Source organism: Pluralibacter gergoviae ATCC 33028 = NBRC 105706, assembly GCF_001598855.1.
GTDB classification, from domain to species: domain Bacteria; phylum Pseudomonadota; class Gammaproteobacteria; order Enterobacterales; family Enterobacteriaceae; genus Pluralibacter; species Pluralibacter gergoviae.
Genome location: NZ_BCZS01000026.1, coordinates 1 through 55,363, shown reverse-complemented (window position 1 = coordinate 55,363; position 55,363 = coordinate 1). Strand labels below are relative to the sequence as shown.

Annotated in this window: 54 protein-coding genes, 1 pseudogene and 1 other annotated feature; of the genes and pseudogenes, 34 read left to right on the top strand and 21 right to left on the bottom strand. The window is 58.6% G+C overall.

What is annotated here, in order from left to right; all coding sequences use genetic code 11:
* The 6 genes from ENGE1_RS27220 to rpmH form a co-directional block, all read right to left on the bottom strand.
* Positions 1-188, bottom strand: a 188-nt coding sequence (locus tag ENGE1_RS27220) for an AlbA family DNA-binding domain-containing protein (protein ID WP_162268900.1), incomplete at its 3' end; no start/stop codon positions are given.
* Positions 189-360: 172 nt separating this feature from the next.
* A complete protein-coding gene (gene mnmE / locus ENGE1_RS20525; protein ID WP_043081413.1) occupies positions 361-1,725 on the bottom strand; it encodes a tRNA uridine-5-carboxymethylaminomethyl(34) synthesis GTPase MnmE in 1,365 nt (454 codons plus the stop codon).
* A 75-nt stretch (positions 1,726-1,800) separates the two neighbouring features.
* Positions 1,801-3,444, bottom strand: a complete 1,644-nt coding sequence (gene yidC / locus ENGE1_RS20520) for a membrane protein insertase YidC (protein ID WP_043081412.1) — start codon at positions 3,442-3,444, stop codon at positions 1,801-1,803.
* Between the two features lie 2 nt (positions 3,445-3,446).
* Positions 3,447-3,698 carry a membrane protein insertion efficiency factor YidD gene (gene yidD, locus ENGE1_RS27215; RefSeq protein WP_072062246.1) on the bottom strand — a complete coding sequence of 84 codons (252 nt, stop codon included), beginning with the start codon at positions 3,696-3,698 and terminating at the stop codon, positions 3,447-3,449.
* Positions 3,662-4,021: a ribonuclease P protein component gene (gene rnpA, locus ENGE1_RS27210; RefSeq protein ID WP_071883289.1), complete on the bottom strand. Its 360-nt coding sequence runs from the start codon at positions 4,019-4,021 to the stop codon at positions 3,662-3,664. The genes yidD and rnpA overlap by 37 nt, the downstream gene beginning before the upstream one ends.
* Before the next feature lie 17 nt (positions 4,022-4,038).
* A complete protein-coding gene (rpmH, locus tag ENGE1_RS27205) occupies positions 4,039-4,179 on the bottom strand; it encodes a 50S ribosomal protein L34 (RefSeq protein ID WP_000831330.1) in 141 nt (46 codons plus the stop codon).
* Positions 4,180-4,788: 609 nt separating this feature from the next.
* Here rpmH and dnaA point away from each other — a divergent pair.
* The 13 genes from dnaA (at position 4,789) to ENGE1_RS20450 (ending at position 20,265) form a co-directional block, all read left to right on the top strand.
* Entirely contained in the window at positions 4,789-6,183 is a 1,395-nt protein-coding gene (dnaA, locus tag ENGE1_RS20510; protein WP_043081410.1) for a chromosomal replication initiator protein DnaA, read from the top strand.
* Positions 6,184-6,187: 4 nt separating this feature from the next.
* The gene (gene dnaN / locus ENGE1_RS20505; protein ID WP_043081409.1) at positions 6,188-7,288 is read left to right on the top strand and encodes a DNA polymerase III subunit beta; all 1,101 of its coding nucleotides are present in this window, start codon (positions 6,188-6,190) and stop codon (positions 7,286-7,288) included.
* 139 nt (positions 7,289-7,427) lie between these two features.
* The gene (gene recF, locus ENGE1_RS20500) at positions 7,428-8,501 is read left to right on the top strand and encodes a DNA replication/repair protein RecF (RefSeq protein WP_043081408.1); all 1,074 of its coding nucleotides are present in this window, start codon (positions 7,428-7,430) and stop codon (positions 8,499-8,501) included.
* 28 nt (positions 8,502-8,529) lie between these two features.
* Complete coding sequence (gyrB, locus tag ENGE1_RS20495; protein ID WP_043081407.1) at positions 8,530-10,944, top strand: DNA topoisomerase (ATP-hydrolyzing) subunit B; 2,415 nt, start codon at positions 8,530-8,532, stop codon at positions 10,942-10,944.
* 84 nt (positions 10,945-11,028) lie between these two features.
* Positions 11,029-11,442: a YidB family protein gene (locus ENGE1_RS20490; protein WP_255265521.1), complete on the top strand. Its 414-nt coding sequence runs from the start codon at positions 11,029-11,031 to the stop codon at positions 11,440-11,442.
* Positions 11,443-11,600: 158 nt separating this feature from the next.
* Complete coding sequence (yidA, locus tag ENGE1_RS20485; RefSeq protein WP_048253557.1) at positions 11,601-12,413, top strand: sugar-phosphatase; 813 nt, start codon at positions 11,601-11,603, stop codon at positions 12,411-12,413.
* 298 nt (positions 12,414-12,711) lie between these two features.
* Complete coding sequence (locus ENGE1_RS20480) at positions 12,712-14,022, top strand: MFS transporter (RefSeq protein ID WP_048253558.1); 1,311 nt, start codon at positions 12,712-12,714, stop codon at positions 14,020-14,022.
* Between the two features lie 244 nt (positions 14,023-14,266).
* The gene (gene dgoR / locus ENGE1_RS20475; protein ID WP_048253559.1) at positions 14,267-14,956 is read left to right on the top strand and encodes a D-galactonate utilization transcriptional regulator DgoR; all 690 of its coding nucleotides are present in this window, start codon (positions 14,267-14,269) and stop codon (positions 14,954-14,956) included.
* Complete coding sequence (locus tag ENGE1_RS20470) at positions 14,953-15,831, top strand: 2-dehydro-3-deoxygalactonokinase (protein WP_048253560.1); 879 nt, start codon at positions 14,953-14,955, stop codon at positions 15,829-15,831. The genes dgoR and ENGE1_RS20470 overlap by 4 nt, the downstream gene beginning before the upstream one ends.
* Positions 15,815-16,432: a 2-dehydro-3-deoxy-6-phosphogalactonate aldolase gene (locus tag ENGE1_RS20465; RefSeq protein ID WP_045289124.1), complete on the top strand. Its 618-nt coding sequence runs from the start codon at positions 15,815-15,817 to the stop codon at positions 16,430-16,432. The genes ENGE1_RS20470 and ENGE1_RS20465 overlap by 17 nt, the downstream gene beginning before the upstream one ends.
* Positions 16,429-17,577: a galactonate dehydratase gene (gene dgoD / locus ENGE1_RS20460; protein ID WP_048253561.1), complete on the top strand. Its 1,149-nt coding sequence runs from the start codon at positions 16,429-16,431 to the stop codon at positions 17,575-17,577. Before ENGE1_RS20465 ends, dgoD begins: the two co-directional genes overlap by 4 nt.
* 116 nt (positions 17,578-17,693) lie before the next feature.
* A complete protein-coding gene (locus ENGE1_RS20455) occupies positions 17,694-18,986 on the top strand; it encodes an MFS transporter (protein ID WP_048253562.1) in 1,293 nt (430 codons plus the stop codon).
* Between the two features lie 55 nt (positions 18,987-19,041).
* On the top strand, positions 19,042-20,265 hold the full coding sequence (locus ENGE1_RS20450) for a DUF3748 domain-containing protein (protein ID WP_048253563.1): 1,224 nt from the start codon (positions 19,042-19,044) through the stop codon (positions 20,263-20,265).
* A 1-nt stretch (position 20,266) separates the two neighbouring features.
* Here ENGE1_RS20450 and ENGE1_RS20445 read toward each other — a convergent pair whose 3' ends face one another.
* Positions 20,267-20,599 (bottom strand): YceK/YidQ family lipoprotein, encoded by a 333-nt coding sequence (locus tag ENGE1_RS20445; protein WP_072159951.1) that lies wholly within the window; start codon positions 20,597-20,599, stop codon positions 20,267-20,269.
* Between the two features lie 222 nt (positions 20,600-20,821).
* Positions 20,822-20,896 (top strand) — a sequence feature (ROSE (Repression Of Heat Shock gene Expression) occurs in the 5'-region of heat shock genes and acts as an RNA thermometer to modulate expression.).
* On the opposite strand from ENGE1_RS20445, the gene ibpA reads away from it, so the two are divergent.
* Positions 20,890-21,303 (top strand): small heat shock chaperone IbpA, encoded by a 414-nt coding sequence (gene ibpA, locus ENGE1_RS20440; protein WP_045289128.1) that lies wholly within the window; start codon positions 20,890-20,892, stop codon positions 21,301-21,303. (Overlaps the previous feature by 7 nt.)
* Positions 21,304-21,409: 106 nt before the next feature.
* A complete protein-coding gene (gene ibpB, locus ENGE1_RS20435) occupies positions 21,410-21,838 on the top strand; it encodes a small heat shock chaperone IbpB (RefSeq protein WP_043081401.1) in 429 nt (142 codons plus the stop codon).
* A 7-nt stretch (positions 21,839-21,845) separates the two neighbouring features.
* Here the strand turns inward: ibpB and ENGE1_RS20430 are convergent, their stop codons facing one another.
* Entirely contained in the window at positions 21,846-22,736 is an 891-nt protein-coding gene (locus ENGE1_RS20430) for a helix-turn-helix transcriptional regulator (protein WP_048253564.1), read from the bottom strand.
* A gap of 83 nt (positions 22,737-22,819) precedes the next feature.
* On the opposite strand from ENGE1_RS20430, the gene ENGE1_RS20425 reads away from it, so the two are divergent.
* The 5 genes and pseudogenes from ENGE1_RS20425 to ENGE1_RS20405 all read left to right on the top strand — a co-directional run bounded on the left by ENGE1_RS20425 (position 22,820) and on the right by ENGE1_RS20405 (position 27,897).
* Positions 22,820-24,535: a solute:sodium symporter family transporter gene (locus ENGE1_RS20425; RefSeq protein WP_043081399.1), complete on the top strand. Its 1,716-nt coding sequence runs from the start codon at positions 22,820-22,822 to the stop codon at positions 24,533-24,535.
* Positions 24,532-26,025: a sulfatase-like hydrolase/transferase gene (locus ENGE1_RS20420; RefSeq protein ID WP_048253565.1), complete on the top strand. Its 1,494-nt coding sequence runs from the start codon at positions 24,532-24,534 to the stop codon at positions 26,023-26,025. Before ENGE1_RS20425 ends, ENGE1_RS20420 begins: the two co-directional genes overlap by 4 nt.
* 76 nt (positions 26,026-26,101) lie before the next feature.
* Entirely contained in the window at positions 26,102-26,449 is a 348-nt protein-coding gene (locus tag ENGE1_RS20415) for a YidH family protein (protein ID WP_043081397.1), read from the top strand.
* Complete coding sequence (locus ENGE1_RS20410) at positions 26,439-26,801, top strand: DUF202 domain-containing protein (protein ID WP_043081396.1); 363 nt, start codon at positions 26,439-26,441, stop codon at positions 26,799-26,801. Before ENGE1_RS20415 ends, ENGE1_RS20410 begins: the two co-directional genes overlap by 11 nt.
* Positions 26,798-27,897 (top strand): annotated as a pseudogene (locus tag ENGE1_RS20405) (anaerobic sulfatase maturase). Before ENGE1_RS20410 ends, ENGE1_RS20405 begins: the two are co-directional and overlap by 4 nt.
* Here the strand turns inward: ENGE1_RS20405 and emrD are convergent.
* The 6 genes from emrD to surE form a co-directional block, all read right to left on the bottom strand.
* Positions 27,890-29,074, bottom strand: a complete 1,185-nt coding sequence (emrD, locus tag ENGE1_RS20400; protein WP_043081394.1) for a multidrug efflux MFS transporter EmrD — start codon at positions 29,072-29,074, stop codon at positions 27,890-27,892. The pseudogene ENGE1_RS20405 and the gene emrD overlap by 8 nt on opposite strands.
* A 186-nt stretch (positions 29,075-29,260) precedes the next feature.
* Positions 29,261-30,094, bottom strand: coding sequence for a DMT family transporter (locus ENGE1_RS20395; RefSeq protein ID WP_048253566.1), 834 nt, complete (start codon positions 30,092-30,094; stop codon positions 29,261-29,263).
* A gap of 62 nt (positions 30,095-30,156) precedes the next feature.
* Complete coding sequence (locus tag ENGE1_RS20390; protein WP_048253567.1) at positions 30,157-30,600, bottom strand: GNAT family N-acetyltransferase; 444 nt, start codon at positions 30,598-30,600, stop codon at positions 30,157-30,159.
* Positions 30,601-30,638: 38 nt separating this feature from the next.
* Positions 30,639-32,036: a glycoside hydrolase family 1 protein gene (locus tag ENGE1_RS20385; RefSeq protein WP_048253568.1), complete on the bottom strand. Its 1,398-nt coding sequence runs from the start codon at positions 32,034-32,036 to the stop codon at positions 30,639-30,641.
* A 22-nt stretch (positions 32,037-32,058) separates the two neighbouring features.
* Entirely contained in the window at positions 32,059-33,915 is a 1,857-nt protein-coding gene (bglF, locus tag ENGE1_RS20380) for a PTS beta-glucoside transporter subunit IIABC (protein WP_048253569.1), read from the bottom strand.
* An 83-nt stretch (positions 33,916-33,998) separates the two neighbouring features.
* The gene (surE, locus tag ENGE1_RS20375) at positions 33,999-34,877 is read right to left on the bottom strand and encodes a 5'/3'-nucleotidase SurE (protein ID WP_048253570.1); all 879 of its coding nucleotides are present in this window, start codon (positions 34,875-34,877) and stop codon (positions 33,999-34,001) included.
* A 518-nt stretch (positions 34,878-35,395) separates the two neighbouring features.
* Here surE and ENGE1_RS20370 point away from each other — a divergent pair.
* The 6 genes from ENGE1_RS20370 to ENGE1_RS20350 all read left to right on the top strand — a co-directional run bounded on the left by ENGE1_RS20370 (position 35,396) and on the right by ENGE1_RS20350 (position 40,497).
* Positions 35,396-36,124, top strand: a complete 729-nt coding sequence (locus tag ENGE1_RS20370; protein WP_080964529.1) for a histidine phosphatase family protein — start codon at positions 35,396-35,398, stop codon at positions 36,122-36,124.
* A gap of 133 nt (positions 36,125-36,257) precedes the next feature.
* A complete protein-coding gene (locus ENGE1_RS20365) occupies positions 36,258-37,604 on the top strand; it encodes an OprD family outer membrane porin (protein ID WP_048253571.1) in 1,347 nt (448 codons plus the stop codon).
* Between the two features lie 156 nt (positions 37,605-37,760).
* A complete protein-coding gene (gene ivbL / locus ENGE1_RS28590) occupies positions 37,761-37,859 on the top strand; it encodes an ilvB operon leader peptide IvbL (protein ID WP_071883288.1) in 99 nt (32 codons plus the stop codon).
* A 103-nt stretch (positions 37,860-37,962) separates the two neighbouring features.
* Complete coding sequence (gene ilvB / locus ENGE1_RS20360) at positions 37,963-39,666, top strand: acetolactate synthase large subunit (RefSeq protein ID WP_048253572.1); 1,704 nt, start codon at positions 37,963-37,965, stop codon at positions 39,664-39,666.
* 3 nt (positions 39,667-39,669) lie between these two features.
* The gene (ilvN, locus tag ENGE1_RS20355) at positions 39,670-39,960 is read left to right on the top strand and encodes an acetolactate synthase small subunit (protein WP_043081382.1); all 291 of its coding nucleotides are present in this window, start codon (positions 39,670-39,672) and stop codon (positions 39,958-39,960) included.
* 84 nt (positions 39,961-40,044) lie between these two features.
* Complete coding sequence (locus ENGE1_RS20350) at positions 40,045-40,497, top strand: DUF1198 family protein (RefSeq protein WP_043081381.1); 453 nt, start codon at positions 40,045-40,047, stop codon at positions 40,495-40,497.
* Positions 40,498-40,506: 9 nt separating this feature from the next.
* On the opposite strand, the gene phnX is transcribed toward ENGE1_RS20350, so the two are convergent.
* Entirely contained in the window at positions 40,507-41,316 is an 810-nt protein-coding gene (gene phnX / locus ENGE1_RS20345; protein WP_048253573.1) for a phosphonoacetaldehyde hydrolase, read from the bottom strand.
* 9 nt (positions 41,317-41,325) lie between these two features.
* Positions 41,326-42,429, bottom strand: coding sequence for a 2-aminoethylphosphonate--pyruvate transaminase (gene phnW / locus ENGE1_RS20340; RefSeq protein ID WP_043081379.1), 1,104 nt, complete (start codon positions 42,427-42,429; stop codon positions 41,326-41,328).
* Positions 42,430-42,572: 143 nt separating this feature from the next.
* Between phnW and phnR the strand changes: the two genes are divergently transcribed.
* From phnR to ENGE1_RS20315, 5 genes are all read left to right on the top strand, one after another.
* The gene (gene phnR, locus ENGE1_RS20335) at positions 42,573-43,292 is read left to right on the top strand and encodes a phosphonate utilization transcriptional regulator PhnR (protein ID WP_043081378.1); all 720 of its coding nucleotides are present in this window, start codon (positions 42,573-42,575) and stop codon (positions 43,290-43,292) included.
* A gap of 88 nt (positions 43,293-43,380) precedes the next feature.
* Positions 43,381-44,388: a 2-aminoethylphosphonate ABC transporter substrate-binding protein gene (locus ENGE1_RS20330; protein ID WP_048253574.1), complete on the top strand. Its 1,008-nt coding sequence runs from the start codon at positions 43,381-43,383 to the stop codon at positions 44,386-44,388.
* Between the two features lie 5 nt (positions 44,389-44,393).
* Complete coding sequence (gene phnT, locus ENGE1_RS20325; RefSeq protein WP_048253575.1) at positions 44,394-45,500, top strand: 2-aminoethylphosphonate ABC transport system ATP-binding subunit PhnT; 1,107 nt, start codon at positions 44,394-44,396, stop codon at positions 45,498-45,500.
* Position 45,501: 1 nt separating this feature from the next.
* Positions 45,502-46,377: a 2-aminoethylphosphonate ABC transporter permease subunit gene (gene phnU / locus ENGE1_RS20320; protein WP_043081375.1), complete on the top strand. Its 876-nt coding sequence runs from the start codon at positions 45,502-45,504 to the stop codon at positions 46,375-46,377.
* Positions 46,371-47,168 carry an ABC transporter permease subunit gene (locus ENGE1_RS20315; protein ID WP_048253576.1) on the top strand — a complete coding sequence of 266 codons (798 nt, stop codon included), beginning with the start codon at positions 46,371-46,373 and terminating at the stop codon, positions 47,166-47,168. The genes phnU and ENGE1_RS20315 overlap by 7 nt, the downstream gene beginning before the upstream one ends.
* Here the strand turns inward: ENGE1_RS20315 and ENGE1_RS20310 are convergent, their stop codons facing one another.
* The 3 genes from ENGE1_RS20310 to tcuC all read right to left on the bottom strand — a co-directional run bounded on the left by ENGE1_RS20310 (position 47,169) and on the right by tcuC (position 51,747).
* Entirely contained in the window at positions 47,169-48,089 is a 921-nt protein-coding gene (locus tag ENGE1_RS20310; RefSeq protein WP_043081373.1) for an EamA family transporter, read from the bottom strand. It lies immediately after the preceding gene.
* A 431-nt stretch (positions 48,090-48,520) separates the two neighbouring features.
* Positions 48,521-49,402, bottom strand: a complete 882-nt coding sequence (locus tag ENGE1_RS20300; protein WP_048253578.1) for an AEC family transporter — start codon at positions 49,400-49,402, stop codon at positions 48,521-48,523.
* A gap of 1,028 nt (positions 49,403-50,430) precedes the next feature.
* Positions 50,431-51,747, bottom strand: a complete 1,317-nt coding sequence (gene tcuC / locus ENGE1_RS20295; protein ID WP_043081370.1) for an MFS transporter — start codon at positions 51,745-51,747, stop codon at positions 50,431-50,433.
* A gap of 164 nt (positions 51,748-51,911) precedes the next feature.
* On the opposite strand from tcuC, the gene ENGE1_RS20290 reads away from it, so the two are divergent.
* On the top strand, positions 51,912-52,334 hold the full coding sequence (locus tag ENGE1_RS20290) for a GNAT family N-acetyltransferase (RefSeq protein ID WP_043081369.1): 423 nt from the start codon (positions 51,912-51,914) through the stop codon (positions 52,332-52,334).
* Here the strand turns inward: ENGE1_RS20290 and ENGE1_RS20285 are convergent.
* Positions 52,331-52,993 carry a TetR/AcrR family transcriptional regulator gene (locus ENGE1_RS20285; protein WP_048253579.1) on the bottom strand — a complete coding sequence of 221 codons (663 nt, stop codon included), beginning with the start codon at positions 52,991-52,993 and terminating at the stop codon, positions 52,331-52,333. The genes ENGE1_RS20290 and ENGE1_RS20285 overlap by 4 nt on opposite strands.
* A gap of 80 nt (positions 52,994-53,073) precedes the next feature.
* Between ENGE1_RS20285 and ENGE1_RS20280 the strand changes: the two genes are divergently transcribed.
* Together ENGE1_RS20280 and ENGE1_RS20275 are read left to right on the top strand one after the other, a co-directional pair.
* Positions 53,074-54,588: an MDR family MFS transporter gene (locus ENGE1_RS20280; RefSeq protein WP_048253580.1), complete on the top strand. Its 1,515-nt coding sequence runs from the start codon at positions 53,074-53,076 to the stop codon at positions 54,586-54,588.
* Positions 54,589-54,652: 64 nt separating this feature from the next.
* Positions 54,653-55,123 carry a nuclear transport factor 2 family protein gene (locus ENGE1_RS20275; RefSeq protein WP_043081366.1) on the top strand — a complete coding sequence of 157 codons (471 nt, stop codon included), beginning with the start codon at positions 54,653-54,655 and terminating at the stop codon, positions 55,121-55,123.
* 58 nt (positions 55,124-55,181) lie between these two features.
* Here ENGE1_RS20275 and ENGE1_RS29080 read toward each other — a convergent pair.
* Positions 55,182-55,363, bottom strand: a 182-nt coding sequence (locus ENGE1_RS29080) for a hypothetical protein (protein ID WP_218016961.1), incomplete at its 5' end; no start/stop codon positions are given.

The following is a 55,363-nucleotide window of genomic DNA, read 5'->3' as shown; positions in this document are numbered from 1 at the left end:
ACTGCGCCAGATTCCAACCCCAATACTGAGCCATCATCCTCTACGCCAATAAACAATTGACCACCACCGCTGTTGGAAAAAGCCGCCAACTCAGCGGCTATACTGTCAACATTAGTCGCATCACGTTTGAACTGGTGGCGGCTATCCTCACCCAGAGCCAGTTGACGCAGGAGTTCGGCTTCAGTCATTGGCAACATAGTCCTTATGTAGTGAACAATTCGCGGTCTAGCGAAGCTAGATGTTGAGATCAGAAAAAAATCTTGTCCAGTAATAATAATTGGCCAGGCTTTCAACGAAAGTCCCGCATAACAATCAGCTATGCGGGATATGTGGAAAGAATGGATGATTACAGACGAAGCGCTATTTCCCGATACAAAAGCTCGAAAAAATCCTTCCCAGCAAATCATCAGAGGTAAATTCGCCGGTGATCTCGCTCAGGCTCTGCTGCGCCAGGCGCAGCTCCTCCGCCAGCAGTTCGCCGGCCCAGGCGCCGATCAGCTGGGCTTTGCCCTGCTGCAGGTGCTCTGCGGCAATCTCCAGCGCCTGCAGGTGGCGGCGGCGGGCGAGGAAGCCGCCCTCCATGCTGGTATCGAAGCCCATGCTCTGCTTGAGGTGATCGCGCAGCACCTCTACGCCTTCGCCCTGGCGGGCGGAGAGGCGAATAAGTGAGTGACCGTTTACTTCCGTCAGGCCGGCTGCTTCGCCGGTAATATCCGCCTTGTTACGCACCACGGTGATCGGCAGATTTGCCGGCAGGCGGGCGATAAAGTCCGGCCAGATGGCGGCCGGATCGACGGCGTCGGTAGTGGTGCCGTCGACCATAAACAGCACCCGATCCGCCTGCTCGATCTCCTGCCAGGCGCGCTCAATGCCGATGCGCTCCACTTCGTCGCTGGCCTCGCGCAGCCCGGCGGTGTCGATGATGTGCAGCGGCATGCCGTCGATATGGATATGTTCGCGCAGCACGTCGCGGGTGGTGCCGGCGATATCGGTGACGATGGCCGCTTCGCGCCCCGCTAATGCATTGAGTAGGCTGGATTTACCGGCATTTGGCCGCCCGGCAATCACCACCTTCATCCCTTCGCGCAGCAGGCTGCCCTGGCGCGCCTCGGCGCGCACCGCGTCCAGGTCGGCCATTACGCCATTAAGCTGGGCCTCGATTTTGCCGTCGGAGAGGAAGTCTATCTCCTCGTCCGGGAAGTCGATGGCTGCCTCTACGTAGATGCGCAGGTGAGTAAGTGCTTCCACAAGGTGATTAACGCGGTTTGAAAAGGCCCCCTGCAGCGAGCCCATCGCCGAGCGCGCCGCCTGCTCGGAGCTGGCGTCAATCAGGTCGGCTATGGCTTCCGCCTGGGCCAGATCGAGCTTATCGTTGAGAAACGCCCGCTCGGAGAACTCGCCGGGCCTGGCGATGCGCACGCCGGGCAGGGTCAGAATACGTTTCAGCAGCAGATCGAGAATAACCGGGCCGCCGTGGCCCTGCAGCTCCAGCACGTCTTCCCCGGTAAAGGAGTTCGGGCCAGGGAACCATAGCGCGATGCCCTGATCCAGCGTACTGCCCTGCGCATCGCGAAAGGGCAAGTAGTCGGCGTAGCGCGGCTTCGGCAGCTTGCCCAGCACCGCCTCTGCGACCTCGCGGGCCTGCAGGCCGGAGACGCGCAGAATGCCGACGCCACCGCGTCCGGGAGCGGTTGCCTGGGCTACAATCGTGTCGTTATGGTTCATGGCGTTTTCTCTTACTCTCAAAAATAAAAAAGGCGGTCATCTGACCGCCTTCCATTTTAGCTATCGCTTACCGAATCAGGACTTTTTCTTATCACGGCTGTGCAGGCCACGCTTTTCCAGACCGCGGTAGATCAGCTGCTGCTGAATGATGGTCACCAGGTTGCTGACGATATAGTACAGCACCAGACCGGACGGGAACCACAGGAAGAAGACGGTAAAGATGACCGGCATAAAGGTCATGATCTTCTGCTGCATCGGGTCGGTCACGGTGGTCGGCGACATCTTCTGGATGAAGAACATCGTCACGCCCATCAGGATCGGCAGGATGTAGTACGGGTCCTGCGCCGACAGGTCGTGGATCCACAGGGCGAACGGCGCGTGGCGCAGCTCGATGGAGCCCATCAGCATGTAGTACAGCGCAAGGAAGATAGGCATCTGAATAATCAGCGGGAAGCAGCCGCCCAGCGGGTTCACTTTCTCCGCCTTATACAGGGCCATCATCTCCTGGCTCTGGCGCTGCTTATCGTCGCCCAGACGCTCACGCATCGCCTGAATCTTCGGCTGCAGCATGCGCATCTTCGCCATCGAGGTGTACTGCGCCTTGGTCAGCGGGTACATGATACCGCGCACGATAAAGGTGATGACGATGATCGAGAAGCCCCAGTTGCCGAGGAAGCTGTGGATGAACTTCAGCAGCTTGAACAGCGGCTGGGAGATAAACCACAGCCAGCCGTAGTCAACGGTCAGATCCAGATGCGGCGCCACGGCGGCCATCTTATCCTGAATTTCCGGGCCGACCCACAGGGTGCTGCCGGTGGTCAGGATCTGACCCGGCTGTACCAGCACCGGCTGCGACTTATAGCCGATGGCGGCAATGCCGTTACCCAGGTTCGTCGTGTAGAAGTTGCTGGTGGTATCGCTGTGCGGCACCCACGCGGTAGCGAAGTACTGCTGCAGCATCGCTACCCAGCCGCCTTTCGCGCTGAGGTTCAGGTTTTCGTTATCGGCAATGGTGTCGAACTTATACTTCTCATACTTCTCGTCCGGCGTGGAGTAGGCCGCGCCGCGGAAAGTGTGCAGGGCAAAGTTGCTGCTGCCGGTGTCACGATGCTTAGGCAGATTGATGGACTGCTTCAGCTGGCCGAAGGTGGAGACCTCCAGCGGCTTCTCGCCGACGTTCTTCACGTTGTAGTCCACGTTCACCGCGTACTCGCCGCGCTTGAGTACGAAGTTCTTGGTGAAGGTGTTGCCCGCTTTGTCGGTATAGGTCAGCGGAATGGTCAGCGTGTTCTGGCCGTCTGCCAGCACGAACGCATCTTTATCAACGTTGTACAGCGGACGCGGGCCGTTAGCCGGGTTGTCCGGGCCGTCGCGACCGGTCAGGCCGCTCTGCGCCTGATAGATAAACTCCGGCGTGGTTTCCAGCAGCTGGAACGGTTCGCTAGAACCCAGCTCTTTCGGGTACGCCAGCAGGTGCGCCTGCTCAACATCACCACCGCGGGTGTTGATGGTCAGCTCAAGCACGTCGGTCTTAACGGTAATCAGTTTCCCCTGGCCACTGGCCGGTACGCCCTGGTCGGCGGCGCTACCCGCTGCGGTGGTCGTAGTCTGCGTGGTCTGTGGCTCGGGCTGAGGATTTTTATCCTGCTCCCATGCCTGCCAGATCATGAAAGACACGAACAACAAAGCGATGACTAGAAGATTGCGTTGCGAATCCATCGTTAGTGTTCTCTGGTTTTAGATGGTGGGACGGGGTCGTCTCCACCCGGGTGTAAAGGGTGGCATTTTAATACGCGTTTCACCGTCAACCAACTGCCTTTTATCACTCCGAACCTGCGCAATGCCTCAATTCCGTATTGCGAGCAGCTGGGAGTGAAACGACAGTGCGGCCCGAGTAGCGGACTAATCAGGCGCTGATAGACCCGAATAAGGGCTATCAGGAGCCGTGAGCCAGGCGACAGTGACGGCGCCATAGTTTTTCCAGTGCTTCCGTCAGCGCCCGGTTATCGAGGTCAGCGACCCCTCTTTTCGCCACCACCACGAAATCCATAGCCGGAAGTTCGTGCTGACGCAGGCGAAAGCTTTCACGCGTCAGACGTTTAATCCGATTGCGTTCATGGGCGCGCTTGACGTTTTTCTTGGCGACGGTGAGACCGATACGGGGATGCCCCAGCGAATTCAGGCGGCCGAGAATAGTGATTTGCGGCGTGCCAGCCCGTTGCGGCTGCTGGAAGACGAAAGTGAAATGAGTGGGAGTTAGCAAACGTAACTCCCTGGGAAATGCGAGCTTAACCACGCAGGGGTTAGCTTTTATTACTTGGAAACGGTCAGACGAGCACGGCCTTTAGCACGACGACGTGCCAGAACCTGACGACCATTTTTAGTAGCCATACGAGCACGGAAGCCGTGAGAACGGTTGCGCTTCAGTACAGACGGTTGAAAAGTGCGTTTCATGGCGATTTCTACCTAAACTTGAATAAATTCACTGACTTTTGCGTATACCCGAACGAGTTTCGAACGACTTACGCCTCAGCGTGGGTGATTAAAGAGGCCGGATTGTAATAATTGTACACTCCGGAGTCAATTCTCTTTACCTTGTTTCCCGCGTATTTCCGCACGTTTTCACGTGAAAAACGCCGGGAAAATGCGCGTCGTCCGATGCAGGATCTCGGGCACCACGCACCGGGTTGGCGATTATACGTTCTGCCCGGCAAAGCGCAAGGATCGCCGGGATCTTTGTAAGATCATTTAAGTACTAAAAAGGCGGCAGAGAGTAAATTTTCCAATATTGCGGCAGAAATCGACCGCAGCGCAGGCAGGATCGTTTACACTTAGCCGGTCCGGATCCCTGCCTGTGGATAACCAGGCAATAATCTGTGAGAAACAGAAGATCTCTGGCTCAGTTTAGGCTATGATCCGCGGTCCCGATCGCGATCCTCGATCCTGAACGGAGTAGCTAATCGCTGATAGCGGTTCGCGCGTTACCCTTATGCACAGGGTCTTTTCAACGCGTGTCACAATCATTATTTCAGTTTCACCCTTTTTGTTCGAGTGGAGTCCGCCGTGTCACTTTCGCTTTGGCAGCAGTGTCTTGCCCGATTGCAGGATGAGTTACCAGCCACAGAATTCAGCATGTGGATCCGCCCTTTGCAGGCGGAACTGAGCGATAACACGCTGGCCCTGTATGCGCCAAACCGTTTTGTGCTCGATTGGGTAAGGGACAAATACCTGAATAATATCAATGGACTGCTCAACGATTTCTGCGGGGCGGATGCGCCGCTGCTGCGCTTTGAAGTGGGCGCCAGGCCCGTTACCCGCACGCTTAAAGAGCCTGCTCAGGTTGCCGCTCAGGCACAGGCGCCGGTGCACGTGGCGCGCGCGGCTCCGGCCGCACGTCCCGGCTGGGATAACGTTCCAGCACCGGCAGAGCCCTCCTATCGCTCTAACGTTAACGTTAAGCACACCTTCGATAACTTCGTGGAAGGTAAATCAAACCAGCTGGCCCGGGCGGCGGCGCGTCAGGTCGCGGACAACCCTGGCGGCGCCTATAACCCGCTGTTCCTCTATGGCGGCACGGGTCTGGGTAAAACCCACCTGCTGCACGCCGTCGGCAATGGCATCATCGCCCGCAAGCCGAACGCGAAAGTAGTGTATATGCACTCCGAGCGCTTCGTGCAGGACATGGTGAAGGCCCTGCAGAACAACGCCATTGAAGAGTTTAAGCGCTACTACCGCTCCGTTGACGCGCTGCTTATCGATGACATCCAGTTTTTTGCCAATAAAGAACGATCCCAGGAAGAGTTTTTCCACACCTTCAACGCCCTGCTGGAGGGCAATCAGCAGATCATCCTGACCTCCGATCGCTATCCGAAAGAGATCAACGGCGTTGAGGATCGTCTGAAATCGCGCTTTGGCTGGGGCCTGACGGTGGCGATTGAGCCGCCGGAGCTGGAAACCCGCGTGGCGATCCTGATGAAGAAGGCCGACGAAAACGACATCCGCCTGCCGGGCGAAGTCGCGTTCTTTATTGCCAAACGCCTGCGTTCCAACGTTCGCGAACTTGAGGGCGCGCTGAACCGCGTTATCGCCAACGCCAACTTTACCGGCCGGGCGATCACCATCGATTTCGTGCGCGAAGCGCTCAGGGATCTGCTGGCGCTGCAGGAAAAGCTGGTCACCATCGACAATATTCAGAAAACGGTGGCGGAGTACTATAAAATTAAGGTCGCCGATCTGCTCTCCAAGCGGCGATCCCGCTCGGTTGCGCGTCCGCGCCAGATGGCGATGGCGCTGGCCAAAGAGCTGACCAACCACAGCCTGCCGGAAATCGGCGATGCGTTTGGCGGCCGCGACCATACGACCGTGCTCCACGCCTGCCGCAAGATAGAGCAGCTGCGTGAAGAGAGCCACGACATTAAAGAAGATTTTTCCAATTTAATCAGAACATTATCTTCGTGACGCTATGAAATTTACCGTTGAACGTGAACATTTGTTAAAACCGCTGCAGCAGGTAAGTGGTCCGTTAGGCGGCCGCCCGACGCTGCCTATTCTCGGCAACCTGCTGCTGCAGGTGGCTGACGGTACCCTGTCGCTGACCGGGACCGATCTTGAGATGGAAATGGTCGCACGCGTCGCGCTGATTCAGCCGCACGAGCCGGGCGCCACCACGGTGCCCGCGCGCAAGTTCTTTGATATTTGCCGCGGACTGCCCGAAGGTGCCGAGATCGCCGTGCAGCTGGAGGGCGACCGTATGCTGGTGCGCTCCGGGCGCAGCCGCTTCTCGCTCTCCACGCTGCCCGCCGCCGACTTCCCGAACCTCGACGACTGGCAGAGCGACGTCGAGTTTACGCTGCCGCAGGCGACCATGAAGCGCCTGATCGAAGCCACCCAGTTCTCGATGGCCCATCAGGACGTGCGCTACTACTTAAACGGCATGCTGTTTGAGACCGAAGGCGAGGAGCTGCGCACCGTCGCCACCGACGGCCACCGCCTGGCGGTCTGCTCGATGCCTATCGGCGTCTCGCTGCCGAACCATTCGGTGATCGTGCCGCGTAAAGGCGTGATTGAGCTGATGCGTATGCTCGACGGCGGCGAAAACCCGCTGCGGGTGCAGATCGGCAGCAACAATATCCGCGCCCACGTCGGCGACTTTATCTTCACCTCCAAGCTGGTGGACGGCCGCTTCCCGGACTATCGCCGCGTGCTGCCGAAAAACCCGGACAAGCACCTGGAGGCGGGCTGCGACATTCTCAAGCAGGCCTTCGCCCGCGCGGCGATTCTCTCCAACGAGAAGTTCCGCGGCGTGCGCCTTTATGTGAGCGAGAACCAGCTCAGGATCACCGCCAACAACCCGGAGCAGGAAGAGGCGGAAGAGATCCTCGACGTCACCTATCCCGGCAGCGAGCTGGAGATCGGCTTTAACGTCAGCTACGTGCTGGACGTGCTCAACGCCCTGAAGTGCGAAAACGTCCGCATTCTGCTGACCGATTCCGTATCCAGCGTCCAGATTGAGGATGCCGCCAGCCAGAGTGCCGCCTACGTCGTTATGCCAATGAGGCTGTAGGAAATAGCGGGCTATCTTACTTGTTATTCTGGTTCCGGGCAGTGCTCGCAATCCTCACGTACTTCAGTACGCTCCGGTTGCTCCGCGCTGGCCGAAACCAGACTAACTGCGCCGATTACGCCCTGGGTATGAGTTAAGCATGTCACTGACTCGATTACTGATTAAAGATTTTCGCAACATCGAGAGCGCGGATCTCGCGCTCTCTCCCGGTTTTAATTTTCTCGTCGGCGCTAACGGCAGCGGTAAAACCAGCGTGCTGGAGGCCATCTATACCCTCGGCCACGGCCGGGCGTTTCGCAGCCTGCAAATCGGCCGCGTCATTCGCCACGAGCAGGATGCCTTCGTGCTGCACGGCCGCCTGCAGGGCGAGCAGCGCGAGATAGCCATCGGGCTTACCAAGGACAAGCAGGGCGACAGCAAGGTGCGCATCGACGGCAGCGACGGCCACAAGGTCGCCGAGCTGGCGATGCTGATGCCGATGCAGCTGATCACCCCGGAAGGGTTTACGTTACTCAACGGCGGCCCCAAATACCGCAGAGCGTTCCTCGACTGGGGCTGCTTTCACAACCAAACCGGCTTCTTCACCGCCTGGAGCAACCTCAAGCGGCTGCTCAAGCAGCGCAATGCCGCCCTGCGGCAGGTGAGCCGCTACGCCCAGCTGCGCCCGTGGGACGCGGAGCTTATCCCGCTGGCGGAGCAGGTCAGCCGCTGGCGGGCCGAATACAGCGCGGCGATTGCCGCAGACATGGCGGATACCTGCAAACAGTTTTTGCCCGAGTTCGACCTCAGCTTCTCCTTTCAGCGCGGCTGGGAGAAAGAGACGGACTACGCCGAGGTGCTGGAGCGCGGCTTTGAGCGCGACCGGATGCTGACCTACACCGCCCACGGCCCGCACAAGGCGGACTTTCGCATCCGCGCCGACGGCGCGCCGGTGGAAGATACCCTGTCGCGCGGCCAACTTAAGCTACTGATGTGCGCGCTTCGGCTGGCGCAGGGCGAGTTTTTAACGCGCGAGAGCGGGCGACGCTGCCTGTATCTCATTGATGATTTTGCCTCTGAGCTGGATGATGCCCGCCGCGGCCTGCTGGCGAGCAGGCTGAAGGCCACTGAATCTCAGGTTTTTGTCAGCGCCATCAGCGCTGAACACGTTATGGACATGGCGGACAAAAATTCGAAGATGTTCAGCGTAGAAAAAGGTAAAATAGCGGATTAACCCAAGTTGAAATGAGCGAGAAACGTTGATGTCGAATTCTTATGACTCCTCCAGTATCAAAGTCCTGAAAGGGCTGGATGCGGTGCGTAAGCGCCCGGGTATGTATATCGGCGATACGGATGACGGCACCGGTCTGCACCATATGGTATTCGAGGTCGTGGATAACGCTATCGACGAAGCGCTCGCGGGTCACTGTTCTGATATTGTCGTCACTATCCATGCCGACAACTCCGTCTCCGTTCAGGATGACGGCCGCGGCATTCCGACCGGCATTCACCCGGAAGAGGGCGTCTCCGCTGCGGAAGTGATCATGACCGTCCTGCACGCGGGCGGCAAATTTGACGATAACTCCTATAAAGTCTCCGGCGGCCTGCACGGCGTGGGCGTCTCGGTGGTTAACGCCCTGTCGCAGAAGCTGGAGCTGGTGATCAACCGCGAAGGCCAGATCCACCGCCAGATTTATGTTCACGGCGTTCCGGAAGCTCCGCTGGCGGTGACCGGCGAAACCGAGAAGACCGGGACCACCGTGCGCTTCTGGCCGAGCCTGGAAACCTTCACCAACGTTACCGAATTTGAATATGAAATCCTCGCCAAGCGCCTGCGCGAGCTTTCGTTCCTGAACTCCGGCGTCTCTATTCGCCTGCGCGATAAGCGCGACGGTAAAGAGGATCACTTCCACTACGAAGGCGGCATCAAGGCGTTCGTTGAGTATCTCAACAAGAACAAAACGCCGATCCACCCGAATATCTTCTACTTCTCCACCGAAAAAGACGGTATCGGCGTGGAAGTGGCGCTGCAGTGGAACGACGGTTTCCAGGAAAACATCTACTGCTTCACCAACAACATTCCGCAGCGCGACGGCGGCACCCACCTGGCGGGCTTCCGCGCGGCGATGACCCGCACCCTCAACGCCTACATGGATAAAGAGGGCTACAGCAAGAAGGCGAAAGTCAGCGCCACCGGCGACGACGCCCGCGAAGGCCTGATTGCCGTGGTGTCCGTCAAGGTGCCGGATCCGAAGTTCTCCTCGCAGACCAAAGACAAGCTGGTCTCCTCCGAGGTGAAATCCGCCGTTGAGCAGCAGATGAACGAGCTGCTGAGCGAATACCTGCTGGAAAACCCGTCCGACGCCAAAATCGTCGTCGGCAAAATTATCGACGCGGCCCGCGCCCGCGAAGCGGCCCGCCGCGCCCGCGAAATGACCCGCCGTAAAGGCGCGCTGGATCTGGCCGGCCTGCCGGGCAAACTGGCGGACTGCCAGGAGCGCGACCCGGCGCTGTCTGAACTGTACCTCGTGGAAGGGGACTCCGCGGGCGGCTCTGCCAAGCAGGGCCGTAACCGCAAGAACCAGGCTATCCTGCCGCTGAAGGGTAAAATCCTCAACGTCGAGAAAGCGCGCTTCGACAAGATGCTCTCTTCCCAGGAAGTGGCGACCCTTATCACCGCGCTCGGCTGCGGCATCGGCCGCGACGAGTACAACCCGGATAAGCTGCGCTATCACAGCATCATCATCATGACCGATGCCGACGTCGATGGTTCGCACATCCGCACCCTGCTGCTGACCTTCTTCTATCGCCAGATGCCGGAGATCGTCGAGCGCGGCCACGTCTACATCGCCCAGCCGCCGCTGTACAAAGTGAAGAAGGGCAAGCAGGAGCAGTACATCAAAGACGACGAGGCGATGGACCAGTACCAGATTGCCATCGCCCTTGACGGCGCGACCCTGCACACCAACGCCAGCGCCCCGGCGCTCGCGGGCGAAGCGCTGGAAAAACTGGTGGCCGAATATAACGGCACCCAGAAGATGATTGGCCGCATGGAGCGCCGCTTCCCGAAAACGCTGCTTAAGGAGCTGGTCTATCAGCCGACCCTGAGCGAAGCCGACCTCAGCAATGAGCAGACCGTTACCCGCTGGGTGAACGCCCTGGTCACCGAGCTGAACGAGAGCGAGCAGCACGGCAGCCTGTGGAAGTTCGACGTGCGTGAAAACGCCGAACAGCAGATCTTTGAGCCGATTATCCGCGTGCGCACCCACGGCGTGGACACCGACTATCCGCTCGATCACGAGTTTGTTACCGGCGCGGAGTACCGCCGCCTCTGCACGCTGGGCGAGAAGCTGCGCGGCCTGATCGAAGAGGACGCTTTCATCGAGCGCGGCGAGCGCCGCCAGCCGATTGCCAGCTTCGAGCAGGCGCTGGAGTGGCTGGTGAAAGAGTCCCGCCGCGGCCTCTCCGTCCAGCGCTACAAAGGTCTCGGTGAAATGAACCCGGAACAGCTGTGGGAAACCACCATGGATCCGGAAAGCCGCCGCATGCTGCGCGTGACCGTCAAAGACGCTATCGCCGCCGATCAGCTGTTCACCACCCTGATGGGCGATGCGGTCGAGCCGCGCCGCGCGTTTATCGAAGAAAACGCCCTGAAGGCGGCGAATATCGATATTTAAGCAGCACGATGTCGAACAGCCGCACCTTCCCGTGCGGCTTTTTTTTAGCCAGTGCTAACGTTATTGCGTATTCTGGCTGCAATCATTAAAGGAGGAGGTTGTATGGGACTTTTTGATCAGGTTGCCGGCATGTTGGGCGGCGACGCGGCAAAATATCAGGCGATCCTGAGCTGGGTGAACGAGCAGGGCGGCGTCCAGGCGCTGCTGGACAGGCTGCGCAATGGCGGCCTTCACGATATCGTGGAGTCGTGGCTCAGCAACGATGCGACGAATCACCTTATCAGCAGCGAGCAGGTCACGGCGGCCCTGGGCAGTCCGGCGGTCGCGGCGCTCGGCGCGAAACTGGGCATTGATACTACCGCCGCCGCGTCCATGCTGGCGCAGTACCTGCCGAAGGTTATCGACGCGCTGTCGCCGCAGGGTGAAGTGACCGCCGACTCCGGCAGCGATCTGCTGGCGGCAGGCATGAATCTGCTGAAGGGCAAGCTGTTTAGCTGATCCGCCATCCGGGCAGCGCACTTCGCCCGCTGCCCGCAGCCCGGCCGAAAAGAGGCTGCGGCCGCCATTTCTGCTCCCCGTTTAAGACGGACTCTGCTACTGTTTTTTGAGCTAAATCGCGTTAGCATGAGTAAGAACATACTGATATCGGGGATCCTATGGCTATCAAACTGATTGCAATCGACATGGACGGAACGTTGCTGCTGCCCGACCACACTATCTCTCCGGCGGTGAAGCAGGCCATTACCGCCGCCCGCGAGCGCGGCGTGAAGGTGGTGCTCACCACCGGGCGGCCCTACGCGGGCGTGCACCGCTACCTCGAAGAGCTTGGCATGAACCGACCCGGCGACTACTGCATCACCTACAACGGTGCGCTGGTGCAAAATGCCGCCGACGGCAGCACGGTGGCGCAAACCACCCTGAGCTATGACGACTACCGCTATCTGGAACAGCTGGCCCGCGAAGTGGGCTCTCACTTCCACGCCCTGGACCGCAACTACCTCTACACCGCCAACCGCGATATCAGCTACTACACGGTGCACGAGTCCTACGTTGCCACCATTCCGCTGGTGTTCTGCGAGGCGGAGAAGATGGATAAAGATATCCAGCTGCTGAAGGTGATGATGATCGACGAGCCGGCGATTCTGGACGATGCGATTACCCGCATTCCCGATGAGGTTCGGGAAAAATATACGGTGATGAAAAGTTCGCCTTATTTTCTGGAAATCCTCGACAAGCGCGTCAATAAGGGAACCGGCGTGAAGTCGCTGGCCGAGGTGCTGGGCATTGAGCCTGACGAAATCATGGCCCTGGGCGATCAGGAAAACGACATCGCGATGATCGCTTTTGCGGGCGTTGGCGTGGCGATGGATAACGCGATCCCCGCCGTTAAAGCGGCGGCAAACTTCGTGACCAAATCTAACCTTGAGGACGGCGTGGCATACGCTATTGAGAAATTCGCGCTGAACTAGCCTCCGGCCTTTCTCTTCTGACCCGCTCCTGGAGCGGGTTTTTTATGCCTCCTTTCTACTGAAGTAACATTCCTGCAACTTAATTGCTGTTTTTGTGATCTCGGTTGTAGTGCAATATTGTTATTTTGTACTACATTTTTATAACTTCATGGTCAATGAGCGCTGGGTTCTGCATCCGCAACGCAAGCGGTTTAAGCGCCAGGAAATAAATGTGCGTCACCATACAATAATAATTTTATTTATTTCACAACGTCAGCTCTTTCCTCGGGCAGAAGAGAGAATGATGAGGTCATTACGTATGAACACTGAATTCTGTACATCTGTATTAAAAAAACTCAATAGCAAAATAATTCCTTTTATTATCATATGCTATTTTGTAGCTAACCTCGATAAAACCAATATATCTATCGCAGCATTGCAAATGAATGCTGATTTAGGTCTGAGCGCCAGTATGTATGGTCTCGGTGTGGCTATGTTTTACATCTCGTACATCATTTTTGAAATACCCAGCAATATTATTATGACAAAGGTGGGAGCGAGAATATGGATTGCGAGGATTATGATCACCTGGGGAATTGTTAGCGCCGGGTTATCTCTTGTACAAACGCCCACCCAGCTCTACATTATGCGATTTCTGTTAGGGATGGCAGAGGCGGGATTTGCCCCCGGGATCATTTACTATATTTCATGCTGGTTTCCTCAAAGCAACCGCGCACGGGCGATGTCATTTTTCTACATGGGTTCGGTGCTTGCCTCCATTATTGGCCTACCGCTGTCAGGAACCATTCTGAACATGCATGGTATCGCCGATATTGCCGGCTGGCGCTGGTTATTCGCTATTGAGGGGCTTCCGGCAATGGTCCTCGGGGTTCTGGTACTCCGGTTTTTGCCGTCAAAACCGCAGGATGCGCGCTGGTTGTCTCCTTCAGAAAAGCAGTGGCTGATCGCCCGACTGGAGAGTGATAATCAAAATACCGTCATCGCAAAGCATCACTCCATTATTGAGGTACTAAAAAACAAAACGGTACTATTGCTGAGTCTGGTGTGGTTCCTGCAGGCGTTTGGTTCGATTGGCATTACGCTCTTTTTACCCTTAATTCTGAAAAGCATTGCCAGTGAGCAAAGTAATTTTATTATCAGTTTGCTCTCTTCGATACCGTTTATTCTCGCGTGTGTCTTTATGTATTTTAACGGTCGGCACTCTGATTTAACGAAAGAGCGGTCGCTGCATATGGGACTGCCGCTGATTTTCTCCGGGATCGCGCTGGCAATTGCTATTTACTCCGGCAGCCTGCTGCTGTCCTATATTATGCTGGTATTGACGGTTGGCTTTAATTTTGCGCTAACGCCGGTGTTCTGGGCCGTAACGACGCAGAAACTGGCCGGCGTCGCGGCGGCGGCATCAATTGCCTTTATCAATACTATTGCAAATTTCGTCGGCCTCGGGCTACCGCCGGTATTAGGAAAGATAAAAGATGTCACCCATAGCTATCACAGCGGGCTGCTCATTGTGGCCATTGCGCTGATCGCCGGCGGCATTATAGGCATTGCCGTTTCCCGCCCGGGAAGAAACTCCCCCGATAAACGCCCCTTGCAGGCTCTTCAATAAGCATCTCCATGCCGGAAAGTGAGCCTGCTGAGGCGGTTTACAGCCCGCAGGCGTAGCTATAGCGGATGGCGCTGGGACGTTATTAGTCTGTTTTGTGATCTGCATTGTAGTACAATACATGTATGTTGTACTACATTATCGTCAATGAGAGGGCAGGAGAGTGACTTGTGTACTGCAAAACCGAAGCGAAATTCAGCGGTCGCGGGTAAAGTAATTCCGCACACATAAAGCAGAAGGACTCTCCATGACCCTGAATAAAACCGACCGCATCGTCATCACGCTCGGGCAGCAGATCGTCAGCGGCAAATATGTCCCCGGCGCGTCGCTGCCCGCCGAAGCAGAGCTTTGCGAGGAGTTTGCCACCTCGCGCAACATCATTCGCGAGGTTTACCGCTCGCTGATGGCAAAGCGGCTGATTGAGATGAAGCGCTATCGCGGCGCGTTTGTAGCCCCGCGCAACCAGTGGAACTACCTCGACAGCGACGTGCTGCAGTGGGTGCTGGCAAATGACTATGACCCGCGGCTTATCGGCGCGATGAGCGAAACGCGTAACCTGGTCGAACCCGCTATTGCCCGCTGGGCGGCGGAGCGGGCCACCTCCAGCGATCTGGCGCAAATCGAGTCGGCGCTGAACGACATGATTGCCAACAATCAGGATCGCGACGCGTTTAACGAAGCCGATATTCGCTACCACGAGGCGGTACTGGCATCGGTACACAATCCGGTACTGCAGCAGCTGAGCGTGGCCATCAGCTCGCTGCAGCGGGCGGTATTTGAACGCACCTGGATGGGCGACGAGGCCAACATGCCGAAAACCCTCCAGGAGCATAAGGCGCTGTTCGATGCTATCCGGCATCAGGACGGCGACGCGGCAGAGCAGGCGGCGCTCACTATGATCGCCAGCTCCACACGAAGGCTAAAGGAAATCACATGACGTCACGCTACATCGCTATCGACTGGGGATCGACCAACCTGCGCGCCTGGCTGTATGAGGGCGACGAGTGCCGGGACAGCCGGCAGTCAGAAGCAGGCGTGACCCGGCTCGGCGGGCGCCCCCCGCAGGCGGTGTTAGCAGAGGTCTCCGAAGGCTGGCGCTGCGGAACAACGCCGGTGATCATGGCAGGCATGGTCGGCAGCAACGTCGGCTGGCAGAACGTGCCCTACCTGCCGGTACCTGTCGCGTTTTCAGACATCGGTCAGCGGCTGACTGAAGTGGCCGACGGCGTCTGGATTGTGCCCGGCCTGTCGGTCTGCGGTGACGACAACCATAACGTGATGCGCGGCGAAGAGACCCAGCTGCTCGGCGCCCGCCAGATCCAGCCCTCCTCGCTGTACGTCATGCCCGGCACCCACTGCAAATGGGTGCAGGCCGACGACCGGCAGATACTCGATTTTCATACTGTGATGACCGGCGAGCTGCACCATCTCCTGCTGCAGCACTCGCTGGTGGGCGCGGGCCTGCCGGCACAAGAGGCTGCGCCAGCGGTTTTCGCCGCCGGCCTGGCGCGAGGCCTCGACGATCCCCTTCTGCTGCCGCAGCTTTTTGAAGTTCGCGCCCGCCACGTGCTGGGCTGCCTGCCCCGTGCGCAGGTGAGCGACTTTCTCTCCGGTCTGCTGATCGGCGCGGAGGTCGCAGCCATGTGTGCGCGCCTTCCTGACCGGCAGGCCGTCACGCTGGTGGCCGGTACCGCCCTGGCGGACCGCTACCGGCAGGCGCTCGGCGCCGCCGGACGTACGGTCTCCGTCGTCTCCGGCGACAAGGCTTTTCAGGCAGGCATAAGGAGCATTATTCATGCAGTGGCACACTAATCTTCCGCTGATCGCTATCCTGCGCGGCATCACGCCCGCCGAGGCTCGCGATCACGTTTCGGCCCTTCTTGAGGCCGGATTTGACGCCGTTGAGATCCCGCTTAACTCCCCGGAATGGGAGAAAAGCATTGGCGATATGGTGGCTACCTTCGGCGAAAAGGCGCTTATTGGCGCAGGAACAGTACTCAAGCCGGAGCAGGTCGACCGCCTGGCCGAGCTGGGCAGCCGGCTGGTGGTTACGCCCAATACCGAGCCTGCGGTGATCCGCCGGGCCGTTGCCCAGGGAATGACGGTCTGCGCGGGCTGTGCCACCGCCTCAGAGGCCTTTGCCGCGCTCGACGCGGGCGCCCAGGCGCTGAAAATTTTTCCTTCTTCGGCCTTCGGCCCCGGCTACATCAAAGCGCTGAAGGCGGTACTTCCCGCAGAGGTGCCGGTATTTGCCGTCGGCGGCGTCACGCCGGAAAACTTAGGCGAATGGTTAAGCGTCGGCTGCATCGGTGCCGGGCTCGGCAGCGATCTGTATCGCGCAGGCCAGGACGTCGCGCGCACCGCGCGGCAGGCGGCAGCATTTGTAAAAGCGTATCGAGAGGCAGTGCAATGAAAATAACCAGACTTACCACTTACCGTTTACCCCCGCGCTGGATGTTCCTGAAGATTGAAACCGATGAAGGCATCGTCGGCTGGGGAGAGCCGGTGATCGAGGGCCGCGCGCGCTCGGTGGAGGCCGCCGTGCAGGAGCTTGGCGATTATCTGATTGGCCAGGATCCGGCGCGCATCAACGACCTCTGGCAGGTGATGTACCGCGGCGGCTTCTACCGCGGCGGACCTATTCTGATGAGCGCCATTGCCGGTATCGATCAGGCGCTGTGGGATATCAAAGGCAAGGTGCTGAACGCCCCGGTGTGGCAGCTGATGGGCGGCCTGGTGCGCGACAAAATTAAGGCCTACAGCTGGGTCGGCGGCGACCGCCCGGCAGAGGTTATCGACGGCATTACAAAGCTGCGCGGTATCGGTTTTGACACCTTCAAGCTCAACGGCTGCGAAGAGATGGGGATGATTCATAACTCCCGCGCGGTAGACGCCGCCGTGCATACCGTGGCGCAGATCCGCGAAGCCTTCGGCAGCGAGATTGAGTTCGGCCTCGACTTCCACGGCCGGGTCAGCGCCCCGATGGCAAAAGTGCTGATCAAAGAGCTTGAGCCTTACCGACCGCTGTTTATTGAAGAGCCGGTGCTGGCCGAGCAGGCGGAATACTATCCGCGCCTGGCGGCGCAAACCCACATTCCAATCGCCGCCGGCGAGCGCATGTTCTCCCGCTTTGAGTTCAAGCGAGTGCTGGAGGCGGGCGGGCTCGCCATTCTGCAGCCGGACCTGTCCCACGCTGGCGGTATCACCGAGTGCTACAAAATTGCCGGCATGGCCGAGGCGTACGACGTCGCGCTGGCCCCGCACTGCCCGCTCGGTCCCATTGCGCTGGCCGCCTGCCTGCACGTTGACTTTGTCTCGCACAACGCGGTGTTCCAGGAGCAGAGCATGGGCATCCACTACAACAAAGGCGCGGAGCTGCTCGACTTCGTCAAAAACAAGCAGGACTTCAGCATGGAAGGCGGCTTCTTTAAACCGCTGATGAAGCCGGGTCTCGGCGTTGAGATTGACGAAGAGAAAGTTGTTGAGATGAGCAGGCAGGCGCCCGACTGGCGCAACCCGCTGTGGCGCCACGAAGACGGCAGCGTCGCAGAGTGGTAAGACGCACTCCCTGAGCCCGGCAGTACCCCAAAATAAATCATAAAAAACATAACCCTCTGTAACTACAGGGCACGGTGAGCGGCTTCGCCGTGCCTAAAATCTGGAGAGAGACAGCGATGGATATTTCCGTTACCGCTGCAAAACCCGGCCGCCGCCGCTACCTGACGCTGGCCATGATCTTTATTACCGTGGTCATCTGCTACGTTGACCGCGCCAACCTCGCCGTCGCCTCGGCCCATATTCAGCAGGAGTTCGGCATCAGCAAGGCGGAAATGGGCTACGTCTTTTCCGCTTTCGCCTGGCTCTATACGCTCTGCCAGATCCCCGGCGGCTGGTTTCTCGACCGCGTCGGCTCCCGGCTGACCTACTTTATCGCCATTTTCGGCTGGTCGGTGGCGACACTGCTGCAGGGCTTCGCCAGCGGGCTGATGTCGCTGATTGGCCTGCGCGCCGTTACCGGCATTTTTGAAGCGCCGGCGTTTCCCACCAATAACCGGATGGTCACCAGCTGGTTTCCGGAGCACGAGCGCGCCTCGGCGGTGGGCTTTTACACCTCCGGACAGTTTGTCGGCCTGGCCTTTTTAACGCCGCTGCTTATCTGGATCCAGGAGCTGCTGAGCTGGCACTGGGTGTTTATCGTTACCGGCGGGATCGGCATTATCTGGTCGTTCATCTGGTTTAAGGTGTATCAGCCGCCGCGTCTGACCAAAAGCGTTACCCCTGCGGAGCTTGCGTATATTCGCGACGGCGGCGGGCTGGTGGACGGCGATGCGCCGGTGGAGAAGGCCGAACGCCGGCCGCTGACCCGCGCCGACTGGAAGCTGGTGTTTCATCGTAAGCTTATTGGCGTCTATCTCGGCCAGTTTGCCGTCACCTCCACCCTGTGGTTCTTCCTCACCTGGTTCCCCAACTATCTGACCCAGGAGAAGGGCATTGCCGCCCTTGAGGCCGGCTTTATGACCACGGTGCCGTTCCTGGCCGCCTTCGTCGGCGTGCTGCTCTCCGGCTGGCTGGCGGACAAGATGGTGAAAAAAGGCTTCACCCTCGGCGCGGCGCGCAAGACGCCGATTATTTGCGGGCTGCTGATCTCCACCTGCATAATGGCTGCCAACTACACCAGCGATCCGCTGTGGATCATGATCCTGATGGCGATCGCCTTCTTCGGCAACGGCTTTGCCTCCATCACCTGGTCGCTGGTCTCTTCTCTGGCGCCGATGCGCCTGATTGGCCTGTGCGGCGGCATGTTTAACTTCGTCGGTGGCCTCGGGGGCATCACCGTGCCGCTGGTCATTGGTTATCTTGCCGAAGATTACGGCTTCGGCCCGGCGCTGGTCTATATCTCGGCGGTGGCGCTTATCGGCGCGCTCTCTTATCTCCTGCTGGTCGGAGAGGTAAAACGGGTAGGCTAACGCGCCGGCTTGCTATACCCTGATGCGAAAACCGCGCATCAGGGCCCTTTTATCCATGAAGCAAATCACCTTCGATCCCCGCAATCACCAGCTTACCAATACCCGCACCTGGACCGCGGACAGCCAGTGGCTGGTCTATGACGTCCGCCCTGCCGGCGCTTCCTTTACCGGCGAGACTATCGAGCGAGTCAATGTTGATACCGGCGAGATCGAGGTGATTTATCGCGCCCCCGCCGGGGCCCACGTCGGCGTGGTGACGGTGCATCCGGCGGAAGATCGCTACGTCTTTATCCACGGCCCGGAAAATCCGGATGCAGACTGGCGCTATGATTTTCACCACCGCCGGGGCGCGGTGAGCGCCGGCGGCAGGGTCAGCAATCTCGACGCAATGGACATCACGCCGCCTTATACGCCGGGCGCGCTGCGCGGCGGCAGCCACGTCCACGTCTGGAGCCCGGACGGCGGGCTGGTCAGCTTTACCTATAACGACCACGTTCTGCATGAGCGCGATCCGGCGCTGGATCTGCGCAACGTCGGCGTCGCCGCGCCTTTTGGCCCGGTAGTTCCCGGCGGAAATCATCCCCGCGAGTACGCGGGCAGCTGCTGGTGCGTGCTGGTCAGCCGCACGACGCCATCGCCGCGGCCCGGCAGCGACGATATCGATCGCGCCTATGAAGAGGGCTGGGTCGGCAGCCGCCGGCTGGCCTTTATCGGCGATACGCGTTCGGCGAGCGGTGAAAAGGTGCCGGAGCTGTTTATCGTCACGCTGCCGCAGGATGAGGCTGGCTGGAAGCGGGCGGGCAGCGGGCCGCTGTGCGGCACCGACAGTGCCATGCCGGCGCCGCCGGCGGGCGTGGTTCAGCAGCGGCTGACCTTTACCCACGACAGAAAATATCCGGGCCTGGTCAATGTCCCGCGCCACTGGGTGCGCAGCGATCCGCAGGGTCAGCAGATTGCTTTCCTGATGCGCGATGAGAGCGGCGTGGTCCAGCTGTGGCTGATTGCGCCGGACGGCAGCGGCCTGCGCCAGCTGACCCGCAGCAGCGGCATTCAGTCGGCGTTTAACTGGCATCCGTCGGGAAACTGGCTGGGGTTCGTGCTGGAAGGACGCATTGCGCTGGCGGACGCCCGCAGCGGCGAAATCCGCTTTTTGACGCCCGATCGTGAAAATCCGCCGTCGCCCGATGCGGTGGTGTTTTCCCCGGACGGGCGGCAGGTGGCGTGGATGCAGGAGACCGACGGTTTTCGCCAGCTGTGGACGGCGCCCGCGGTCGTCTGACTCAGCGCGCGGACATTTCCGCAGGCGGGATCACCGCGTTTGTGGCCTGATTGGCCTGCTCGCTCTTTTCCACCCGGCTCTTCACCGAGTCGTCGGTGCGGAACAGATCCCAGGGCAGTAGCAGGGTATCCATTAGCGCGGTGAACGGCATATCAATGGCCACTAGCGATTTGGTGCCCCAGCCGTTGCTGTCGTCACCGAGCATGCCGGCGCTGGCCCGGGTGCCAGGATAGGTCCCCTCCTTGCCGCCCGTATGTGACATGACGCTGGAGCATCCCGCCAGCGCGATCATCCCCGACCATAAAACAGGTTTAAGCAGAAACGTTTTCATCATGAGTTTTCATCATTGTCGGCACTCTGAATGCCTGTAAAGCGGGGTTATAGCCGCCCGCCAATAAAATGAGTAGTCCCTGAACAGCGCTCTGTGGCGCCTGTCGCACTTTCCAGTCTATGCCCTGAGCCAGAAAGTGCAAAAAATAAGATCGGCACTCTTGAAAATTGTTCCCCGGCACCCATTTTACTTACAAGGCCAATAAGGAACTCGCCTGCGGGGTGTTCCGGCTAAAATCGACCTGTCCACGATGGAAGGTCAGTAAACTCTCGCTGATTTCAGGAGCTTAAAATATGCGTAACTTCGATCTCTCTCCGCTTTATCGTTCAGCCATTGGTTTCGACCGTCTGTTCAACCTGCTGGAAAATAACCAGAGCCAGGGGAACGGCGGCTATCCTCCGTATAACGTTGAGCTGGTAGACGAAAACCACTACCGCATCGCAATTGCCGTCGCCGGATTTGCCGAAAGCGAACTGGATATTACTGCCCAGGATAACCTGCTGGTGGTGAAAGGCTCCCATGAAGCCGAGCAGAAAGAGCGCACCTATCTTTATCAGGGCATTGCCGAGCGCAACTTCGAGCGCAAATTCCAGCTCGCCGACAATATTCATATTAAGGGCGCGAACCTGGTAAACGGCCTGCTCTATATCGAGCTTGAGCGCGTTATTCCGGAAGCGAATAAACCGCGCCGTATCGAAATTAACTGATTCCCCGCGGGCGGCAGCGCCGCCCGTATATACCGTGCTCGCCGTCAGGGAGCATCTGCGAATTTTTTCGCAGGCATCAACTCGCTTCTCAGAAGGAGAATAAACTATGCGTAACTTCGATTTATCCCCCATGCTGCGTCAGTGGATCGGCTTCGATAAACTGGCCAACGCTATGCTGAATACGGGCGAAGCCCAGGGCTTTCCGCCGTACAACATCGAAAAAAGCGACGATAATCACTACCGCATTACCCTTGCGCTGGCGGGCTTTCGCCAGGACGATCTCGACATTCAGCTCGAAGGTACCCGCCTTGCCATCAAGGGTACGCCGCAGAAGCCGGACAGCGAGCCGAAGTGGCTGCACCAGGGGCTGGTCACCCAGCCGTTCAGCCTGAGCTTCACTCTGGCTGAGCATATGGAGGTCTCCGGCGCGACCTTCACCAACGGCCTGCTGCATATCGACCTGACCCGCAACGAGCCGGAAGCAATCGTCCCGCAGCGTATCGCCATTAGCGAGCGCCCGGCGCTGCACAGCTAATCTGCGCTTATCCGCGAAGCCCCGAATTTTCGGGGCTTTTTTGCGCCCTCAGCAGCACCGAAGGCGCCACGCCAAACTTTCGCTTGAATGCCTTACTGAAGTGAAAGGCATCAAAAAAATTGAGCATGTCTGCCACTTTACCCACCGTCTGCCCCTCCTGCTTCAGCAGGGAGTGCGCCAGCTCAAGCCTCGCATCGAGGTAGTACTCCTTCGGCGTTTTGCCGGTATAGCGCAAAAACAGCCGCCGCAGGTGCTGTTCGCTGCACTGCATTTTTTGCGCCATCGCCTGTACGCTCCAGTTTTCCCGCAAATCACTGTGCAGGATCGATAAAAGATTTTCTATTTGCAGCAGCTGCGCATCTTTTTTACCGTTTTCGGAGATAAGACAGATCCACTGATAAATCATTTTTGCCAGGAAGGCGACCGCCAGATTATTCTTTAGCGGATCTTTTTCCGCGATCATTTCCGCGACATCGGCTAATTCACGATTAAATAAATCGCCGCTATAGATCGTCCCGATTTGTAATAGCGGAATTTCCATGGCGCTGGTTGGAGTGAACTCCATCCAGTATTGCTCCCACAGCAGACCCGCGCAACAGTAGGCTTGTATATCCGTTGGCTTTAAAAAGACAATGCAGTTGCCGTTGAGGATAATTTCCCGCCCGTTGCGCAGCAGCAGTTTGCCGCAGCCCTGCAGGGTATAGATAGCCACCCAGGAGTTAGGGATCAGCGGTTTGCGCTTGTCCCTTGGCCAGATCACCCGATAGCTCTCATCGGCCAGCGTGTGCCACAGCGAGATTAACGAGATACCGCTGGAGATCACGTTTTCATCAAGAACTAGCGGAATATTGTAGGTTATTTCGTTTTTTACATGCGAAAACTGGCTTTTTCCATTCATTTTATTCCGTCCACAACCAATTATCAGCCAGAGATAACCGGAGATATTACCTCCGGCATAATAAAAGGTTGAAGGGCTGCAAGATGAATATCCTACAAATTGTGAGCTTTATAGCATTTACCCTACTGGTCGCGATAATAACCTGGTTAAAGGTGCGCAAGCAGGATACCGCCTCCCAGCAGGGCTACTTCCTCGCCGGACGTTCTCTGAAGGCGCCGGTGATCGCCGCTTCGCTGATGCTGACCAATCTCTCTACGGAGCAGCTGGTGGGGCTCTCGGGGCAGGCATACCGCAGCGGCATGTCGGTGATGGGCTGGGAGGTGACCTCTGCCGTTACCCTGATCCTGCTGGCGCTGATCTTCCTTCCGCGCTACCTGCAGCGCGGGATTGCGACCATTCCGGATTTTCTGGAGGAGCGCTATGATAAAACCACCCGCATTATCATCGACTTCTGCTTTCTGATTGCGACCGGCATCTGCTTTCTGCCCATCGTGCTTTACTCCGGCGCGCTGGCGCTAAACAGCCTGTTTCATATCGGCGATGCGCTTGGCCTGTCGCAGGGCGCGGCAATCTGGCTGCTGGTCATCCTGCTTGGGGTGGCGGGGATCCTCTATGCCGTCATCGGCGGTATGCGCGCGATGGCGATAGCCGATTCGATTAACGGTATCGGTCTGGTCATTGGCGGGCTGATGGTGCCGGTCTTTGGCCTGATGATGATGGGGGACGGCAGCTTTTTACAGGGCCTTGAACAGCTGACGACCGTTCACGCCGGGAAGCTCAACTCCATCGGCGGCAGCAGCGATCCGCTGCCGATTGGCGCCGCCTTTACCGGTCTGATTCTGGTTAACACCTTCTACTGGTGTACCAATCAGGGCATTGTGCAGCGCACGCTGGCGTCGAAAAGTCTCGCCGAAGGGCAAAAGGGCGCGCTGCTGACGGCGGTACTGAAGATGCTCGACCCGCTTATTCTGGTGCTGCCGGGCCTCATCGCCTTTCATCTTTACCAGGACTTGCCGAAAGCCGATATGGCCTATCCGGCGCTGGTGAGTAACGTGCTGCCGACGCCGCTGGTGGGCTTTTTTGGCGCGGTGCTGTTCGGGGCGGTGATCAGCACCTTCAACGGCTTTCTCAACAGCGCCAGTACGCTGTTCAGCATGGGTATCTATAGCCGCATCATTAATCAGCAGGCAAAGCCGGAGCAGTTGGTCGGCGTCGGGCGTAAGTTCGGACTGTTTATCGCCGTGGTTTCGGTGGTGGTCGCCCCGTGGATAGCCAATGCCCCGGAAGGTCTCTACAGCTGGATGAAGCAGCTCAACGGTATCTACAATGTGCCGCTGGTGACTATCATCCTGATGGGCTTCTTCTTCCCGCGTATTCCGGCTCTGGCGGCGAAAGTGGCGATGTTCCTCGGCATCTGCAGCTATATCACCATTAACTACCTGGTGTCGTTCGATTTCCATTTTCTCTATGTGCTGGCCTGCACTTTTTGCCTCAACGTCGCGGTGATGCTGATTATTGGCTTCATCAAGCCCCGGGAAACTCCCTTCAAATTTCAGGACGCGTTTGCGGTGGATATGCAGCCCTGGAAAAACGCCAAAATTGCCTCGGTTGGCATCCTGTTTGCCATGATTGGTGTCTATGCCGGTCTTGCGCAGTTCGGCGGCTATAACTCGCGGTGGCTGGCCGTTATCAGCTACGCGATCGCTGCCGCCGTGGTGATCTATCTCTTCATTGACAGCTGGAGAACGCGCCGCGCCGGTGCGGCCGTTCTTGTTTCTGACGTAAAGGAAAACGCATGAGCCGCCCAAATTTTCTCTTCATTATGACCGATACCCAGGCCACGAATATGGTGGGCTGTTACAGCGGTAAACCGCTGAATACCAATAATATCGACAGACTGGCGGAGGAGGGGATCCGCTTCAATTCCGCTTATACCTGTTCGCCGGTGTGCACGCCCGCCCGCGCCGGGCTGTTTACCGGCATCTATGCCAATCAGTCCGGACCCTGGACCAACAACGTTGCGCCGGGCAAAAATATCTCCACCATGGGCCGCTATTTCCAGGATGCGGGCTATCACACCTGCTATATCGGTAAGTGGCACCTGGATGGCCACGATTACTTCGGCACCGGCATCTGCCCGCCGGAGTGGGATGCCGACTACTGGTACGATGGCGCCAACTACCTGGCCGAACTGACGGAAGAAGAGATTGGTCTCTGGCGCAACGGGCTGAACAGCGTCGAAGATCTGCGCAAGCACGGCATTGATGAAACCTTCACCTGGGCCCACCGCATCAGCAACCGGGCGGTGGATTTCCTCAGCCAGCCGCAGCGTCAGGCGGAGCCTTTCCTGATGGTTGTCTCCTACGATGAGCCGCACCATCCGTTTACCTGCCCGGTGGAGTATCTGCAGAAGTATGAGGATTTTTACTACGCGCTGGGGGATAAAGGCCGCGATAGCCTTGAAGGTAAGCCCGAGCACCACCGGCTGTGGGCGCAGGCAATGCCGTCGCCGGTCGGGGAAGACAACCGCTATCACCATCCCCTGTACTTTGCCTGCAATGACTTCGTCGATGACCAGATTGGTCGGGTGATCGATGCCATGACGCCCGCCCAGCGGGAGAATACCTGGGTTATCTACACCTCCGATCATGGTGAGATGATGGGCGCGCACCGGCTTATCAGCAAGGGCGCAGCGATGTACGACGACATTACCCGCATCCCGCTGATTATGCGCCCACCGCAGGGGCAGCCCGCGCGGGTCGAGACGCCGGTGAGCCATATCGATTTGCTGCCGACCATGATGGCCCTGGCAGGCATTGAAAAACCGGATATTCTGCCCGGAGAAGATATTCTGCAGGTGAACCGCGATCGCGGCGTGATGGTCGAGTTTAATCGCTACGAAATTGAACACGACAGTTTCGGCGGCTTCATCCCGGTGCGCTGCTGGGTGACCGATCGCTGGAAGCTGGTGCTCAATCTGTTTACCAGCGATGAGCTGTACGACAGACATAACGATCCGGATGAGATGCATAATTTGATAGATAGCGCCGATTACGCGCAAATACGTAACGACTTGCACGACAGTTTGCTGGACTATATGGATAAAATACGCGATCCGTTTCGCAGCTACCAGTGGAGCATGAGGCCCTGGCGAAGCGATGCCGCGCCGCGATGGATGGGCGCCTTCCGCCCCCGCCCGCAGGATGGCTACTCGCCGGTAGTGCGCGATTACGATACCGGGCTGCCGACGCAGGGTGTTAAGGTAGAAAAGAAAAAGCAAAAATTTTGATACCGCTCTTCTCAGGGCGTTTTTTCGCCCTCTTCCCTGCGGGGAGAGGGCCGGGGTGAGGGGGCAAGGAGAATACATGAAGATATCCCGCCTTGGCGAGGCGCCGGATTACCGTTTTTCGCTCGCCAACGAGCGTACTTTCCTGGCGTGGATCCGCACCGCGCTGGGCTTTCTGGCCGCCGGTGTCGGCCTCGATCAGCTGGCGCCGGACTTTGCGACGCCGGTTATCCGCGAGGCGCTGTCGCTGCTCCTGTGCCTGTTTGCCGGCGGGCTGGCGATTTACGGCTATCTGCGCTGGCTGAATAATGAGAAGGCAATGCGGATGAAGCAGGACCTGCCCTATACGCGCAGCCTGCTGCTGATAAGCGGGATACTGGTGGCGGTTGCCGCCGTCGTGGTGGCGATGGTGCTGCATGCCGGATAGCCGCCGGGACCGCCGGGTCAGCGATCCCGGCCTGCAGCCGGAGCGGACGTCGCTGGCGTGGTTTCGCACCCTGCTCGGCTACGGCGCGCTGCTGGCGCTGGCGCTCAGACACAGCTGGCACCGGGCAGGGATCCCGTTCTGGATCTCGCTGGCGGTGCTGATGGTGGTGGCCTTCATCCTCTGGCGCTACACCCTCAACCGTAACGTCATGGACGTCACCCGCTGTGATTTCGATGAGCCAAAGGCGGTCAGGGATAAATTTTTGATCGCCCTCGCGGTACTTTCACTCGCGCTGCTGTTTGCTATTAACCATCTGAGACAGTTGATTTTATTCTTTCAGGGAGTGCTATGACAGGATGTCACGTAATGGCCAAACCGGCCAGCTCGCGCTGTAACCTCCACTGCCGCTACTGCTTTTATCTCGATAAACCGCAGCAACCCGTCATGGATGACGTTACGCTGGAGTGCTTTATTCGCCAGCAAATAGATGCCCAGTGCAGTTTGCCTGGCAGGGCGGGGAGCCTACCCTGTGCGGGCTCGACTTCTTTCGCCGCGCGGCGGCGCTGCAGCAGCGCTACGCCAACGGCAAGCGCATTCATAACGCCTTTCAGACCAACGGCGTGCTGCTCAACGAGGCCTGGTGCCAGTTTTTTCACGATAACGGCTGGCTGGTCGGGATCTCCATCGACGGTCCGGCGGACCTGCACAATGCATGGCGCGTCAGCCGCAGCGGTAATCCGACGCACCACAAGGTGCTGCGCGCCATCGGTATGCTCAGGGCCTGCGGCGTCGATTTCAATTTGCTGGCGGTGGTCAACTGCCACAACGCGGAGCATCCCCGGCGCGTCTATCGCTACCTGCGCGAGCTGGGGACTGCCCATATCCAGTTTATTCCGCTGCTGGAGCTGAATGCGCGCCGACAGCCGGATGAGAACGCTGTCCCGGCGGCTGCCTGGGGGCGTTTTCTGCGCGGCGTATTTGATCTCTGGGTCAGGGAAGATGTGGGGCGCGTTTTTGTCCAGCTCTTTGACTCGACGCTCGGCGTCTGGTGCGGCTTCGCGCCGCAGATGTGCTCCCTGAGCGAGACCTGCGGCCGCGCCTTTGCGCTGGAAGCAAACGGCGATATCTATCAGTGCGACCACTACGTCTATCCGCAGTACCGGCTGGGTAATATTCACCGTACGACGCTTGCAGAGATTAGCCGCAGCGAGGAGGCGTCAGCGTTTGGAAACGACAAGAAGGCTTCGCTTGTCGCGGCGTGCCGCACCTGCCAGGCGCGGCGCCTGTGCCACGGAGACTGCCCGAAGCACCGGGACGCCAGCGGCAAAAGCGCGCTCTGCGAAGGCTATCACAGCTTTTTTACCTACAGCGCGCCCTACATGAAAGTGATGCGCGATCTGATCCGCCAGCGGCGTTCGCCGGCGGAACTGATGGCCATGCTCAGATAGTCTGCTGGTGGTGATGAAAGCGCGAGGCCAGCGGTAGCCAGCACACCAGGATCAGCAGACCCATCAGCGTCATCAGCAGGCCGAGGCTCGCCTGGCCGTTCTGCGGCAGCAGGGCGGAGAGCCAGGCCAGCACGCCGGAGCCGATATTCTGCAGGCCGCCCACCAGCGCCCCGGCAGTCCCGGCGAGGAACGGAAACGGCTCCATCGCCCCGCTGGTGGCCAACGGGAACAGCATCCCGGCGCCGAAGAAGAACAGCGCGGCGGGGATCAGCAGCGTCCAGACGGTCATCACTCCGAGCAGTCCGGGGATCCACATCATCAGCCCGGCGACCAGGCAGCTGGCCACCGACTGCCACATCAGGGTCGGGAAGCGCTTGTGCGGGCGCCCGGCGAACCAGGAGCCGAAAAACGCCGCCGGAATAGGCAGAATAAACAGAATGCTCACCGCCATGCTGCTGAGCCCAAGCCCCGCGCCGAGCAGTACGCCTGAGCTGGCCTCAAAGACCGCGACGCCCGCCAGGCCGCCAATCAGCATCAGCAGATAGCAGCCGAAGCTGCTGTTACCGAACAGCGTCCGGTAGCTGGCGATAAGCCGCGTGCGCGGGGCCTCCTGCGGGCGGGTTTCCGGCATCCAGCGCGCCATGCTGAAAATAACGATAGCGCAGAGCACCAGCAGGAAGCCGTAGCAGGCCCGCCAGCCCATCAGCGTATCAAGCACCCCACCAATCAGCGGCGCCAGCAGCGGACTTACCAGAATCCCCATATTCAGCACGCTGTTAGCGTGGCGCAGCTGGGTACCCTCATAGAGGTCGCGGGGCAGGGTGCGCGCCATCACGCCGCCGACGCCGGTCCCCATCCCCTGCAGCGCGCTGGCGGCAATCAGTACCGTCAGGCTGTGGGTGGTGATGGCGATAAGCGTCGCCAGCATAAAAATGGACATCCCCACCAGAATCACCGGCCGACGGCCGACGCGATCCGAGAGCGGACCGTAAAAAAGCTGCGAAATCCCGTAGGTCAGCAGGTACGCCGCCATCACGCTCTGCACCGCGCCCTCGCGGACGTGTAGCGCCTCGGCCATGTTGGCTATCGCGGGAATATAGATGGTCTGCGCCATCTGCCCGACGGCAACCAGCAGGATCAGCATCAGCAGCATGCTGACGTTCTTATGCCTTTTCATGTCGATTAATACTTTGCCATTGAGTGGTTGTGTAGATTATGTATCTGGCCTTTCGGCCATTGTGCAGAGGAATCTATCACAGCAAGGCGGCAGAGCAACCGTCGGGAGGGGATTGGCGCGTCCGGCGCAGGCAGCTTTTATACACAACGACGGCAACTATTGTTGCCATCTCCTGCCAGCCGCGCGTCAGGCGACGCGCAGCAGAATGGCGCCGCAGGCAATCCCGCAGGCGGCGGCGATGCGCAGGGCGGAAACCCGCTCCTTGAGCACCAGAACGGCAATGGCGGCGCCAAACAGGATTGACGTTTCGCGCAGGGCGGCCACCACCGCCAGCGGCGCCTGGGTCATCGCCCACAGCGCCAGGCCGTAGGAGCCGAGGGTGCCGACGCCGCCCAGCAGCCCCTTCTGCCAGTGGCGGACCATGTAGCGGGCGACTTCGCGGCGGCGGACATAAAAGCCCCACGCCAGCATGCAGGTACCGTTGAGTAAAAAGGTCCACAGCGTATAGCCCAGCGCAGACTCTGAGAGCCGCACGCCGGTGCCGTCGACCAGGGTATAGCTGGCAATAAAGCAGGCGTTGAGCAGCGCCAGCGCCACGCCTTTGCCCGAGCCGCTGCGGCTCTGCATCGCCATCATCAGGATGGACAGACAGATAACGCCGATCCCGGCCCACGCCAGTAAAGACAGGTGCTCTCCGGGAAGAAACGTGCTGACTCCCGCCACCAGCAGCGGCGCGGTGCCGCGCATCAGGGGATAGGTCTGGCCCATGTCTGAGATTTGGTAGGTCTTCGCCACCAGCAGCGTGTAAATCACCTGCAAAATACAGGAGACGGCCAGCCACGGCGCGCTGACCAGCGCCGGCTGCGGCGCAAAGGGCAGGCAAACGGCGGCAATAAGCGCAGCCGAGCCGGTAATGCTGACGGCGGCGGATAATTTGTCGCTGCCTGCCTTGACGATGGCGTTCCAGGTCGCGTGCAGCAGGGCGGCGAACAGCAAAATGAAAAAGACGGTGAGCGTCATGGCGCGCTTATGTGATGAGTTTCACATTAATGTAACATTGGCGCCTGCGCCCCGCCAGTGGGTTATCGGCGGTAATAGAAGCGGTGCGTAATGCGCGGCTCCCGCAGGACCGGCGAAAAGCCTACCCGCTGGTAGAAGCCGTGCGCCGTCTCCGGCGCGTGGGTATTAATAAAGTCGAACCAGGTTTCGGCGTCCGCCATAACCGCCGCAAGCAGCTGCCTGCCCGCGCCGCAGCGGCGATACTTTTCGCTGACGTAAAGATGGCGAATGCGTCCCGCGCGCGGATGCTGGCTGAAGGGATCGCGATTGATGCCGCACACGCCAATCAGCCGGTCATCAATAAAAGCACCGAGTAGCTTCTCACCCGGGGCGCTGAAGCGATTTTCGCCGCTGCGCCAGTGCTCTTCGAGCCGATACAGCATATGAAATTTTTCAGCCTCGCTTTCTGCCTTCAGGTCAGCAAAGCCCGCGGCGTCGGGGGTAATTGGTTTAGTCACTCTCTCCATTATGCCTCCAGGTCTGACCCCACGACGCCCGTTACCCATTATTCTTTCAGCGTTGCGCCATTACTGTGAATAACGTCGCGATACCAGTAGAAGCTCGCCTTGCGGCTGCGGTCGAGCGTGCCGCTGCCGTCCGGGTGAATATCAACATAGATAAAGCCGTAGCGCTTGGTCACTTCGGCCTTAGAGGCGCTAACCAGATCGATAGGCCCCCAGGAGGTATAGCCCAGAACTTCGACGCCGTCCTCAATGGCTTCGCGTACCTGCACGAGATGATCGTTAAGGTAGCTGATACGGTAATCGTCATGAATGCTGCCGCTGGCGTCCGGCACGTCTTTTGCGCCGAGGCCGTTTTCAACAATGAACAGCGGCTTCTGATAGCGATCCCAGAGCAGATTCAGCAGTGTGCGCAGCCCCAGCGGGTCGATTTGCCATCCCCATTCTGAGCTGGCGAGGTGCGGATTGGGCACCATATCGAGAATATTGCCGCGCAGCTTTTGCACCATCTCTTTATCGGCGGTCACGCAGCCGCTCATGTAGTAGCTAAAGGAGATAAAGTCGACGGTGTGGCGCAGGGCGTCGGCGTCGCTCGCCTCCATCTGCAGCGCGATGCCGTTATCGCGAAAGAAGCGCCGCATGTAGCCCGGATAGGCGCCGCGGCACTGCACGTCGCCGAAGAACAACCAGCTGCGGTTATCCTGCAGGGTGGCGAAGACGTCCTCCGGCTTGCAGGTCAGCGGGTACATCAGGCCGCCCAGCAGCATATTGCCGATGCGGCCATCCGGGATCAGTTCATGACAGGCTTTTACCGCCAGACCGCTGGCCACCAGCTGGTGGTGGATGGCCTGATAGACTTCGCCTTTTGAGCAGGGGGCCTGCAGCCCGACGCCGGTCAGCGGCGCGTGCAGCGACATGTTAATTTCGTTGAAGGTCAGCCACAGCCTCACCTTATTGCGATAGCGCGTGAAAACGGTGCGGGCATAGCGTTCAAAAAAACCGATCAGCTTGCGGTTGCCCCAGCCGCCGTAGTTCTCCACCAGGTGCCACGGCATCTCGTAGTGCGACAGCGTGACCATGGGCTGAATATTGTGGCGGGCCATCTCATCAAACAGCGCGTCATACCACGCCAGCCCCGCTTCGTTAGGCTCGGCTTCGTCTCCCTGCGGAAAGATGCGCGTCCAGGCGATGGAGACGCGCAGGCAGCTAAAGCCCATCTCGGCAAACAGGGCGATATCTTCCGGGTAGCGGTGATAAAAGTCGATAGCCTTATCTTTGATGCTAAAATCGCCTTTCTGCCGGGCAACGACGTCACCAAAGATGCCGTTGGGCGTCATATCTGACGTTGAAATCCCTTTTCCACCCTCCTGCCAGCCGCCTTCGACCTGGTTAGCGGCGACCGCGCCGCCCCATAAAAAACCGTCCGGAAATGTCTTGTTCATCGATCGTTGACTCCTTAAGCGTTTATTTGACCTGCAGGAAAGGCTGGCCTGCGTGAATGTGTTGCCCGACGTGCGTATTCTCCAGTCCGCCATAGCTGTCGCTGTTGCTGACGAGTACCGGGGTGGTGAGGTCATAGCCGGCATCGGCAATAGCCCGGATATCGAAGGTGATAAGCAGGTCGCCAGGCTTTACCGTATCGCCCTCTTTAACGCAGGCGGTAAAGTGCTCGCCGTTAAGCTTTACCGTGTCGATCCCGACGTGGATGAGCACTTCAATACCGCTGCGGCTGAGCAGGCCGATAGCGTGTTTAGTGGAAAACAGGGATGAGACCTCGCCGTGGAAGGGGGCGACCACGCGGCCCTCGCTGGGGATGATAGCCGCGCCGGCGCCGATTAAGCCGCTGGCGAAGGTGGCATCCGGCACCGCGTCAAGCGCAATGACGTCGCCGGACAGAGGCGCCAGAATATCGTTATCTTCCGCGCGGAGCGTGGCGTTCTTGTCATCTGCCCCGTGGGCGGCAGCGCGGGGCAGGCCGGCGGCCAGCGTCAGCAGCGCTGCGATGGCGAAGGAGACGATGACCGCTATCACAGCGCCCCAGACCGTGGCGTCCATCCCGGACGGCGGGATCATCTGCGCCAGCGAGAAGATGCTGGCAAGGCCCATGGAGTAAACCTGAGTCTGGCTGAAGGCGACAATAATGCCGCCGACGCAGCCGCCGATGCAGCCAAATATAAACGGCCGGCGGTTGGGCAGGTTTACGCCGTACACGATGGGTTCAGTGATGCCAAATACCCCGGCAATAGCGCCGGAGCCCGCCAGGGTCTTCAGGCGGGCGTCGCGGGCGCGCAGAAAGATACCGAGCGCCGCACCCACCTGGCCAAAGATAGAGGGCACGATGATGGCGATCATCGGGTCGTGGCCCAGTACCGCCAGGTTGTTCATCATCAGCGGCACCAGCCCCCAGTGCAGGCCAAAGATAACGCACACCTGCCACACGGCGCCAAGCAGACCGCCGGCCAGCCACGGCGCTAAGTGATAGATCCACTGGAAACCGGCGGCGAGCATTTCACCGAGTCCGGTGGCCAGCGGGCCGATCGCCAGAAAAGTCAGCGGCACGGTCACGGCAACACAAATGAGCGGCGTAAAGAAGTTTTTCACCGCCGCAGGCATCACCTTATTACACTGCCGCTCAAGCCAGCAGCAGAACCAGGCGGAGCAGATAATTGGGATCACGGAGGAGGTGTAGTTAATAAACACCACCGGAATACCGAGGAAGGTCTCCGCCGAGCCGCTCTGGAAGGCCTCGAGCATCATCGGGTGCACTAGCGCGCCGCCGACAATCAGGGTGACGAACGGGTTACCGCCAAATTTTTTACCGGCGGTATAGCCCAGCACCATCGGCAGGAAGTAGAACAGGGCATCGCCGGCGGCATACAGAATTCGGTAGGTGCCGTTCGCTTCATTCAGCAGGCCGCACGCCAGCCCCAGCGCCAGCAGGCCCTTCAGAATACCGCAGGCGGCCATCGCGCCGATAAAAGGGGTAAATATTCCGGAAACCACGTCGATAAAGCGGGCCAGCGGGCCCGCTTTATCATCATCCTCGGGCTTATCGGCAACAGGCGCGCCATCCTCCCGTCCGGCAAGCTGCTGCACGGCCAGCCAGACGTCGTGAACGTGATTGCCGATTACGACCTGAAACTGTCCGCCGCTTTTAACGACCATGATAATGCCCGGATTGGCCTTCAGCGCTTCGGGGTCAGCTTTACTGCTGTCGTAAAGCTTAAAGCGCAGGCGCGTCGCGCAATGAACGAGGCTTTTTATATTTTCCTTTCCACCAACGTGGCGGAGAATATCGTTAGCCAATTCCTGATATTTCATCGTTAATCCCGTTTCTTATCCTGTGACATACAGCACCCGTAGGGGTTTGCCCGTGAACGCGGCGAGAGTCCTGTTGCGCGCGGTTACTTCTGCTTAAAGATGGCCTGATACTGCGGCTGGTACTGCGGCGCGTTCCAGCTGCCGTCGATCAGCGTCCAGGTGATATAGCCCTGGCTCAGCAGGCCGGAGTCGGTATCGCGCTGTGCGGGTTTCATGGCATCGGGATGGGTAATCTGCCGGGCCTTACCGTCCGGCAGCAGCTCGTAGCCAATCTGTGCCGTCGGGAAGTTTTCGTTATCAACGTAGCGCTCGCCGAGGATCTTCTCTTTCGCGAGCGGTGGATAGTTGATGCTCAGCCCGGAGCCTTTGGGCAGCAGCGGTTCGCCCGCCTTGTGGCCGGCGCTGAGTTTGTCCACCAGGCTGACGACGTAATCAACCGAATCGGGCCAGTATTTCTGGGTGCTTGGCCAGCCGTTTTTCATCTCTTCATCGTTAAAGATAACGCCGATACTGGCGGCAATCGCCGGGAAACCGTAGCGCACCGCGCGGGCGGCGGCACCGACGGTGCCGGAGTTAACCTGCGCCATGCCGGTATTGGGGCCGTCATTGACGCCGGAGATAACCAGGTCCGGCTGCTTGTCCTTCATGATGCCCCACAGCCCGAAATCCAGCGCATCGGCCGGCGTACCGGGGAAGCAGTAGCGTTTTTCGGCCACTTTCTGTACTTCAAACACCTTGCCCGGCTTAAAGGTGATCGCTGAGCCGATGCCGCTCTGATTGGTGGCCGGCGCCACCAGCCAGACGTCATAGCCTTTCGCCGCCAGTTTCTCCTGCAGCGAGGTGGTGCCCGTCGAGCGGCAGCCGTCGTCGTTAACCAGCAGAATGCGCAGCCCGTTCGGCGCGGCGCTGGCGCTCAAGGCGCAGGCGGAAAGCAAAAGAGCAGTAGCGAGTGCGGTTTTCATGGTATCTCCTTATCGGTGAAGGCCTTCCTGAGAAAAGTGCAAAAAAAAAACCTAAGACACCGGCGCGCAGCGCTGCTGCGACCAGTGTCTTAGGTTTTGCCTGCTTTCAGTAACAATCCCAGAAGACGCAATAAAGCTAAAGGCAGCGCCTCACTAAGTCCAGAGGTGAAAGAATTATTATGTGATGTTCGTCAACAAAAAAATTGACCGTCGCCCTTTTAAGTAAGGGCGATATCTTCCTGCTTTCACCTAAAATATATTAATAACGATAGTCGGTAATGCTCTGCCTCCTGTTTTTATAATTTCATTTTCCTTTCGAGCGAGATCACAGATACGAATTTATTCCTGGAAAATATATTTCCTTCATTTTGTTTGATGATATGTTCTGCGCTGTTGGATTGTTACTGCGTCAGCAGGCAAAACCTACGTAATATAACTCCCGAGTTTTCCCACTCTGGGTTTATAGGACGTGGGTTTTTTTGTATCTGGCGTAAAAGTCGTTATTCATGGAGAAAAACATGAGGAATTTCTTACTGGCTCTAATGATGATAGCCGCATCAGCATCCTGTTTTGCGGAAAAAAATGTGAATACCTCAGAAGGCGACGTCACTCTCTACTTCGCGCGCCACGGAAAGACCCTCTTTAACAGCTTCGATCGCGTTCAGGGCTGGGCCGATAGCCCGCTGACCGAAGAGGGTATTCGCGTGGCGAAATATCTTGGCGAAGGACTTCGGCACATTCCTTTTGACCGCTTTTATACCAGCGATGCCGGGCGCCAGCGGGAAACGCTGGCGGTCATTTTAAAACAGGCAGGTATCGTTAATTATCACAATACTGAGTTAACTGGTCTGCGCGAAGCATTTTTCGGTGGCTTTGAAGGCGGCTTTAACGCCGGGATGGCAAATGCGATGGCGCCAATGCTTGGATTAAAAGATGGCGCCGCCATTTTCCAGAAAATGAAGGCCGCCGGCCTGGATGTCAAAGCGCTGCAGGATGCGCTGGCCGAAGCCGATCCTAAGAGGATGGCGGAAAACTATCAGCAGGTGAAAACCCGCACCAGAGCGGCGCTCGCGCAGATGGTAACAGAGGCGCAGGCTAGCGGCGCAAAGAATATTCTGGCGGTTTCATCCGGTACCGCGATGCAAATTATGGTTGCTGAGCTTACCGATAATCCGGCAAAAAATAAGCCGCTGGCAAATGCCGCGGTAGTAAAAATTGTTTATCACAATGGACAATATTCTGTGTAGGAAATGGGTGAGGTGAAATATGTCGAAGCAGGAAAGCGCGCCTTTAGTCAAAATATTCAATGACAATTTATTGTATCGCCATCTGCCTTAATTTATCAGGGCAGAGATAAGGTTCTGTACACGGAGGTTAATAATGCGGGCCTTTAAATACACGCTGCTGGTGCTGATGCTGGCAGGAAATAGCTGCGCGTGGGCGCAGAATACGAAATCATCACAATCGGAAAGCGGTAATTATGCTCCGTTGTCGGTAAACCCTTTTTTCAGCGACGCGTCTCTGACGCTGGAGCTGAAAAATATGTGGAAATATCTAAAGGAAGACGAAGGAGAAGAGAAAAATGTGCACGCCGCCTGGGGGCAGGGTTTTTCTCTTGATTATCGCTCCGGTTATTTTATGGACGTTATTGGCGCCGATCTTGTTTATTACGGCGCGGTTGCGCTGGGCGCCAGCGATCGCTTCAGCAGCAGGGGCGTGCTCTACAACAAAGGCACCGGCAGCCGCAAAGGCAACGCTGAAGGGTTTTCCAAGTTTGGCCAGCGCAATATCAAGCTCAAATATGAGGCTGGCGATGTGAATCTCAACGCCCGCTGGGGCTGGCAGCGGATCCGCAACCTTGGCGTTATTACCACCTCAACCCGCCTGTCGCCGACCACCTATCTCGGCTGGAGCGGCTCGCTGAGCTACCGTGACCTGACGCTGAGCGGCGCCTGGATTGACAGCAGTATCGACCGCAGCGGACCCGACAAGCGGAGCTTTACCTCCAATACCGGGAAAAAAATCAGCCGCATTGCCAGCGGCGCGCTGGCGTGGAAAACGGATCCGCTGGACGTTACCTGGGGCTATGGCGAGAGCGATAACTACCTGCGCCGCCACCTTCTTCTGACTGAGTTTAAGCCCTGGGATACCCTGCATATCGGCTCGCAAATCTACGCCACCCACGCGCTCAGCGACTATAAAGCCATGCCGGCCGGCAGGCGCGACTTCGATAATAACGCCTGGCACTTTGCGCTGGACGGCATCTGGAAGGGCAGCGGCTGGGGCAGCAAGTGGGGCGTGGCCTATACCGATGCGAAAAAGCGCGGCATGGTGGGACACTATCCGCGCCACATGAGTAAAAACTCGCGCGGCACCTTTATCTCAATGGCGAACGCGGGCAATGACTACATGCGCGACGGGGAGGTGATGCTGGCTAATATGTCTGACTACATGCTCACCCCGGCGCTGGCCATCGGCTTTGCAGGGAACGTGGCGCAGTTTAGCTATCGGGGCAATAAGGTCAGAACCGGCGAGGTGAACCTCTTCAGCCGCTGGGCGCCGACCCATCCGGCGCTGAAAAACCTGATCGTGTGGGGCATGTTTGGCCCCGGCTGGTCCTATAAAACGGCGGGCGGTAAAACGCCGAAGCTGGTCAACGGGCGCTACCAGCGGGCGCACACCCTTGCCGGAGAGGCGATCGTCGAGTACAAATTCTCCCTGTTTTAATCCTGGATATGCCGCTATTCAGAGCACGATCCTGCGGTGAATAGCGGCGTAACGCGATCTTCAGCACGTTTTTTAACGCAGCGTGATAATTGCGTTGTCAGCCGATAAAAGCTGTGGTTGTATAAAACGCTCAAACACACAACGTTATGGTCCCTAATGAACGCCATCCGCAATGCACAGAACCTACTACTTACCGCGCAACCTGCCGCGGTGGTCGTCGTGCGTGTGGTGGTGGTCGTCGGCAATGCGCCGTAGGGTCCGGAACGCACGATTCCAAAACCCCGCCGGCGCAAACCGGGCGGGGTTTTTCGTTTAAGACGCCTCCCGGAAAGCCGGCCCAGAATAAAAGGACTGGAGCATGGCACATTCGGGCACACCGTCGTCACGGCCTGCATCGCAGGCGAAGCGCTTCACCGGCGCGCAGTTAATCGTTCATCTGCTGGAGCGTCAGGGCATCACTACCGTTGCCGGTATTCCGGGCGGCACCGTGCTGCCGCTGTATGATGCGCTGAGCCAGAGCAGGCAAATTCGCCACGTGCTGGCCCGCCACGAGCAGGGCGCGGGCTTTATCGCCCAGGGCATGGCGCGCACCCAGGGTAAACCGGCGGTGTGCATGGCCTGCAGCGGTCCCGGCGCCACCAACCTGGTGACCGCCATTGCCGACGCCCGCCTCGACTCCATTCCGCTGGTCTGCATCACCGGCCAGGTTCCGGCCTCGATGATCGGCACCGACGCCTTTCAGGAAGTGGACACCTACGGTATCTCTATCCCCATCACCAAGCATAACTACCTGGTCCGCGACATCAGCGAGCTGCCGCAGGTGATAAGCGACGCTTTCCGCATCGCCCAGTCGGGCCGGCCGGGGCCGGTGTGGATAGATATTCCTAAGGATGTGCAGACCGCAGAAATCGACATTGACGATCTGCCGATGCCGGGCTGTAAAGCGCCGGCGCCGGTATTCAGCCTTGCCGACGTGCGCGAGGCGGCAGCGATGATCAACTCCGCGAAGCGGCCGGTGCTCTACCTCGGCGGCGGGGCAATTAACGTACCCGACCAGATCCGCAAGCTGGCCGAAAAGGCCAACCTGCCCACCACCATGACCCTGATGGCGCTGGGTATGCTGCCGAAGGCGCACCCGCTGTCGCTGGGTATGCTGGGTATGCACGGCGCCCGCAGCACCAACTACATTCTGCAGGAGTCTGATTTACTGATTGTGTTAGGCGCCCGTTTTGATGACCGGGCGATTGGCAAAACCGAACAGTTCTGCCCGAATGCTAAAATCATCCACGTCGATATTGACCGCGCCGAGCTGGGCAAAATCAAGCAGCCCCACGTGGCGATGCAGGCCGACGTCGGCGAAGTGCTCGATCAGCTGATCCCGCTGATTGAGGCGCAGCCGCGCGATGAGTGGCGCCAGCTGGTGGCCGATCTGCAGCAGGAGTTTCCGTCCGCGATCCCCCAGGAGGGCGATCCGCTGAGCCACTACGGCCTGATCGGCGCCGTCGCCGCCTGCGTTGACGATGAGGCCATCGTTACCACCGATGTCGGCCAGCACCAGATGTGGACCGCCCAGGCCTATCCGCTCAACCGCCCCCGCCAGTGGCTGACCTCGGGTGGCCTCGGCACGATGGGCTTCGGGCTGCCCGCCGCTGTCGGCGCGGCGCTGGCGAACCCGCACCGTAAAGTGCTGTGCTTCTCCGGCGACGGCAGCCTGATGATGAACATTCAGGAGATGGCGACGGCGGCGGAAAACCAGCTCGACGTGAAAATCATTCTGATGAACAACGAGGCGCTGGGCCTGGTGCACCAGCAGCAGAGCCTGTTCTATCAGCAGGGCGTTTTTGCCGCCACCTATCCGGGCACCATCAACTTTATGCAGATTGCCGAAGGCTTCGGCCTGCAGACCTGCGATTTAAACGCGGAGGCCGATCCGCAGGCGGCGCTGCGGGCGATTATCGCAAGGCCGGGACCGGCACTGATTCACGTGCGTATCGATCCCGAGCAAAAAGTCTGGCCGATGGTGCCGCCGGGTGCCGCAAATACTGAAATGGTGGGGGAATAAGCCATGCAAAACGCGATTCATAACAACGTCATCCTTGAGCTCACCGTACGCAACCACCCGGGGGTCATGACCCACGTCTGCGGCCTGTTTGCCCGCCGGGCCTTCAACGTTGAGGGCATTCTCTGCCTGCCTATTCAGCACAGCGACAAGAGCCGCATCTGGCTGCTGGTGAATAACGATACCCGCCTTGAGCAGATGATAAGCCAGATAGACAAGCTGGAGGACGTAAGCCAGGTCATTCGCCACCAGAGCGATCCCGGCGTATTCAACAAGCTGGGCCTGTTTTTTGAATGATTCTCCGCCGCCGCTGCCGGTAAAGGATGGCTTTTAAAGCAATTCTCCTTATGATGTCCCGGCAGCGGCGAAGAGAGAGGACGCATGGTCTGGTTGATGTTAGCCACCCTGACGGTGGTGTTTGTGGTGGGATTTCGGGTACTGACCTCCGGCTCGCGCCGGGCGATTAAGCGCCTGAGCGAGCGGTTAGGCGTTACGCCGGAGCCGGTCGAATCGATGATCGATCAGATGGGAAAACGCGCCGGAGAGGAGTATCTGCGCTACCTGGAGCGGCCCAACGAGGCGCATCTGCTTAACGCCGCCCAGGTGCTGCTGATCTGGCAGGTGGCGGTAGTCGACGGCAGTGAAAGCAACCTGCTGTGGTGGCACCGCCATTTGCAGAAGGGGCGGCTGGCCTCTCCGCTGACCGACGCCCAGGTCCGCCTTGCGCTGGGTTTCCTGCGCGAGCTGGAGCCTGACGTTGCCGAGTTTAATGCCTTTCAGCACCGCTATAACGCCCTGTTTATGCAGCAGGAAGGCGTCAGCTGGCTGCACTGACGCCCCTTTTCAGGGGCGCTCTCCTTTCGCCAGTCGGGTATTAATGTCGGCGATGACGTCCGGCAGGTCGGCGAGCGTATCGACAACATAGTGCGCGCCCGCGGCGTACAGTTCGCCGGCCGCTCTTTCCCGACGCCCGGCAATCTCCTCTGCCGACATCGCCTGAAACGCCTCCCAGGTCGCGCCGAACGCGTTCCCGGACAGCGCCAGACCGACGCTCCACATTCCGGCGTGGATCCCCTCGGCAATACCGGGCGCGGCATCATCCACTTTTACGCAGTGGGCAACGTCGTCAATGCCCAGGGCAATCACGTTGTGCAGCGCCATCCACGGGCCGGGGCGGCCGCCCGGCGGCAGATCGTCGGTGGCTACCCAGCAGTCCGGCGAATAGCCCAGCGCCGCGGCGGCAGGGACCAGCTGCTCCATCACCGCCCGCGGGTAGCCGGAGCAGGAGCCAATTTTCAGGCCCTGGGCGCGAAAACCGGCAATCGTGTCGATAACGCCGGCAATCGGCGCGGCAAAATCCACGACTTTCGCGATCTGCAAAGGCATAAAGGCCGCATAGATGGCATCAATATCCGCCGCCGTCATGCTGCGGCCAAACTTTGCCCGCCAGCGGGCATCGACGGCGGGAAGTTTGCCGAGAGCTTCAATGTGCTGCCACTTGCCGAGTCCCATCGGCACCCGGGCTTCCTGCAGCGTGATCTCAACGGCAAACGCCTGCCGGAAGGCTTCGACGAAGATTTCCGTCGGCGCAAAGGAGCCGAAGTCGACGGTTGTCCCCGCCCAGTCGAGAATAACGGCGCTAATCTTGTTCATGATGACTCCTTATTGTTTCCAGTAGCTGGCGCCGTCGACGGCGGCGAGAAGGGCGGTGATATCCCCGGCGTACACTTCGCCGATATTGCCGATGCGAAAGCAGTCGCTGCGCGAGACTTTGCCCGGATAGATCACGAAGCCCTGCGCTTTCAGCTTCTGGTAGAAGGCGCTGAACTGATACTGCGGCGCATCGGGCGAGTAAAAGGCGGTAATAATCGGCGAGTGGAGTGCGTCGTCCAGCAGCGTATGAAAGCCCAGGGCGCGCATGCCGGCAACCAGCTGTCGCTGGTTGCTGCTGTAGCGCCGGTGGCGGGCGACGACGCCGCCCTCATCCGCCAGTTCTTTCAGGGCCTGGGCGAAGGCCAGCACGGTATGGGTGGGCGAGGTGAAGCGCCATTTTCCGTGATTATCCTCCATGCAGCGCCACTGGGCGTAAAGATCGAGCGACAGCGAGCGGGAATGACCCTCGCACTGCGCCAGCTCGGACTGCCGGGCAATCACAAACGCAAAGCCGGGCACGCCCTGAATACACTTATTGGCGGAGCTGATTAAAAAGTCGATGTTGAGCCGGGCGACGTCCAGCGGGATCCCGCCGAAGCTGCTCATCGCATCAACGATGTAGCGCTTGCCGTAGCGGACCGCCAGTTCGCCCACTTCTGCAACCGGATTCAGGATGCCGGTGGTGGTTTCGCAGTGCACCATGGCGATGTGCGTGATCGCGCCGTCCTGCTGAAGGATCGTTTCGATCGCCATCGGGTCCGGCGCATTGACTTCACCCACGTCGCAGACGCGATGATTGATGCCCATCAGGGACGCCATTTCAATCATGCGCGCGCCGTACGCGCCGTTGCTGATAATAAGGACTTTCGCCCCGGGCCCCAGCGCCGTGCCCAGCACGGCTTCGACCGCGTAGCTGCCGCTCCCCTGCAGCAGCACGGCGCTATATCCCGCTTCTGAGGTCGCCAGCCCGACCAGCTGCCGGCGAATCGCCTGCACGACGCCAAGATTGTAATCGTCATCCCAGGTGCAGCTATCGTAAAGCATGGCCTCTTTAACCGTGCGGGAGGTGGTCAGCGGGCCGGGAGTGAGCAGCAGATAATCATGTGAACGCATCTATGTTTCGCCTTTGGTCTATACCAGATTTGACAGTATAGTGGATAAAAATGAGGCTGGAGGTCAAAGGGAAAATGGTCGTGCAACAAAAAATTCATCTGAGTCTGTATAATGGCCGTCAATCATAACCCGCGTGGATCATCATGAAATCACCCTCTGGCGAGATACCGCAGTACCTGCTGATTAAGGCCCAGCTCCAGGACCGCATCGCGCGCGGCGCGCTGAAAAGCGGCGATAAACTGCCTTCTGAGCGTGAACTGTGCGCGCTTTTTAATACCACTCGCGTCACCATCCGCGAGAGCCTGGCCCAGCTGGAGGCCGGCGGTCTTATCTGGCGCGCCGACCGCCGGGGCTGGTTTGTCTCGCCCGACAGGCTGTGGCTGGATCCGACGCAGAACACCAATTTCCACAAACTCTGCCAGGAGCAGGGCCGCACGCCGAAAACGGTTCTTCTCGAGGGCCGCGTTGCGCCGGTGCCGGTAGAGGTGATGACGCCCCTGGCGCTGCAGCCGTTTGATCAAATTTATCTTCTGACCCGCCTGCGCTACGCCGACGATCGCGCGATTTGCTACTGTGAAAACCACTGTCTCCCCGCCCGCGTGCCGGACCTGCTCGGGCACGATCTGAACGGCAGCCTGACCGAGGTTTATCAGCGCTACTATGATCTGGTGTACACCAGCATGCATCTCAGCTTCTGGCCTACCGCGATGCCGGCCCAGGCAGCCGCGGCGCTGGGCGTCATGGAGGGGAGGCCAGCCCTGATGCTGCGGCGTCTGAATTACGATCAGCACGGGCGGATCCTCGATTTTGATATTGAATACTGGCGGCACGACAGCCTGCGCATAGAAGTCGATACCCACTAACATCTTTCATCTTTCTGTAACATCCAGGCGTTAGCGTGTGAATCAATCTGGTATAGACCATTTGATTTCACGACTGGAGGCTAACGCCATGAAACTGAATAAACTCGCGCTGTTAACCACATTTGCTCTCGTCAGCAGCCCGGTATGGGCCGACGGGGTGGTCACGGTGTATTCCGCAGACGGGCTCCACGACGGAGACAACAGCTGGTATCAGCGCCAGTTCGACGCCTTCACGAAAGCGACCGGCATCAGCGTGCAGTACGTGGAGGGCGGCTCGGGGGCGATTGTGGAGCGGCTGGCCAAAGAGCGTACCAATCCCCAGGCCGACGTGCTGGTGACGGTGCCGCCGTTTATTCAGCGCGCCGCCGGCCAGCGGCTGCTGGCCGACTTCACGCCGGATGGCGCGGAAAAAATTCCCGGCGCGACGGCGAACGCCGTGCCGCTGGTGAACAACTTCCTGAGCTTTGTCTATAACACCCGCGCGCTGAAAGCCGCGCCCGCCAGCTGGCAGTCGCTGCTGGACGCAGGATTTAAAAGCAAACTGCAGTACTCCACGCCCGGCCAGGCCGGCGACGGCACCGCCATGCTGCTGCAGGTCTTCCACAGTCTGGGCAGTAAAGACGCCGGGTTTGATTATCTCGGCAAGCTGCAGGCCAACAACGTCGGGCCTTCGGCCTCTACCGGCAAGCTGACTGCGCTGGTGAATAAAGGCGAACTGTACGTGGCCAACGGCGACCTGCAGATGAACCTGTCGCAAATGGCGCGCAATCCCAACATTAAAATTTTCTGGCCGGCCGACGCCAGCGGCGAGCGCAGCGCCCTGGCGTTACCGTACGTCGTCGGGCTGGTGCAGAACGCGCCCCACGCCGACAACGGTAAGAAGCTTATCAACTTTTTACTGAGCAAAGAGGCGCAGACCAGCGTCAGCGCGCTTTCCTGGGGAATACCCGTTCGTGAAGACGTGACGCCGACCGATGCCAACTACCGGGCCGCGACCGCCGCGCTGAAGGGCGTGACGCGCTGGCAGCCGGACTGGGATGCGGTGGCCGCCTCGCTGCAGGCGGATATCGCCCGCTGGCGCGACGTTACCGAGTAACCGCTATGCTGATGAAAAGTAAAACGTCTGTCCGGGCCGCGGCGGCGGCGTCGGGAATTACCCTGGATGCCCTGCGCGTCGCCTATCACGGCAATACGGTGCTTAAGCCGCTGTCACTCACCATCGAGCCGGGAGAAGTGCTGGCGCTGATCGGGCCATCGGGCTCGGGGAAAACCACGGTGCTGCGCGCGATTGCCGGGTTTGTCCAGCCTGCCGGAGGGCGCATTCTTATCGGCGATAAGGATGTGACCGGGCTTGCTCCCTATAAGCGCGGATTGGGGATGGTGGTGCAGAACTATGCCCTGTTTCCGCATATGAAGGTCGAGGATAACGTAGCCTTTGGCCTGCGGGCGCAGAAGCAGCCGAAACCGCTGATAGCGGATCGCGTGCGCGAGGCGCTGAAGATTGTCGGTATGTCTGATTTTGCCACCCGCTACCCGCATCAGCTCTCCGGCGGCCAGCAGCAGCGCGTGGCGATTGCCCGGGCCATTGCGGTGCGTCCCCAGGTGCTGCTGCTGGATGAGCCGCTCTCTGCGCTGGATGCGCAGATCCGCTACGCCATGGTTGAGGAGATCGCCCGCCTGCACCGCGAACTGCCGGATCTCACCATTCTGTACGTGACGCACGACCAGACGGAAGCCCTGACCCTGGCGGATAAAATCGGCATCATGAAAGACGGGTCGATGATCGCCCACGGCGAAACCCGCAATCTCTATCATCGCCCGCCAAACCGCTTCAGCGCTGAATTTCTTGGCCGCGCCAACATTCTTTCCGCCACGGCCCTGGGAACGCATACCACGCCGGGCATGGTCGATATCAGCTGCGCGGGGCAGGTGATATCGGCCTGGAGTCCCGCCATCCATCACGGCCACAATAAACTGCTGTGCATCCGTCCGCAGCACTTCAGCCTGGCGCCGCGCTCGGCCCGCAGTAACTGCCTGAAGGCCACGCTGACGTCGGTTTACTGGCAGGGCGATCTGACGCACCTGCTGTGCGATGTGGCCGGGGAAGCGGTCAGAATTGTGCTGACGCATATTAACCCGGCGCCGCAGCCGGGCGAACCGCTGGCGCTCTGGTTTGAACCCGAAGACAGCGTGCTGCTTGAGGTGTGAGATGGAAATAGCGCTCAGATTGGTCCGGCGTGCGGCCGGGCAGGGTCACGCCGTCTGGCTGTGGCTGGCGTTGCCGCTGCTGGTGATGGCAACGCTCTTTTTTTATCCCCTGCTGCTGATCGTTGAGCAGGCGTTTCAGGGAAACGGGGCGGGCTACGGCCTGGAGACGTTCTGGCAGGTAGTGAATTCGCGGCGGTTTATCGGCGCGCTGTACAACACTCTGCAGATTGCGCTCTTCGGCACGGCCGGCTGCCTGCTGCTGGGCAGCGTAATGTCGGTGATCCTGGTCTTTATTCCCTTTCCCGGCAGCCAGTTAATAGCCCGCATTATTGATACCTTTATTGCGCTGCCGACGTTTCTGATTTCGCTGGCGTTCACCTTTATCTACGGCTCTGCCGGCATACTCAACGGCGCGATGATGTCCCTGTTCCATCTGGCGCTGCCGCCGGTGGACTTCCTCTACTCGGTATGGGGCGTGATCCTGGCGGAAATCACCGTGTTTACGCCGCTGATTATGCGCCCGCTGATGGCCGGGCTGCGGCAGATAGATAAAAGCCAGCTTGAGGCGGCCAGTATACTGGGCGCCGCGCCCTGGCGGGTCCTCACTCAGGTGATTTTCCCTGCGGCTCTACCGGCGCTGCTGGCGGGCGGCAGCCTTTGCCTCCTGCTGACCACCAACGAATTTGGCATTGTGCTGTTTATTGGCGCCAAAGGCGTCAATACGCTGCCCCTGATGGTCTACAGCAAAGCGATTCTGGAATCCGACTACGGCGTTGCCTGTATGGTTGCCTTTATCAATATTCTTCTCTCGCTGGGACTCTTTGTACTCTACCGCGCCGCCGGGGCGCGCGCGGTCATAAGGAGAGCATCATGCTGATTTGGTCACGTAAGGCGCACGCGGTCCTCGGCGGACTGGCGATAGTCCTCGGCAGTCTGTTTTTCCTGCTGCCGCTGGCGGTGATTTTACTTTCCGGCCTGACGAAACAGTGGAGCGGCACGCTGCCGACGGGCTTTACCCTGATCCATATTGTGAATGCCTTTCGCGGCGCGGCCTGGGACGCGCTGTTCGCCAGCCTGGTCGTGGGATTTTGCGCCAGCCTGCTTGCCCTGCTGTGCGGCGTATGGGCGGCGCTTGCGCTGCGGGGCGCCACCGCCAGAGTGCAGAAAGCGCTGGGCCTGCTGTTTTATCTGCCGAGCGCGATCCCATCCGTGTCCGTAGGGCTCGGGGTGCTGGTGGCCTTCAGCCAGGGACCGCTGCAAATGAACGGCACCTTTGCCATCGTGCTGGTCGTCCACTTTATTCTGATCTCTGCATTTACGTTCAGCAGCGTGGCCACCGGCCTCGGACGTATTTCGCCGGATATTGAGAACGTGGCTTCAAGTCTGGGGGCATCCCCGGGATTCAGGCTATGGCACGTCACCCTGCCGATGCTGATGCCGTGGCTCCTCGCCGCCCTCGCGCTCAGCCTGTCGCTGTCGATGGGGGAGCTGGGGGCAACGATAATGATCTATCCTCCGGGATGGACGACGCTGCCGGTGGCGATTTTCAGCCTCACCGATCGGGGCAATATCGCCGACGGTTCGGCGATGACCCTCGTGCTGGTGGCGTTAACGCTGCTGCTGATGATTGCGCTGGAAAAAATGGCGCGCCGTTTATCGCAGCGATAATCAGACGTTGAGAGGCGTTTTACGTACCCGCGCCTGCCGCCGCGAATCCAGAGAAATCAGCACCACCGAGGAGAGGATCAGCAGCGTCCCCAGCCAGTCCGGCAGCGCAAAGCTGACGCCGAGCAGCAGCACCGACAGCAGGGCGCTGCTCAGCGGCTCCGCGCAGCTGAGAATGCTGGCCTTCGGGCCGCCAATCATCTGCGCGCCCTTCAGGTAAAGGCTGAAGGTGAGCGCGGTGCCGATCACCACCAGGTAGAAAAATGCCAGCAGCACGCCGCCGCTGATGGCGATGCTTTTTGCCTGCCCGGCGTACAGCGGCAGCAGGAAAGCGCCGCCGATCAGCATACTCCAGCCGACAATCACCAGCGTGCCGTAGCGGGCGATGAGCGTGGAGGGATAAGTGGTATAAAACGCCGCCGCAAACGCCGAGGCAATGCCCCACAGCAGCGCCGCCGGCGAGATGGATAGCGAGGTCGGATCGCCGTGGGTTACCAGCAGAAAGGTGCCGAACAGCGAGGTGGCGATGGCGGCGATGACCGGCCAGCCGGGCCGCGCTTTGCGCGCCAGCGCAAACCAGGCCACGATGATGGTCGGCGACAGAAATTGCAGTACGGTCGCCGTGGCGGCGTTGGATTTTTCGATGGTCTGCAGGAAGGTCAGCTGTACGGTAAGCGCCCCGGCCAGCGAAAACAGCAGCAGGCTCAGCGCGTCCCGGCGATGCTTCAGTATGCGGAAAATATTATCGCCGTGCACAAAGGCCAGCATCAGCAGGATCAGTCCGGCGAACAGCAGCCGCACCATGGTCAGCAGCGGCGATGACATCTGGCTCTGCGCCATGATGTACTGCGCGCAAACGCCGGAACTGCCCCACAGCACGGCGGCGATCAGGACATTCAGCATCCCTTTTCTGGTGGAACCCATCTTTCCCTCGATAACCCATTATTGTTGAGCAAAGAGGATAGCATAAGGCAGTCAGATGGCCGTCGCGCAGTGATAAAAGTGAAGCTTATGACCGCTACCTCAATTTGCGCGCGGCACCGGCCGGCCATCTCATTATTCCGGTAAGTCAGCACGCCGTTGATGAAGACCGCGTGTATCCCGCCGGACTTCTTGATACGTCGCCACCTCGGCAATCGTGGCGGCATCAAAGACAACCACATCGGCAAAATAGCCTTCGCGGATGAAGCCGCTGCTGATTACCGGACGCTGAGCGCCAGGTGCCAGGTGAGGAAGGTATGCCGAGGGCAGGCGACGCTTTTACCGCCACAGTTAGCGCCATTTGAGCAGCCCTCAGGGTTACCGGGAATGATGTCCTGACTCCGTAGCAGTCTTTGGGGAAAATCCGCGCGGATTCACAGCAGGTGTAGACAAAATGGGATCAGGAAAATGGCTAACAGTGAACTCACTAACACGGCCGTCGCGGCCTTCTCTGGGTGTAAACCTGAGTTGCTGCTAAAAACAACCGTATTACCCGCTAAAGGAGATAATGCCATCAGAAAAATGACGTCAAATTGCTCGCCGGGTAAAAAAGTAAAAATGGTGGCAATGGCAGGCACCAGGATATGCTTCCAGCCCAGAGAGACGGATAAAAATTTCAAGTCCGGTGTTGATTTGGGGTTCCTGGATAATACGATACCTATCAATAACATACCTAATACCGAATATGCGCCTTTAAAATTAGACAAGATGCCAAGGATGTTCTCATTTACGCCTATTCCGAGGTATTTAATCAGGAAACCTAGTAGAGCAGCGTACAGAACGGGTAGCTTTAAGGTTTTTTTGCAAACATCAACCGCTCTGGCATTTCCTTTCTCAAGAATAAAATAACCTACGCTGAACTCATATAGATTTACACCAATAATAATAAAAATAGCAATGGCGATCTGGGATTCATTAAACATACTTAACACAATCGGCAGTGCAAAATAGCCCGTGTTACCGGTGCCAGCAGTGAAGGCGAAAAGATTTCTGACCTTATCTTTCCATATGAGTCCTGAGAGGAGATAGCCTAAAAGACATAACGCCGAACAAAAAATAAAGGCCCCAATACTGAAATAGAAATAGCTAAGCGTACTGGGTGATTGCACTATGCTGATAACAACCACCACTGGAGAAATAACATAAATCAGTAAGTTGGCTATATCTTTACTGTTACTTTTAGTGATCAATCCGTAGATAAAGCCGAGGCATGATATGAAAAAAAGGGTTCCTACTTTGATGGCTAATTCATTCATCTGTCATTCTCGTTGCCTGTTGTTGGTGTAATTTCATGGACCAGAGACCCCTGCCTCTCCTGCTTATCAGAGAATACGTTATAACCCAAGGTGCCGGTGACGCCTGTTAAAACATGCCCACTGATATAGTCTTTTGGATAAGGCCTTAATCCATTGTCGGGTTGTGAAGGCAACTTTATGTCAACGGGAAATTGTCCAAAATATGATATCCGCAGCCATTATTCAATTTACTCGTTATCTGGATAAACGATGACGCGATGGCTTTTGCTTTACTGACAGTATGTTGATTTATAGAGCTATCCAGCTCAGAGAGCTGCTTTAACCAGTCGGTTGCTGACATTTTCAATCCTTTAGTTTTTAGATGCTACGGTTATCGTCCTTATGCCGAAATAATCTGATCTCCTGATAAGGTGAGACGATTTATGCCTGAGGAGTGAAAAAATATATAAGACTTTTATTAATGTTTTTTTGCCCCAGTGAACTTATTTATCAAAAATGAGGTTCGGTAAATGATGGTACACGCGTAGCGGTAACTGTCAATTGTGATCTAGGATTAAATAGAGATGATACAGTGTAATGTTTTTTTCGCAGCGCTCCCAACGTAAAAAATTTTTTACTTTTATGTTTGTTAGTTTAATGTAATTATTTGAATTAAATGTATTTATTAATTTTATAGAGGATTTATGAACTTATATGTTCCAGCATGAGGCGTGTATAACGTTGCGAGAATTAAGTGTTACAAATCGTCTCTGGTTTTAAGTAAATATAACCTGATTTCTTTTAATCTATTTTTACTCTGTGGTATGTGTTTTTTTAGGGCTTTTTCTTAGGAAGTTTTCTTCTTCCTGAAATAGAGTGGCTAAACGATATTTTTTTATGACAATGATTCATTCTGGTTTATTTCTTTTGATGAGTGTAGTCCGGCACGGTTTATTTCTGTGGCTTTATTGATAACGAGACGCCAGCTGAAGCGGACTCCTTTGCATCCAACTGGCGTTGTTCATCGTAAGGTTATCCCTTTATTTATCCTATGCCTTCAATCCCTCTGGCGTATGGCGGGTGTGATATTGCTTCATCAATGGCTTAATTGCCAGAGTCCCGATAAGCCCGCACAGCGCGGCGAAGGTGATCCACGCCCCGGCCATTGCCTTATCGCCCGTAGCGTGGATCAGGTAGCTAGAGATTGCCGGCGTAAAGCCGCCGAACAGCGCGGTCGCCAGGCTGTAGGCCAGCGAGAAGCCGGTGGCGCGCACCTCCGCAGGCATCACCTCCGTCAGGTAGACCACCATCGCGCCGTTGTAGCTGCCGTAGAGGAACGACAGCCACAGCTCCGCCTCCAGCAGATGGGCGAAGCCGGGGTGGGTCACCAGCCAGTGCAGCACCGGCCAGGCGGTAAACAGCGCCAGTACGGTAAAAATCAGCAGCAGCGGGCGGCGGCCAACGCGATCCGACAGGGCGCCCATCAGCGGCAGCCAGATAAGGTTCGACAGCCCGACGCACAGCGTCACCAGAAAGCTCGCCTTATCGCTCATCCCCAGTACGGTTTTGCCAAACGTCGGCGTGAAGGCGGTGATGGCGTAGAACATCACCGTGGTGGTGACCACCATCAGCATGCCCGCCAGGATCAGCGGCCAGTTTTGCCCCACCGAGCGGACGATAGTCTTCATCGACGGATGCTGCTTACGCTGGCTGAAAGCCTCGGTTTCCGACAGCATCGTTCTGATCCAGAACAGAAACGGCACAATCATACAGCCCACGATAAACGGAATGCGCCAGCCCCACTCGGTGACCTGATCTTTTTCCAGCAGGTGGTTAAGCAGCAGACCGAGCAGGGCGGCGAACACCACGGCGATCTGCTGGCTGCCGGACTGCCAGCTGACGTAAAAGCCTTTACGGTTTTTCGGCGCCACCTCAGAGAGGTAGACCGAGACCCCGCCCAGTTCCACTCCGGCAGAGAAGCCCTGCAGCAGGCGACCGAGGAGAATAAGTATCGGCGCGGCGACGCCCAGCGTGGCGTAGCCCGGCACGCAGGCAATAGTTAATGTGCCAATTGCCATCAGAGTCAGGGTCAGCAGTAGCCCTTTGCGGCGGCCGTGGTGATCGACATAGGCCCCGAGCACGATAGCGCCCAGTGGCCGCATCAGAAAACCGGCGCCGAAGGTCATCAGCGTCAGCATCAGGGAGGCAAACGGGTTATCGCCGGGGAAAAAGGTTTTGGCGATGGCGCTGGCGTAGTAGCCGAACACCATAAAGTCGTACATCTCCAGGAAGTTGCCGCTGGTAACGTTAAAAATGGTTCTTGCGCCGCTCTGCTTCGGCGCGGCGGTTATCGGTTGTGAGTCCATTATGCGTCCTTGTGCCTTGCTTAAGAGAAGTAGTTTTAAAGCGTTCGTGCTGGGTAATATGTGACCGTAATCACTTTGGCTGGCAGAAGGGAAGAAACTTTGGTAACTAAGTATTAACAATAATGAAACCAATCGCTGGCGATGGGCGACAACGAGGAAGCGGCATGAGAATTGACGTTACGGATGTGATTACCTCTGAAGACCAGGAGGAACTCTGGGCCGGGCTGCGCGCCTACAACCGCCAGTTTGTTGATGCGCGGGACTGGTACAGCCTCGGCGTTTACGCCCGCGACGACGCCGGCCGCATGCTCGGCGGGCTTATCGGCAAGCGTAAAGGGGACTGGCTCAGCATCGACTACCTGTGGGTGAGCGACGCCGCGCGGGGGCAGGGGCTCGGTAGCGAGATTATCCGCCGCGCTGAAGTACAGGTCCGCGCCTGGGGCTGCCGTCAGATGCTGGTGGATACCATCAGCTTCCAGGCGCTGCCGTTTTACCAGAAGTGCGGCTTTACCCTGAAGACCACCCTTGAGGATTTTCCCTATCCCGGTATGCAGCGCCACTATCTGACGAAGCGGCTGGCCGATTAGCGCCCGGCGCGCAGGCCCTGGCCGATCATCGCCAGCGCGTGGCTGACTATCTGTTCTGTGGGAATGCTGCGGATGCGCTCGTCGTTAAGCGCGCGGGCGAAGGGCACCAGCACCAGGCTTATCAGCGAGGGAAACAGCAGCGCCGGCGTCAGGTCGGGGTTGAGCCTGCCCGCCGCCTGCCAGTCGGCGATCCTCGCCAGCATCAGGCGGTAGCTCTCCTCGCCGGTGCGTTCGGCCATCTTCTGGCGCAGCACCGGCACGCCGCCCGACATCTCCTGCATCCACAGCGGTGCGAACCACGCGTTGCTCTCCGCAAGTTCGGCCAGCACGCGCACCATCTGCGTAAAGGCATTCACCGGATCGTCGGGATGCTGCAGGAAAATGGCGCCGATGCGCTCGCGCAGGGGCATAAAGCGCTCCTCCAGCAGCTGCTCAACCAGCGCGTCCCGGGAGCTGAAGTAGTAGTGGAGCATCGCCGGCGTCACCCCGGCCTCGCGGGCGATAGCGTTGAGGGAGACCCGGGCGATGCCCTCGCGGGCAAACAGCGCCAGGGCGATATCCATCAGCTGCTCGCGGCTGGCGGTGTCCGGTTTCTTACCGCGCGGACGCCCGGGGCGGCGCGGTTTATCAGATTTTTCTTTGTCACTCAGTGCTGTCATTGGCTGACCGTCCCTTGACCTGAACCCTGGTTCCTACAAATATTAATTATGCAATTAATTAATATCAACATGGTCCCGTTATGAACTCTGAAACAGTGACGCAAGCTCAGCACGTCCCGGCTACCGGCGTCAAATCTATTCGCCTGCTGTTCAGCGCCCTGCTGCTGGTCATGCTGCTATCGGCGCTCGATCAGACCATCGTCTCCACGGCGCTGCCGACTATCGTCGGCGAGCTGGGCGGGCTGGATAAGCTCTCCTGGGTGGTGACCGCCTATATTCTCTCCTCGACCATCGCCGTGCCGCTGTACGGCAAGTTCGGCGACCAGTTTGGCCGCAAGCGGGTCCTGCAGATAGCCATCGCGCTGTTTCTGCTCGGCTCGGCGCTGTGCGGGCTGGCGCAGAACATGACCCAGTTGGTGCTGATGCGCGCCCTGCAGGGGCTGGGCGGCGGTGGACTGATGGTGATCAGTATGGCCGCCGTGGCCGACGTGATCCCGCCGGCCAACCGCGGGCGCTATCAGGGCCTGTTCGGCGGCGTGTTTGGCCTTGCGACGGTCATTGGCCCGCTGATCGGCGGTTTTATCGTCCAGCACGCCTCGTGGCGCTGGATCTTTTATATCAACTTGCCGCTCGGGCTGTTTGCGCTGCTGGTGATTGGCGCGGTGTTTCGCGGCAGTGCCCGGCGCAGCGAGCATCAGATTGACTGGCTGGGGGCGCTCTACCTGACGCTGGGCCTGGTGTGCATCATTCTGTTTACCACCGAGGGCGGATCGGTCCACGCCTGGGACGACCCGCAGCTGTGGTGCATTCTGGCCTTTGGCCTGGTGGGGATCGGCGGCTTTATCTATGAAGAGCGGCTGGCCTTTGAGCCGATTATTCCCCTGTCGCTGTTCCGCAACCGCAGCTTTCTGCTCTGCAGCCTGATGAGCCTGATCATCGGCATGGCGCTGTTCGGCTCGGTCACTTTCCTGCCGCTCTATCTGCAGGTGGTGAAGGCGGCAACGCCTACCGAGGCCGGGCTGCAGCTGATCCCGCTGATGGGCGGCCTGCTGCTCACTTCCATCATCAGCGGGCGGATGATAAGCCGCAGCGGCCGCTACCGGCTGTTTCCCATTCTCGGTACGCTGTTTAGCACCCTGGGCATGGTACTGCTGACGCGCATTACCGTGGACTCTCCCACCTGGCATCTGTACCTGTTTACCGGCGTGCTCGGCATGGGGCTGGGTCTGGTGATGCAGGTACTGGTGCTGGCGGTGCAGAATGCGGTGGCGGCTAACATGTACGGCGTTGCGACCTCCGGCGTTACGCTGTTTCGCTCGATAGGCGGCTCTATCGGCGTGGCGCTGTTCGGCGCGGTATTTAACCGCGTGCTGCAGACCAGCCTGACCCGCCTGCTGCCGGAGGATGCCGTCATTCCGCCGGGAATGAGCCCCGAGGCTATTCACCATTTGCCGCAGGCGCTGCGCCTCGATTACCTGAGCGCCTTCGGTTCTGCCATTCACGCAGCCTTTACCATGGCGGCCTGCGTTATGGCGGCGGCCTTCGCGCTGTCGTGGCTGCTGCGCGAGGCGCCGCTGCGGACTTCGCATGAATAATTAGCGCGTTACGTTTATTGGCGGCTGTGCCAGGATGAAGTAACGCCCTTTTTCGGAGAACATCATGACAGAACAGCGCCCGCCGTTGCCGCCATTTACCCGCGAAACCGCTGAACAGAAGGTCCGCGCTGCCGAGGACGGCTGGAACAGCCGCGACCCGCAGAAGGTTTCGCTGGCCTATACCCCGGACAGCCAGTGGCGCAACCGCAGCGAATTTGTTGACGGCCGCGAGCAGATCGTGGCCTTTCTGCAGCGCAAATGGGCCAGAGAGCTGGAGTATCGCCTGATCAAAGAGCTGTGGGCCTTCAGCGATAATCGCATTGCCGTACGTTTCGCCTACGAGTGGCGCGACGACAGCGGGAACTGGTTCCGCTCATACGGCAATGAGAACTGGGAGTTTGACGAGAACGGCCTGATGAGCCGCCGCTTCGCCTGTATCAACGATCTGCCGATTGCCGAAAGTGAGCGCATGTTCCACTGGCCGCAGGGCCGCCGCCCGGATGACCATCCGGGGCTGAGTATGCTCGGTCTGTAAAAGCGGTAAGAAAGCCCCGCGCGAGCGCGGGGCTAGTCTAAGGCGCAACATAGCCTAATCAGCGATGGCCGCCGGTTCCCTCCGTATCGCCGTGCGTCTGGTTAACGCAGTGAGTCGGAAAGTTCGAATCCACATAGCGCACCACCAACGGTGCGGCGATATGGATAAGAACCGCGAGTACAACGGCTTTCATAAAGTCCATGCGTGAAGCCTGCTTGATTTGGCTAACGCTGGCGGCTA

Bases quoted from the DNA above. Each gene is read 5' to 3' on its own strand.
- ENGE1_RS20415 (WP_043081397.1), top strand. From the start codon at position 26,102: ATGAAGATATCCCGCCTTGGCGAGGCGCCGGATTACCGTTTTTCGCTC.
- phnR (WP_043081378.1), top strand. From the start codon at position 42,573: ATGAAATCACCCTCTGGCGAGATACCGCAGTACCTGCTGATTAAGGCC.
- ENGE1_RS20470 (WP_048253560.1), top strand. From the start codon at position 14,953: ATGACGTCACGCTACATCGCTATCGACTGGGGATCGACCAACCTGCGC.
- mnmE (WP_043081413.1), bottom strand. From the start codon at position 1,725: ATGAACCATAACGACACGATTGTAGCCCAGGCAACCGCTCCCGGACGC.
- dnaN (WP_043081409.1), top strand. From the start codon at position 6,188: ATGAAATTTACCGTTGAACGTGAACATTTGTTAAAACCGCTGCAGCAG.
- ENGE1_RS20410 (WP_043081396.1), top strand. From the start codon at position 26,439: ATGCCGGATAGCCGCCGGGACCGCCGGGTCAGCGATCCCGGCCTGCAG.
- ENGE1_RS20310 (WP_043081373.1), bottom strand. From the start codon at position 48,089: ATGGGTTCCACCAGAAAAGGGATGCTGAATGTCCTGATCGCCGCCGTG.
- ENGE1_RS20445 (WP_072159951.1), bottom strand. From the start codon at position 20,599: ATGATGAAAACGTTTCTGCTTAAACCTGTTTTATGGTCGGGGATGATC.
- ENGE1_RS20480 (WP_048253558.1), top strand. From the start codon at position 12,712: ATGAACACTGAATTCTGTACATCTGTATTAAAAAAACTCAATAGCAAA.
- dgoR (WP_048253559.1), top strand. From the start codon at position 14,267: ATGACCCTGAATAAAACCGACCGCATCGTCATCACGCTCGGGCAGCAG.
- ENGE1_RS20430 (WP_048253564.1), bottom strand. From the start codon at position 22,736: ATGAATGGAAAAAGCCAGTTTTCGCATGTAAAAAACGAAATAACCTAC.
- ENGE1_RS20365 (WP_048253571.1), top strand. From the start codon at position 36,258: ATGCGGGCCTTTAAATACACGCTGCTGGTGCTGATGCTGGCAGGAAAT.
- recF (WP_043081408.1), top strand. From the start codon at position 7,428: ATGTCACTGACTCGATTACTGATTAAAGATTTTCGCAACATCGAGAGC.
- emrD (WP_043081394.1), bottom strand. From the start codon at position 29,074: ATGAAAAGGCATAAGAACGTCAGCATGCTGCTGATGCTGATCCTGCTG.
- bglF (WP_048253569.1), bottom strand. From the start codon at position 33,915: ATGAAATATCAGGAATTGGCTAACGATATTCTCCGCCACGTTGGTGGA.
- ENGE1_RS20350 (WP_043081381.1), top strand. From the start codon at position 40,045: ATGGTCTGGTTGATGTTAGCCACCCTGACGGTGGTGTTTGTGGTGGGA.
- ENGE1_RS20280 (WP_048253580.1), top strand. From the start codon at position 53,074: ATGAACTCTGAAACAGTGACGCAAGCTCAGCACGTCCCGGCTACCGGC.
- ilvB (WP_048253572.1), top strand. From the start codon at position 37,963: ATGGCACATTCGGGCACACCGTCGTCACGGCCTGCATCGCAGGCGAAG.
- tcuC (WP_043081370.1), bottom strand. From the start codon at position 51,747: ATGGACTCACAACCGATAACCGCCGCGCCGAAGCAGAGCGGCGCAAGA.
- dgoD (WP_048253561.1), top strand. From the start codon at position 16,429: ATGAAAATAACCAGACTTACCACTTACCGTTTACCCCCGCGCTGGATG.
- ENGE1_RS20330 (WP_048253574.1), top strand. From the start codon at position 43,381: ATGAAACTGAATAAACTCGCGCTGTTAACCACATTTGCTCTCGTCAGC.
- ENGE1_RS20390 (WP_048253567.1), bottom strand. From the start codon at position 30,600: ATGGAGAGAGTGACTAAACCAATTACCCCCGACGCCGCGGGCTTTGCT.
- ENGE1_RS20385 (WP_048253568.1), bottom strand. From the start codon at position 32,036: ATGAACAAGACATTTCCGGACGGTTTTTTATGGGGCGGCGCGGTCGCC.
- phnW (WP_043081379.1), bottom strand. From the start codon at position 42,429: ATGCGTTCACATGATTATCTGCTGCTCACTCCCGGCCCGCTGACCACC.
- ENGE1_RS20450 (WP_048253563.1), top strand. From the start codon at position 19,042: ATGAAGCAAATCACCTTCGATCCCCGCAATCACCAGCTTACCAATACC.
- yidC (WP_043081412.1), bottom strand. From the start codon at position 3,444: ATGGATTCGCAACGCAATCTTCTAGTCATCGCTTTGTTGTTCGTGTCT.
- ibpA (WP_045289128.1), top strand. From the start codon at position 20,890: ATGCGTAACTTCGATCTCTCTCCGCTTTATCGTTCAGCCATTGGTTTC.
- ENGE1_RS20315 (WP_048253576.1), top strand. From the start codon at position 46,371: ATGCTGATTTGGTCACGTAAGGCGCACGCGGTCCTCGGCGGACTGGCG.
- phnX (WP_048253573.1), bottom strand. From the start codon at position 41,316: ATGAACAAGATTAGCGCCGTTATTCTCGACTGGGCGGGGACAACCGTC.
- ENGE1_RS20465 (WP_045289124.1), top strand. From the start codon at position 15,815: ATGCAGTGGCACACTAATCTTCCGCTGATCGCTATCCTGCGCGGCATC.
- ENGE1_RS20370 (WP_080964529.1), top strand. From the start codon at position 35,396: ATGAGGAATTTCTTACTGGCTCTAATGATGATAGCCGCATCAGCATCC.
- ENGE1_RS20300 (WP_048253578.1), bottom strand. From the start codon at position 49,402: ATGAATGAATTAGCCATCAAAGTAGGAACCCTTTTTTTCATATCATGC.
- yidD (WP_072062246.1), bottom strand. From the start codon at position 3,698: ATGGCGCCGTCACTGTCGCCTGGCTCACGGCTCCTGATAGCCCTTATT.
- ENGE1_RS20425 (WP_043081399.1), top strand. From the start codon at position 22,820: ATGAATATCCTACAAATTGTGAGCTTTATAGCATTTACCCTACTGGTC.
- ENGE1_RS20290 (WP_043081369.1), top strand. From the start codon at position 51,912: ATGAGAATTGACGTTACGGATGTGATTACCTCTGAAGACCAGGAGGAA.
- gyrB (WP_043081407.1), top strand. From the start codon at position 8,530: ATGTCGAATTCTTATGACTCCTCCAGTATCAAAGTCCTGAAAGGGCTG.
- ivbL (WP_071883288.1), top strand. From the start codon at position 37,761: ATGAACGCCATCCGCAATGCACAGAACCTACTACTTACCGCGCAACCT.
- ilvN (WP_043081382.1), top strand. From the start codon at position 39,670: ATGCAAAACGCGATTCATAACAACGTCATCCTTGAGCTCACCGTACGC.
- ENGE1_RS20395 (WP_048253566.1), bottom strand. From the start codon at position 30,094: ATGACGCTCACCGTCTTTTTCATTTTGCTGTTCGCCGCCCTGCTGCAC.
- ibpB (WP_043081401.1), top strand. From the start codon at position 21,410: ATGCGTAACTTCGATTTATCCCCCATGCTGCGTCAGTGGATCGGCTTC.
- ENGE1_RS20455 (WP_048253562.1), top strand. From the start codon at position 17,694: ATGGATATTTCCGTTACCGCTGCAAAACCCGGCCGCCGCCGCTACCTG.
- ENGE1_RS20420 (WP_048253565.1), top strand. From the start codon at position 24,532: ATGAGCCGCCCAAATTTTCTCTTCATTATGACCGATACCCAGGCCACG.
- yidA (WP_048253557.1), top strand. From the start codon at position 11,601: ATGGCTATCAAACTGATTGCAATCGACATGGACGGAACGTTGCTGCTG.
- ENGE1_RS20285 (WP_048253579.1), bottom strand. From the start codon at position 52,993: ATGACAGCACTGAGTGACAAAGAAAAATCTGATAAACCGCGCCGCCCC.
- ENGE1_RS20275 (WP_043081366.1), top strand. From the start codon at position 54,653: ATGACAGAACAGCGCCCGCCGTTGCCGCCATTTACCCGCGAAACCGCT.
- phnU (WP_043081375.1), top strand. From the start codon at position 45,502: ATGGAAATAGCGCTCAGATTGGTCCGGCGTGCGGCCGGGCAGGGTCAC.
- phnT (WP_048253575.1), top strand. From the start codon at position 44,394: ATGCTGATGAAAAGTAAAACGTCTGTCCGGGCCGCGGCGGCGGCGTCG.
- rpmH (WP_000831330.1), bottom strand. From the start codon at position 4,179: ATGAAACGCACTTTTCAACCGTCTGTACTGAAGCGCAACCGTTCTCAC.
- surE (WP_048253570.1), bottom strand. From the start codon at position 34,877: ATGAAAACCGCACTCGCTACTGCTCTTTTGCTTTCCGCCTGCGCCTTG.